This window comes from uncultured Pseudosulfitobacter sp., assembly GCF_963976325.1.
GTDB lineage: Bacteria > Pseudomonadota > Alphaproteobacteria > Rhodobacterales > Rhodobacteraceae > Pseudosulfitobacter.
Genome location: NZ_CAXBJW010000004.1, coordinates 1 through 57,671 on the forward strand (window position 1 = coordinate 1; position 57,671 = coordinate 57,671).

The window sequence follows — 57,671 nt, forward strand, 5'->3', positions numbered from 1 at the left end:
CCCTGGCCAAAGATGATCAGGTTGCGGGTGACGATATTGGCCCCCTCGACCGTGATCCCGATAGGAATGGCGCGGTAATGCGGTTGCAGGTAATTCAGAGGCCCGTCGATCACCGCCTTGCCCGAATGCACGTCCATCGCGTCGTTGATGCTTTCACGCATCCGCGTTGTGGCGTGGTATTTCATGATCGCGGAAATCACCGCCAGCTTGTGCCCCTCGTCCAGCGCGGCGGTGGTCAGACGGCGACCGGCGTCGATGGTATAGGCATTGGCCGCGATCCGCGCCATCGGCTCTTGCACGCCGCCGAACAGGCCGATGGGCATGTTGAACTGCTTGCGCACGCGGGCATAGGCCCCCGTGGTGTGCGCCGCCAGCGCCGTGCCCGCAGCCGACAGCGACGGCAGCGAAATGCCGCGCCCTGCGGCCAGCGCGCTCATCAGCATCATCCAGCCCTTGCCAGCGTAATCCGGCCCGCCGATGATGTTTTCCAGCGGAATGAACACGTCCTTGCCGGTGGTCGGCCCGTTCATGAACATCGTGCCGGACGGCAGGTGGCGGCGGCCGGTTTCGACGCCCGGCAGATCGGTGGGCACCAGTGCGCAGGTGATCCCGATGTCGGGTGTGTCCCCCAGCAACCCCTCGGGGTCGCGCAACTGGAACGCCAGCCCCAGAACGGTGCACACGGGTGCCAGGGTGATATAGCGTTTTGCCCAGTTCAGGCGGATGCCCAGAACCTCCTGACCCTGCCAGTCCTGTTTGCAGATCACCCCTTCGTCCACCATGGCCGAGGCGTCCGAACCTGCGTCTTCGCTGGTCAGACCAAAGGCAGGCAACTCTTTGCCCGAGGCCAGACGCGGCAGCCAGTCGTCGCGCTGCTCTTGGGTGCCGAACTGCAAGATCAGCTCGCCGGGGCCAAGCGAATTGGGCACCATCACCGTGACCGCACCCGCCACCGACCGGCTGGAAATATAGCGCACTACTTCGGAATGCGCATAGGCAGAGAAGCCCAGTCCGCCATATTCCTTGGGGATGATCATGCCGAAAAACCCGTTGGCGCGCAGGTAATCCCACGCCTCTTTGGGCAGGTCACCTGCCACCTGGTCAATCTGCCAACTGTCCAGCATGTCGCAAAACACGCGGCACGGCCCGTCGACAAAGGCCTGTTCGTCCGGCGTCAATGTCGGCGCCTTCATGTCGCGCAGCACAGACCAGTCGGGTTTGCCCGAAAACAGCTCGGCCTCGAAATGCACATCGCCCGACGAAATCGCCTCGGCTTCGGTCTCGGACAGGGCGGGCAGGGCGGTTTTGGCCCATTTGAAGATGGGCTTGGTGATGTAATCGCGGCGAAATGACATGGTGTTCTCCTCCACATCAAAAACGCACAAGGCGCGGCCAAAGTTCCCCCAACGGGTGTATCCGGGCCGATGCGCGCCCTGGCCGATGGGCGGCGAACAGTCCACCCACGTCGCGGGTTTTATCAGTCGGCTGGTTTTGCGAATTGGGCGCGTTCAGTCCTTTTGCAGCATATCGTCGCGCAGCGGAACGGTCTGACGTTCGATCATCCGGTGCACCGACGGCGATCCTTCGCCGCGATGCAGCACCCGCAGGCGGTCCGACAGGGCGGCATCCGCCTTGGTGCGCCGTTCGTTGTGTCGTACATATTCGCCCCAAGTTGGTACATGATAGCTTTCGCTCCAGTGATCCGGCTGGTGCAGGTCGCGCAACAGCGCCCATTGTTGTGCGCCGTCACGAATGCGCACGCGCCGCCGCAGGCTCATCGCGGCCAGAAATTCGGGGACATCTTCCTGCGCGATTTCATAGTCGACCATGACCATCACCGGACCGCTGCGATAGTTCAGGTCAAATCGCGTGGCTGGTTCCTTGAAGCGGTTGAGCGGGCCCAGATCCAGGCCGCTGAATTCCGGCAAGGGCAGTCGCAGGCCAATCAGCGCGCCGACCGCCAGCATGCCGGCGGCCCCCAGCAATGCGACTTCGGCGTTGCCGGTGCGTTCAGCGATGGCCCCCCACAGCAAGCTGCCCGCCGCCATGCCGCCAAAGGTGCCGGTCTGGTACAGGGCGATGACGCGCCCCACCACCCAGCGCGGCGTCGAAAGCTGGATCGTGACGTTGAACATCGACAACGCCAGCACCCACGCCGCCCCTGCCAACATCAGCGCGGCCCCCGACAGGACCGGTTGCACGCTAAAGGCCAGCAGGACGCAGCTAAGCCCGAACACGACAAAGCCGCCCCGCGCGATGATCTCGTTGGTAAAGCGGTTGCGCAGGCTGGCGTTGGACAAGGCACCGGCGACAGCCCCCATTCCGAAGCAGCCCAGCATCACGCCGTAGACAAAGGCGGTGGCGTTCAGCGTTTCGCGGACCACGACCGGCAGAAGGGCCAGCAAGGCAATGGCCGACAGGCCGAACCAGAACCCGCGCAGGATGACCCGCATCAGGTTTGGCGACATCGCCACATAGCGCAGCCCGGCGGCAAAGGCGCTGCCCATGGGTTCGCGGGGCAGGTGGGTGTCGCGCACCGGGGCCTTCCAGCGCAGCAGGGCAAGGATAATGGCCACGTAGCTAAGCGCGTTGACGGCAAAGGCGGCCGCGGCCCCGGCGATGGCCACGATTGCGCCGCCCGCAGCCGGGCCGACGCTGCGCATCAGGTTGAACCCCATGCTGTTCAGCGACACCGCCGAGGGCAGTTCCTCGCGCGAGACGATGTCGCCCATGGTGGCCTGCCACGACGGGTTGTGCAAAGCCGTGCCGCAACCGATCAGAAAGGTGAACGCCAGCAGCAGCCATGGCGACAGCCAGCCTTCGAATGCCATGAAGGTCAGGATGATCGACACGCAGAACATAAATGCCTGCGCGATCAGCATGACGCGCCGGCGGTCGAAGTTGTCGGCAAACACCCCTGCCAACAGCGAGAAAATCATGATCGGCAGCGCCACCGACCCTTGCACCAGCGCCACCATGTTTTGTGAATCCGACAGCGATGTCATCAGCCACGCGGCGCCGACCGCTTGCACAAGACCGCCAAAGTTCGAGGCCAGAGCCGATATCCAAAGAGAGCGAAAAGTCTGGTTTCGGAACAGGATAAGGGGCGAAATCTGATCTGGCACGTTGGCAGCCTTTTGCTAACACGCTGGTTTTGGCATGTTTCACAAAGGAGTTATAGCCAATCGTGCCAAGATCAAACAGGTTCGGCGGTGATCCTCGCGATGACCGCTGTTGAAGCGTTTGAAAAAGCTAGCTTGCGAGCCGCTTTTCCATCGGTGCAGCTTCGGGGGTGGCGCCTGAGCATTTGAAATAGCCGACATCCCGGGTCATCGAATCCACACCCGCTTGCAAAAGTTGTACCGCACTTGAACTTTCGCCCGCCATTGCCGCGTTCTGTTGCACGGCGCGGTCCAGATCACCGACGGCACTGTTCATTTCATGCAAGCCGCTGCTTTGCTCGGCTGCGGCCGAGGCGATGTGCAGGATGCTGTCGCGTATTTCCGTGACTGTGGTGTCAATGGAATGCAGCGCCTCGCCGGCCTGACCCACCAGATCAACCCCGCGCCCAACCTGACGTTTCGAATCCTCGATCAGTTGGGCGATTTCGCGGGCAGCTTCGGACGATCGCTGCGCCAGTTCGCGCACTTCGGATGCCACCACGGCAAAGCCGCGTCCCGCTTCGCCTGCACGCGCGGCTTCCACGCCTGCGTTCAACGCCAGCAGGTTGGTCTGAAAGGCGATGTCGTCGATCACGCTGGTGATCCGAGAAATGGATTGCGAGCTTTCCGCGATCACGTTCATGGCGCTGATCGCGTCCCCGACCACGACGCTGGAGCGTTCAGATTGCTCTTTGGCCTGTTGGACCTGATGGCTGGTGTCGTTGGTCATCTCTGTCGCACTTTTGACGGAGAACGTCAGTTCTTCCAGCGCGGCTGCACTTTCTTCCAACGTGGCGGCCTGTCGTTCCGACCGGTTGGACAGGTCGTTCATGCCGGACGAGATCGAAGCGACCTCTTGTGTGACCTCAAGCGCCTGTCGCAAAACGCCCGCCAGAACGCTGTCAAGCCGCTCGACCGCGTTGTTGAACTGCACGCGGATGTTGTCAAACTCTCCCAGGTCGTCGGTCAGCCGCACCGTCAGATCGCCCGTAGCAAGGCTGCTGAGCCCCGCCTGCATGGCATCGGCGGTGCGAATATAGGGCGTGGTATTCACCGCGAATTTAACAACCTTCACCACCTCGCCTGCGGCGTTGCGGATCGGATTATAGCTGGCGCGGAGGTTCACGGTACTGCCAGACTTTCCGATACGCTCAAAAGCGCCATCCTTGGCTTCGCCGCGCCGCAGATCTTCCCAGAATGTCTGGTATTCCGTGCTTTTTGCATGGTCAGAGGTGACAAACAGCCTGTGGTTTTTTCCGACGATTTCTTTTGCCTCGTACCCCATTGTTTCGCAGAAAATGTCATTGGCGTGCAGGATTTTGCCCTTGGGGTCGAATTCGATCACCGCCTGCACTTTCTGGATTGCGCTGACCATCGCATTTGCATCGGCCTCCATGTCGCGTGCCTCAGTGATGTCAAAAGAGTATTTGACCACTTTGAAAGGCCGCCCTTCGGGGTCAAGCAATGTCTCGTAGGTCGCCTGAAGCCAGCACGCCTTGCCGCTTTTGCTGATGCGTTTTACCTGCCCTGTTTCCGAGGCGCCGGTGCCAAGCCGTTTCCAGAACCCCTTGTATTCGGGCGTTCCGATTTCTTCGGGTGGCATGAATATGTTGTGATGCTTACCTTTAAGCTCTTCCTGGGTATAGCCCACGGTGTCCAGAAACAATTGATTGGCGCTTAGGATTTTGCCCGACAGGTCGAATTCGATCACCGCCATCGACCGATTCAGCGCATCAACCTGACTGCGATTGTCACGGCGGCGCATGTGCATCCCCGTGATCTCGCGGGCGACAACGATGGTGTAATCATGGCTGCCGTCGGGTTTCATGATCGGGGTATAGGTCGCATCGAACCAGATTTCGTCGCCCTGCGCATTTAGCCGGGGCACGATCTGATTTGTGGTTTTGCCGCTTTCCACAGATTTCCAGATTTCCATGAATTCGGGCTTGGTATGGTCCTTTTGGCGAACGATATGTTCGTAATTTTTGCCAATGATGTCTGTGGGCGCGACATCCAGAGCCGCGCAAAAGTTGTCATTGACCGACTGGATTGTCCGGTCTGGTGCAAGGCGCGCGATGACGTGCGAATTCTCGAATGCCTGCATTTCGCGTTTCAGAATATCCAACTCGGGATTTTTTCCCTTGAACCAAGCCATTATCACATCCGTGCATAGTGAATGAAAAAGTATTGGTGCAGACACTGGCGGTCAAAGGCTTCAAAACCATTAATCCGGGGCGAAAGAAGCATCGCATTGTCGGTAAATTTGTGCGCAGCCCGGAGGCGTGGCGCGCACGCGATCCAGGATGGGCGCTGCTTTGGTGGCGGGGCATCACGGCTTTTGCTCTGTTTTCAAGCGATTGGTCGCAATTGCCCCGCCGCGGCGCTACATTGTCCGATAATCCGCACCTTAGACGTTGCCGCGCCCCATGCGCCGCGCGATGGTGTGCGAAAGGAGATACCCATGTCGATCACCGCAAGCATCTATCACCTGACCCATTACAAATACGACCGGCCGGTCACGCTGGGGCCGCAAATCATCCGCCTGCGTCCTGCGCCGCACTCGCGCACGCGGGTGATTTCGCACGCGTTGTCCGTGTCGCCGGTGGATCATTTCGTGAACCACCAGCAAGACCCCTATGGCAACTGGATGGCGCGGCTGGTGTTCCCCGAACCCGTGCGCGAATTCAAGATCGAGGTGGATCTGGTGGCGGATATGTCCGTTTATAACCCCTTTGATTTCTTCGTCGAGGACAGCGCCAAGGATTTTCCTTTTGCCTACGGGGCAGAGATTGCGGACGATCTGTCGATCTATCTGAAAACCGAGCCGCTGACGCCCAAGCTGGAGGCCTTCCTGAAAACCGTGTCGCGGGACAAGATGGTCACGATCGACTTTCTGGTCGGGCTGAACATGCGTCTGGCATCGGAGATCAACTATGAGATCCGCATGGAGCCCGGCGTTCAGACGCCCGAGGTGACGCTGGGCCGCGCGTCGGGGTCGTGCCGCGACAGCAGTTGGTTGCTGGTGCAGATCCTGCGCAATCTGGGCATCGCGGCGCGGTTTGTGTCGGGCTATCTGATCCAGTTGAAACCGGACCTGATTGCGCTGGACGGGCCTGCGGGCACCGACCATGATTTCACCGACCTGCACGCCTGGGTCGAGGTGTATCTGCCCGGTGCGGGCTGGATCGGGCTGGACCCGACATCGGGGCTGTTGGCCGGCGAAAGCCATATTCCGCTGGCCGCGACGCCGCATTACGCCAATGCCGCGCCGATCACCGGTGTCGCCAGCTTTGCCGAAGTGGAATTCTCGTTCGACATGCAGGTGAAGCGCACGGCCGAACATCCGCGCATCACCAAGCCGTTCTCGGACGAATCGTGGGATGCGCTGAACGCGCTGGGCCAGAAGATCGACAAACGGCTTGAGGCCGGCGACGTGCGGCTGACCATGGGCGGCGAGCCGACGTTCGTGTCCATCGACGACTTTGAAAGCGCCGAGTGGAATTCCGATGCGGTCGGTCCGACCAAACGGGTGCTGGCGGACAAGCTGATCCGCCGTTTGCAGGACAAGTTTTCGAACGGTGGGCTGCTGCACTATGGGCAGGGCAAGTGGTATCCGGGCGAGACGCTGCCGCGCTGGACGTTTTCGCTGTACTGGCGCAAGGACGGCAAGCCGATCTGGAAAAACCCCGATCTGCTGGCCCGCGAAGACACGCATCAGGATGTCGGCCCCGACGATGCCAAGGCGCTGCTGGACGGCATTGCGGAACATCTGGCGGTGCCGCGCGACAACGTGCTGCCGGCCTTTGAGGACCCCGCCGACTGGATCATCAAGGAAGCCAACCTGCCGGAAAACGTCACCCCCGAGAACAACAAGCTGAAAGACCCCGAAGAACGCGCCCGCATCGCGCGGGTGTTTGAACGCGGGCTGACCACGCCTGCGGGCTATGTGCTGCCGGTGCAACGCTGGCAGGCGCGCGCCGAAAGCCGCTGGATGTCCGAAGTGTGGAACATGCGGCGCGGCAAAGTGTTTCTGGTCGCCGGTGACAGCCCTGTGGGCTACCGTCTGCCGCTGGGCACGCTGCGGCATATCCCCGAGGCCAGCTTTCCTTTCATCAACCCGCAGGACCCGATGGATGACCGCGCCCCGCTGGCCGATCCCGATGAGATCGCGGCCCGCCCGCAGGCCGTGGCCCACCGCACCGATGCCACCGCAGGGCAAGAGGTTGTGGAACAGACCATGGCCCGCGATGGCGACCTGAGCGGGTCCGTGCGCACCGCCATTTCGGTTGAACCGCGCGACGGGCGTTTGTGTGTGTTCCTGCCGCCGGTCGAAACGCTTGAGGATTATCTTGAGCTGATCGCTGCCACCGAAGCTGCGGCAAGTGCAACCGGCCACAAGGTGCTGATCGAAGGCTACAGCCCGCCCAGCGATCCGCGCATCGAGGTGATCCGCGTGGCCCCCGACCCCGGTGTGCTTGAGGTGAACATTCACCCCGCGGCCAACTGGGCCGAATGTGTGAACACCACCGAAATCGTCTATGAGCAGGCCCGCCAGTGCCGTCTGGGCGCGGACAAGTTCATGATCGACGGACGCCACACCGGCACCGGCGGCGGCAACCACGTGGTTGTGGGCGGGGTCAAACCATCCGACAGCCCGTTCCTGCGCCGTCCCGACCTGTTGAAAAGCCTGATCCATTTCTGGCAGCGTCACCCCAGCCTGTCCTATCTGTTCTCGGGCACCTTCGTTGGCCCCACCAGCCAGGCCCCGCGCATCGACGAGGCGCGGCATGACCAGTTGTATGAGCTGGAGATTGCGCTGGACCAGATCTGGCCGCCGACCAAGGGCGATGTGCCGCCGCCGTGGCTGACCGACCGTCTGCTGCGCAACAGCCTGATTGACGTGACCGGCAACACCCACCGCACCGAGATTTGCATCGACAAGCTGTATTCGCCCGACGGCCCCACCGGGCGTCTGGGGCTGGTCGAATTCCGTGGCTTCGAGATGCCGCCCAACCCACGCATGAGCCTTGCGCAACAGGTGCTGATCCGTGCCATTATCGCGCGCTGCTGGGATGATCCAATCAGCGGCAGTCTGACCCGCTGGGGCACGCAATTGCACGACCGGTTCATGTTGCCCGAATTCATCTGGGACGACTTTGTCGAGGTGCTGGACGACCTGAAGGCGCACGATATGGCGCTGGACCCGATGTGGTTCGAAGCGCAGGCCGAGTTCCGCTTTCCGTTCTGCGGCGAGGTGACCTACGAGGGGATGACGCTGGAGTTGCGTCAGGCGCTGGAGCCGTGGCACGTGCTGGGCGAAACCGGCGCGATCGGCGGCACCGTGCGCTATACCGACAGCTCGGTCGAGCGGTTGCAGGTCAAGCTGACGGGGGCCAACCCCGACCGCTACCGTGTCACTGCCAACAAACGCGTGGTGCCGCTGGCCCAGACCCGCGCGCCGCAGTCGCGGGTGGCCGCCGTGCGCTACAAGGCGTGGAAACCGGCGCAGTCGATGCATCCGGTGTTGGAGGTCGACGCGCCGCTGACATTCGACATCTACGACATATGGACGGGCCGGTCGCTGGGCGGGTGCCGCTATCACGTGGCGCACCCCGGTGGGCGCAACTTTGACACCTTCCCGGTGAACGGCAACGAGGCCGAGGCGCGGCGGTTGTCGCGGTTCGAACCCTTGGGTCACACCACGGGTGCGTTCACGCCGCCGTCGGAAATACCGCACCCCGAGTTTCCGTTCACGCTTGACCTGCGCCGACGCCCGGGGTTGTAGTCAGCCGGATATGGCCAGCGCACAAACCCAGCCGCCAGCAGCTCTGAACGATCTGCTGGCCAATTACACCACGCAAACAGGCGTCCACGACGAGATGATCGGCGCGGACGGCACGGTGAAACCTGCGTGGCGGGACCTGATGGAGCATCTGGGCGGGCTGACGACCGACGGTCTTGGCCACCGCTTTGACCGTGGCGACCAGTATCTGCGCGAGGCCGGCGTGCTGTATCGCCAGTACGACGACACCGTGTCGTCCGAACGCGAATGGCCGCTAAGCCATATTCCCGTGGTGCTGGGCGAAAGCGAATGGGCCGAGATCGGCACAGGGCTGGTGCAGCGTGCCGACCTGCTGGAACATGTGGTGCAGGATTTCTACGGGGCGAATGATCTGGTCCGGTCGGGGCAGATACCGGCGGCGTTGCTGGGGCAAAACCCCGCGTGGCTGCGCCCGATGATGGGGGTGCAGCCCAAATCCGAGCCTTTCCTGAACTTCCTGTCCTTTGAAATCGGGCGCGGTCCCGATGGCAAATGGTGGGTCATCAGCGATCTGGTTGAATCGCCGACCACCACCGGCTTTGCCATCGAAAACCGTGTGGCGCTGACGCGGGTGTTCCCGAACTTTTTCAGCAACGCCAACGTTCACCGCATCGCGGGCTTTTTTCAGGACATCCAGCAACGTCTGTTCGACCTGAAGGGCAAGGGCGCGGGACAGATTGCCATGCTGAGCCCCGGGCCGATGAACCAGCATTATGCCGAGCACGCCTATCTTGCGCGCTATCTGGGGCTGCTGCTGGTCGAGGGCGAGGATCTGATCGTAACGGACGGTCAGGCGATGGTACGCACGGTGTCGGGGCCGAAGCCGATTGGCCTGCTGTGGAACCGCGTGCCTGCGGCGATGATCGACCCGCTGGAACTGGACGCGGGGTCGTTGATCGGCACGCCGGGCCTGCTGGACGCGCTGCGCCGTCGCACGCTGCGCACGCTGAACGCCGAAGGGGCGGGGGTGCTGGAAACCCGCGCGCTGATGGCCTTTCTGCCCAAGATCGCGCGCAAACATCTGGGCCAGCCGCTGATCATGCCAAACATTGCGACGTGGTGGTGCGGGCATGATGCCGAACGTGACCATGTGATCAAACATTGCGAACAGATGATGGTCGGCTCGGCATTTTCCACGGTGCCGCTGATGGCCGATCCGGGCACGTTCGTGTTCGATGCGGACAAACAGGGCAGCTTTCCCGACCATGTGATGCGCCTGCTGCAAACCTCGGGGCGCGAGCTGGTGGGGCAGGAAACCGTGACCCTGTCGACCACGCCGGTCTATGAAGACGGCCGTCTGGTGGCGCGGCCCATGTGTTTGCGGGTGTTTCTGGTGCGCACCGCCAGCGGATGGCAGATGATGCCGGGCGGTTATGCCCGTGTCAGCGGCGGCAACGACCCCAAGGCACTGGCGATGCAGCGCGGGGGCCAGGTGGCCGATGTGTGGATCGTGTCGGACACGCCGGTGCCACAAACCACCCTGCTGACGCCGCAGGCCGATGCGCCGACGCGCGCGTTCTCGGAAGCGGCGCTGCCGTCGCGGGCGGCGGACAACCTGTTCTGGGTGGGCCGCAACGTCGAACGCGCGGAATTCAACGTGCGCCTGTTTCGCGCCTATTTCGCCCGCATCAGCGACGGGCTGCGCCCCGATGCGCCGATCCTGCGCTATATCCGCAAGCATCTGATGTACGGCGTCAGTGCCGACGTCGCCGAGATGGCCGAACGGTTCGAGACACCGCTGCATCAGGCACTGCACGCCGCAACCAAGATCGGGGACCGCTTTTCGCCCGACGGGATGAAGGCGCTGAAAGACATCGTGCAGGATGTGGACCGCCTGCGCGGCACCAAGGTCGAACAGGACGAGATCCTGTCGGAAATCAGCCTGCTTTTGCGCAAGATCACCGGCTTTAGCGGGCTGGTGCACGAGAATATGTACCGCTCGCACGGCTGGCGGTTCCTGAGCCTTGGCACCTCGCTTGAGCGGGCGGCCGGCATGGTGCGGGTGCTGCGCGCGCTGGGCCGCGCGGACGCGCCCGACGGCGCTCTGAACCTGGCGCTGGAGCTGGGCGACAGCATCGTGTCGCACCGCGCGCGGTTCTCGGTTGTGGCGGACAGGGCGTCGGTCTTTCACATGTTGGCGCTGGATGGCAACAACCCCCGCTCGGTCCGGTTTCATGTCAGCCGCGCCCACCAGCAGATCAAGGAACTGCCGGGGCAGACCGGGGGCGCGGTCCTGGGGGCGGTGGCGCAGCGCATCCTGCTTTTGGAAACGCAACTGGCCACGGTGACCACCGACCGGCTGACCCCCGCGATGTTCGACCAGATCGAGACCGAATTGTGGGCGCTGTCCGATGCGCTGACCGAAACCTATCTGGTGTAGCGATGGAATATGACATTCGCCTGTCCCTGACCCACACCTACCAATTGCCTGCGGGCAACGGGCGGCATGTGGTCCGCGTGGTGCCGCGCGCGCTGGGACAGCGCCAGCAGTTGAAGCTGTCGATGCTGACGATCACGCCGCAGCCGTCCGAACAATTCGACAGCGTCGATTTCTTTGGCAACCAGACCACAACCTTTGTGCATTCGGATGTGCACAGCAAGATGGTGATTTCGATGGCCTGCCGCGTGGTGGTGCAGGAACCTGCGCCGCTGCTGGACTTTCCGCTGAGCGCCGACCAACTGGCGGTGGAACTGGCGGATGTGCGCGAGATGGGGCCGCTGTCGCCCACGCATTTTCTGGGCCCATCGCCGCGTTTGCAGGCGAATTCGGAAATCTCGGCCTTTGCGCGCGACATGCGCCGCGACGGCGAAAACGTGGCCACCACGGTCGTGCGGCTGGGCGAGGCACTGCACACATTCATGACATTTGACGCGACGGCCACCACGGTGGACACCAACCCCGTCGATGCCTTCAAGCTAAAGCGCGGGGTCTGTCAGGATTACAGCCACATCATGATCCTGGCGCTGCGGTCGCTGGGCATCCCCGCAGGCTATGTCAGCGGCTACCTGCGCACGATCCCGCCCAAGGGCGGCACCCGTCTGGAAGGGGCCGATGCGATGCACGCCTGGGTGAAGGCGTGGTGCGGTGCCGCGCTGGGATGGGTGGAATACGACCCCACCAACCGCTGCATCGTCGGCACCGATCATATCGTGGTGGGCTACGGGCGGGATTACGCTGATGTCAGCCCCGACATCGGTCATTTGCGTTCGGCGGGGAACCAGACCACGGCGCAGTCGGTTGATGTCAAAGTGGTGGCCTGAACGCCGTCTTGGGTCTGATGAGGCGTCAAACGAACGTCGCAGCCCCGCACCAACCCTTTTTGAACGGAATTTGACGCAATGCGCATCTATGCCTGCCCCAGTTGCCGTGCCACCGCCTATTTCTCGAACCAGCGGTGCATCTGCGGCAGCACCCTGGTTTATGACCCCGAGCGTGACGCTTTTGTGCCGGACGCGCAAAGCTGCGCCAACCGGGCGCAGATCGGCTGCAACTGGGTGGCGGAACAAGCCGACACCGGCCTCTGCCGGTCCTGCGCCATGACCGAGGTCGTGCCCGACATCAAACAGGGTGACAACTTGGCGCTGTGGTCGCGGGCCGAGGCATCGAAACGCTGGGTGCTGGCGACACTGGGCCGCTGGGGGTGGTTCACCGATGCAGACACCGGACCGAACCCGCGCTTTCACCTGCTGTCCGAGGATACGGCCAAGGGGCACACCAACATCATCATGGGCCACCAGAACGGGCTGGTCACCATCAACCTGGCCGAGGCCGACCCCATCGAGGAGGTTCGCCGCCGCGAAGCGCTGAGCGAACGGCTGCGCACCATGACCGCGCATTTCCGGCACGAGATTGCGCATTTCCTGTTTGAACGTCTGGCCGCCGCGCATCCCGATTTTGTCGGCAAGTTCACGGGCGTGTTCGGTGATCCGCAGGCCGATTACGGCGATGCCTTGAAACGTCACTATGCCAATGGCACGCCGTCTGACTGGATCAGCCGGTTCATCACGCCCTATGCCTCGGCCCACGCGCACGAGGATTGGGCCGAAACCTCGGCCCATGTGATGCATCTGGCCGACATGCTGGACAGCGCGGTCGAGGCGGGGCTGACGTTGCCGGTGCTGAACAACTTGAAATACGACGCCTATGCCGAAACCGACGCCAAGGCGCTGATCGACACGGCGGGGGCCTACGGGCTGGCGCTGAACCACGTGAACCGGTCCATCGGGCACGATGACATCTATCCGTTTGTGCACAGCCAGACCGTGCAGGATAAGCTGGCAGCGGCGCACGGATGGCTGAGCGGGTCCAGCGCCTAAACCTGCGGTGCAATCTCGATCAGGTGGTTGTCGTAGGCCAGTTGCGCCGTTTGCAAGACTTGCGTGCTGCTGTCGGCGTGGATCACGCGGCCCAGACCCGTCGTCGCCAGCAATCCGTCCTTGGCCGCGACCACGCCGCACACGTCCTTTTCGGCCAGCCGCTGCACCAGCGCGCCGCTGTCCACGTCGAAGGCCTCCAACGTGCCGCCGCGCGGCGAGGTGATGGCCACCTGCGTGCCGTTGCCGGAAAAGGCGATGCTGCCGACGTAGCCTTCCAGCGCCGCGGCATCGCCCAACAGGCGCAGCGGCTCGCCGCGCCGGTGCAGACCCACGAGGGCCGGAGATTGCGCAATATCGCCCTGCCACTGCATCCCCACGGCCACCAGCCCGTCGGCGCGCACCGCCAGATGGCGGGTCGATGCGTGATGGTGGGGCGGCTCAATCATATCCAGCATTTCGCCGTCTTCGGTCAGGTAGGCCAGGTTGGGCCGCATCGTCGGCAGGTTCAGCTTCAGCCGCCCGCTGTCTGGATGGGTGTCGATGCCGCCATTGGCCACGACAAAGCCACCTTGGGGCAGCAGTTTGATGTCATGCGGACCGATCCCGCCCGATGCAAATTCGCCGATGCGCGTGTACCCAGCCGCCACGTCCCAGACGCCAATGCGCCCTTCGCCTGCGTCATAGTCGTTTTCGGTGGTGAACAGATACTGACCCGATGCGTCAAAGCTGCCGTGCCCGTAGAAATGCCGCCCCTCTGGACTGTCCAGTCGCGCCAGCACCGCGCCATCGCGACAATCCAGCACCAGCGCAAAGCGGCCCGGCCTGCGGGCAAAGGCCACGGCGACAGGGCGCGTCGGGTGGGCAGCGGCGGCATGGCCACGGGCAGGCAGGGGGATGCGGAACCGTTCGGCCCCCGCACGGTCCAGTCCGGTCAGGACATAGCTTTCATCCGGCAGACGCGCGGCGGACAGATACGCAGGGCTGCCCGCATCGGCCCATGTCGGTACCGGGGCCAACCCCGAGGCCAGAAGCCCCGCCAGGAATTGACGGCGGTTTGCCATGTCAGTCTCCGTCCAATGAATTAAAGCCCGCGCTGACGCCCAGTTGTGGGCCCAGCTTCATCGCCAGCAGGTCGCGGATGCTGTCGATGTTCTGTTGCAACACTTCCAGTTTCAGCCGGTTCTGCGGTTCATCGACCAGACTGAAATCCGCACCGCCGTCGATCTGCGCAATCTCGTCGGCGCGGGCCAGCGCCTTGTCAAATGCCGCGTCGATCTGGGACGTCAGGTCCGCGTCTTCGGAGGCCAGCGCGCGGGCAAGCTGTTGCAGGCTGGTCAGCGACACGACCACATTGTTCAGCGACCGTCCCGACCGGCGCATCTCGGCGCGGGTGGCGCGGGGGCGGTCGAAGGTGCCCAAGGGGCGGCCAATGCGGGTGTCCGAAGTGAACTCAAGACCGGTTTGCAGGGACTTGTACAGCTCTTGCAAGGCTTCGGTTTCGGACTGGTAGGTCGCATTCGTCGGATCGCGCAGCAGGGCGGCATAGCGGTCATTCCAGTCCTGCGCGATGGCCGTCGCCGTGTCGTTTGCATCTGCCGCCAGCGCCTGCACCAGCGCGCAGCGCGCGTCGCTGGCGGGATAGGCGGGATCGAACAACAGGAACTCCATCGCATAGACCCCGCGCCCCGCGACCGATGCATCGGCCACCGCAGGGGCATTTTCGCCCAACAGGGTGTTCAGCGCCTTGGGCGTGGCGCCACGTGGATCGGGCCAATAGGCCAGCGCAAAGCCGCGATTGTTCACTTCCGTCGGGCCAAAGCGCAGGTGCGACACCGCCTGCCATGCGTCCGATGCCTGCGCCCAGGCCGCGACCGGCGCGCAATCGTCCGAAGCGGCAAGGGCTGCGGTGCTGTCCGTCAGATGGGCGAAGGCGGGCAGAATGTGCTGGTCAAGGGCCGCATCCACCCGATCGTCGGCCATGGCCGACAGGGGAAGCAGGGCAACAAGGATAGCTAGGCGCATCAAAGGCTCTCCAGATAGGATACAAGCGCATCACGGTCGGGTATGGGCATGTTCACCACGCGGTCGCGGGCGGCCTGTGCTTCGCCGCCGTGCCACAGGATCGCCTCGAGCAGCGACCGCGCGCGCCCGTCGTGCAGGAACTGCGTATGCCCCGACACCTGCTGTGTCAAACCGATGCCCCACAGCGGTGCCGTACGCCATTCGGTGCCATCGGCCACGGCCTCGGGGCGGTTGTCGGCCAGTCCGGGGCCCATGTCGTGCAGCAGCATGTCGGTGTGCGGCCAGATCAACTGAAAGCTTTGTTCGGGGCGGTCGGTCAGGCGGCTGGTGACAAAGGACGGCTGGTGGCAGGACGCGCAGCCGGTATCGTAAAACACCTGCTTGCCGCGCAGCACCTGCGCATCGCCCACATTGCGCCGCGCGGGCACGGCCAGATTGCGCGAATAGTACACAACAAGGTCCAGCCCTTCCTGGTCAATCTCGAATCCGCGCGCGTCGCCGTCGCCATGCGGCGCCTTGCGGCAGGCATCCTGAATGGTCGAACATTCGCCAAAGGGATCGGGGTACAGCGGGTTGGAAATGCCGATGTCACCGGCAAAGGCCCCGGCACTTTGTTGCAGAACCGTCGGCGCGCCCGCCTTCAGGCCGAAACGGCCCAGCATGGGGCGGTTGAACTCGTCCGACCAGACGATGTTGGGACGGCCCGAAATGCCGTCGCCGTTTGCGTCGTCGGGATCGGCCAGCGCCAGAATGTCGGCGGCGGGGATCGTCTCGAGCAGGCCCAGCCCGATCATCTGCGGGGCCACGCGCGGCGACAGCATGGCCTGCGGGTGCAGCGGGCCATAGCCCAGATCGGCGGCGGTGTAGGTCGGATCGCGCAGCATCACCGTGGTGCCATCGGCCAGCGTCACGGCGCGTTCTTCATAGTCGATCTGCAACCGGTATTCGGCGGGCAGGCCGGGCAGGGCAAAGTCCTGCAATTGCGTGCCATAGGTCGGGTCGGGTGCGGTGCCCAGATAATCCTTGATCTCGGCGATGCCTGCCGCTTCATCAGGAATCGAGACGCGCAGGAACATCGACACCGCGTTTTCCGCATTCGGCCCCGGCGGATGGCCGCGCCCGTCCTTCAGGTGGCACCGTTGGCAAGACCGCGCATTGTACAGCGGCCCCAGCCCGTCCGACGCCAGCGTGGACGACGGCGACGACACCCAGATCTTGCGGAACAGCCCGTTGCCGACCTTGAACGCCAGTTCTTCCTCGAAACCGATGTTGCCCGATGGTTGCGAAAACGCATCGGCGTTGGGTTTGACCCGCACGGTGGCGGCACCGCCCGGCAGGTCCTCGAACCGTTGCGGTTTGGTGAACTGTAGCGGCGGGGCCAGAACCTTGGCGATGCGAGCCGTTTCGGCATCGGTGCGCGGGACCACGTTCAGGTGCGGGTCATCCGCGATGGCTGTGTATCGGTCGGATTGCGCGTGCGCCGGCGACAGCAAGGTTGCGCCGAGACAGGCCGCGACAAAGAGGGTGCTTGTTATCTTCATAAACCTGAGCAATATTGTCAGAAATTAGAGTCGTCCAGTCCTTTGTGCCCTGAAAACACGCGGGTTTGATCATGAAACCGTCTTCTATTCAGCCTTTGTATGCACCCGATCATGCGCCTGTGGAACCCGACCGGTCCACTTTGTCGGCGCTGCGTATTGCCGCATGTGGCTGCCGCGCGTCGGCGCGGCTGGGCGTGGAACAGGCCTGTGCCATGATTGATGCGTCGCCGGACAAGGCGCTGCACACCCTGCTGGGCGCATTGCCCGAGGCCTTTGGCCACCCGACGCGGTTCTTTCGTGTGGGCGAGGCCGAGCTGAGCTTTGACGAACGCTGGGTGCTGGCGGCGATTGATGCGGCCAGCCGGGGCGACGGCGACAGCCTGTATTTCCTGATTGCCCGCCGCGTACCGGCCTATTTGCGCCGATGGGTCGCTTTTTTGGTACGACGCGTTGCCGACAGGTTCGGGCAACATACATCCTGTTCAAACAACTGAAGGAGCACCCCAATGGGACAACCCGTATCCGAAATCAGCACCAGCGCCCGCGAGGCGATTGCCGAGGCGCTGAATCAGGCCGTTGCCGAAACGGCCGTGGCGACCATGCTGGCGCAGAACTTTCACTGGAACGTCAAAGGCATGTCCTTTGGCCCGCTGCACACCTTGTTCCAGACGCTGTACGAGGACCACTTTGTCGCCCAGGACGATCTGGCCGAACGTATCCGCGCGCTGGATTGCCATGCCGAGGGTCAGCTGGCAGGCATGTTGAAACGCTCGAAGATCACCGAGCATGACGGTCACCAGTCGGACAAGGAAATGATCCAGATCCTGCTGGACGCGCAAGAGCAGTTGTCGGCGACCCTGTCGGGGCTTGAGCATGTGTCGAGCGAAAACGGCGACACGCTGACCGAGGATCTGGCGGTGGAACGCGGTCGCGTTCACGAGAAATTCGCATGGATGCTGCGCGCGCATCTGGCGTAAAATATGGCGTCATCCGGCGGTGCTGGGCGTTCTAAGCCTCGGCACAGCCGGATGGCGGCTCAAGATGTTGGCGCTGTTGTCAAAGGGGCGCGGGCGGGATGTCTTGGGCGTGGATCCCGTTATTGGCCATCGCCGCCACCAAGTGCCTGACTTGTTCCGCTGCCCTGTTCGGCAAATTCCCTGCACCGGTCGGCGGTTTGCACTGCGCGCGCGGCGCATGGGCGCTTAGGTTGCGGCGGGTGTGGGGGGATCTTTGGCGTCCAGCTCTTGCTGGATCACTTCGATGATGTCTTCGCCCAGATGGTCCAGGTGCACGCCCAAAGCCGTGCGGATCGCCTCGGGGTCGCGCGCCTGAAGGGCGCCGACGATCTGGCGGTGGTGCGAGATGACCCGCTCGCGGTTGCGCCGCTTGACTGCTGCCAGGAACCGCGACCGCCACAGCCGTGCCAGAAAGGTGCGGTGAATTTCCGCCAGCGGTTCGTTGTGCGACGCCCGCGCGATGGCAGAATGAAAACTCATGTCGATCTCGAACATGTCCAGCGGGTCGGCGGTGTCAAAACGGTCGGCCATCACATCGACGATGCTGCTGATTTCGGAGATGTCCTGATCGGTGGCACGCTGGCAGGCCAGTTCGCCCGACAGCTTTTCCACGGCCAGCAACACCTCGACCTCGTCGGACACCTGTTTGATCGACGGAATCGACACGATGGGGCTGCGCGCCGGGCGCAGGTCGACCAGACCTTCCTTGGCCAGGATGCGCACCGCTTCACGCAACGGTGTGCGGCTGACCCCCATTTCGCTGGCGTTGTCGCGTTCCTTGATGCTGGCGCCGGGTGCCAGTTTTCCGCGCAGGATGTTGCGGCGCAACTGGTTTGCGATCTGCTCGGATAGCGGGTTGTCGGTCATAAGATGTCCATCACTGGAAAGGGCAGGCATGGGTATCGCATGTTCTGCGCGGCATGTCTCTGTTTACAATTTGGTATACCGAAATTTGTTGATTGTCGATATGTGACCCGCTACGCTCCCGGCGGATGGTATACCATCTTGACCAACTTTTGGTTGTAGAAGGTTGGCATGAAAAAGAGGGCGGCCCAGATGTCGCTTAGGGAGGAAAGACACTATGAAACTGAAGACACTTTTGCTGTCGACGGCGGCTGCGGCTATGGTTGCGGGTAGCGCGTTCGCACAGGATGTGACGCTGCGCATCCAGACCCACTATGCCACCGAACACCCCACCGGCAAGCTGCTGGCGCAGTGGATCGACGACGTCCAGACCATGTCCGATGGCAACATCAGCATCGAAATGTTCTATTCATCCTCGGTGGTTGCCACGACCGAGACCTTTGACGCCGCGATCAACGGCATCCTGGATTGCGACGCCACGGGCGGCGCCTATCAGACCGGCAAGAACCCCGCGTTCCAGTTCGTCGGCGACATCATGGGCGGCTATGACACACCATGGCAGCAATACAGCTGGCTGTATTACGGTGACGGCTATGCCGCCGCTCAAGAGTTGTACAACGCCCAAGGCATGCAGTTGATCGGCTGGTCGATTTACGGTCAGGAATCGCTGTCCTCGTCCAAGCCGCTGGCCGGTTTCGAAGATGTCAAAGGCTGGAAATTCCGCTCGCCTCCGGGGATGGAGACCGAGATTTTCCAGGAACTGGGCGCATCGCCCATCGTCATGGACTTTACCGAAATCTTCACCGCACTTGAAACCGGTATCATCGACGGCGCCGATGCCTCGGGACTGGCCAACAACGTCGGTCTGGGTCTGTACGACATCGTGAAACACGCCACCTACCCTGGTTTCCATTCGATGCCGTCGGACCACCTGGCGTGCAATCAGGACGTGTGGGAGGGGCTGACCGAAACGCAGCGCCGCATCATCGACACGGCCTGGCAGAAACTGTCGTTCCATGTTGCCCTGTCCAACGAAAAAGCCAACGCCGAAGCGGCGGCAGCCCTGAAAGAGCAAGGCGTGACGCTGTATGACTGGTCGCCCGAAGACCGCGCCGAATTCCGTCGCGCCGCCCAGGTGGCATGGGACGACTGGGGCACACGTTCGCCCGAAGCGGCGGCCCTGCTGGACAGCCACAAGACCTACCTCAAGCAACTGGGTTTGCTGAGCGACGACTGATCCGGCGGCGGACGCACGTCTGACGCCGACATCAAGGCGGGCCTGATTGGCCCGCCTTATTTCACCGGACCCAGACGTTCGGGAAAACCTTGTGGGGAGGCAATTGATGCAGGAAAGATCGCTTTGGCTGGGCCGGATGCGCGCGCCGATCAAAACGGCGATGATCGGGTTCGTTGGACTGACGGTGGTGCTGTATGCGCTGCTGGTCGGGCAACGGCTGTTTTTGGAAAACGCCTACGGGATGTACGAGATGATCCGCCCGGCCGGCAAGCCGCTGGTGCAGGTCATGCTGATCAGTCTGGCGGCGGCCTTGCTGTTTGCATCGCTGTTTTTGTCCGACACCAAGGGGGCGATTGAGACGCCGCCCGAGGGGGTGTTTGATCTGGTGTCCGTGGTGCTGGGACGGCTGGCGATGATCATGACCGCCTTTGTGGTGCTGGTCATGTTCTACGAAGTTGTGTCGCGCTATGTCTTTGCCCGCCCGACGCTTTGGGCGAACGAGCTGTCGCTGTGGATCGCGGCCTTTGTCTTTTTGCTGGCCGGGCTTTACGCCATGCAGCAACGCAGCCACATCCGCATCTACGTCATCTACAACATGATGCCCCGCTGGGCGCAAAAGGCGTCGGACTCGATTTCGGTTCTGCTGATCGTGGGCTTTGCCTTTGCGCTGGTCTGGGGCGGTTATTCGGATGCGGCCAGGCGGTTCTTGCGGATGGAGACATTCGGCACCGCATGGGACCCGCCCATTCCCGGCATCATCAAGCCTGGCGTTTTGCTGATCATCGTTCTGGTGGCCATTCAGGCCGTGTCGAACCTGATCGCGGACTGGCACAAGGACCCCGAAGAACACACCCCCATGGACGAGATCGACGAAACCGAGATCGCCAACATCCGCGCCACGCTGAAAGAGGACTGAATACATGGTCGATATCGGCACCCTGTCCCTGATCATCCTGCTGGCGATGTTTGCGTTGCTGGCGATTGGTATGCCGCTTGGCTTTGCCTCGGCCTTTCTGGCTGTTGTCACGCTGGCGCTGAAATTCCCGCCCGATCTGTTGTTCGGCACCTTCGGGCGCGGCCCGCTGTCGGTGCTGGGGCAGGCGGTGTATCGACAGATGACAAACTATGTTCTCATATCTGTCCCGTTATTCATATTTATGGCGGCAATGCTGGAACGGTCCGGCATTGCGCGCGATATGTATTCGTCGCTGAACGTCTGGCTCAGCCAGGTGCGCGGCGGCATTGCCATCGTGACCTCGATCATGGCGGTGATCATGGCGGCGATGTCCGGCATCATCGGCGGCGAGGTCGTGCTGCTGGGTCTGATTGCGTTGCCGCAGATGCTGCGGCTGGGCTATGACCGCAACCTGGCCATCGGCACGATCTGCGCGTCGGGGTCGCTGGGCACGATGATCCCGCCGTCGATTGTTCTGATCTTTTACGGGTTGGTCACAGAAACCTCGATCAAGGCTCTGTTCACCGCGTCGTTCCTGCCGGGGTTCATGCTGGCGTCGTTTTTCCTGATCTACATCGTGGTGCGCACGCAACTGAACCCGTCGCTGGCACCTTTGCCCGCGCCGGTTCCGGGCGAGCCGCGCGGTGGCGAAAAGGGGCTGATGTTCCTGGGGTTCCTGTCGCGGTTCACGCTTTGGCTGGCCGGCGTGCTGATGGTGCGGGCGCTGTTCTTTACCGTCACGGGGGAAAACACCATCCGCGAAGGGCTGGACCCGATTCCGCTGGGCATGGTGTCGGATATTCCGTGGATTGCGGGCACGTTCGTATTGGCACTGATCCTGATCTTTTTCGTGGTGGGCCGCGAGCGGACCGCCAAGGGCTGGGCCATGGGCAAGGGGCTGATCGCGCCGATCGTCGTGATCGGGGTTGTGCTGGGGTCGATCTATGGCGGTATCACCGGCATCACCGAAGCCGCCGGCATGGGCGTGGTCGCGGTTTTTGTGATCGGGATGCTGCGCCGCGAGATGACCTTTGACATCGTCTGGGACAGTTTGATCCGCACGCTGAAATCCACCGGTACGATCATCTGGGTGACCATCGGTGCGGCAGCGCTGGCGGCGGCCTATACGCTGGTCGGCGGGCCGACCTATGTGGCCAACCTGATCGTGGGGGCGGACATGCCGACCATGGGCATCATTCTGGTGATGATGGTGGTGTTCCTGATCATGGGGATGTTCATGGACTGGGTCGGCATCGTGCTGCTGATCATGCCGGTGTTCCTGCCCATCGTGGTGCGCCTGCCCGCCGAGGAGATCGGATTTCTGGGCAGCGTCGATGCGCGGTATATCCCGATCTGGTTCGGTGTGGTGTTCTGTATGAACATGCAGGTCAGTTTCCTGTCGCCGCCCTTTGGTCCGGCAGCGTTCTACCTGAAATCCGTGGCCCCGCCCGAGATTTCGCTGACCGACATCTTCCGCGGCTTTCTGCCCTTCATCGCCCTGCAATTGCTGGCGCTGGCGGTGCTGCTGGCGTGGCCCCCGATCGTGACGATCTTTCTTTGACACCTGCGGGCGCGGCAGAGGCTGCCGCGCCCCGATCAATCATGCGATGCCGCTGTGGTGGATCGCCAAATCTGTAACAAGGGCGTCCCCGACGTGTGCCTGATCTGTAATGCCTGACACTCTTTTTCCATGCGTGATAGGTGCCGGGGTGCGTCGGCTTCCCAAGCCGATAGCCGTGACCCCGAATAAGGCGACCTGAATGCCCCACATCGTACTGCCCCGCGAAGACCGCACTGGCATGGGCCTTGCCGCCATGGCCGGTGCTGTTGCGTTTTTCACCATGATCGACACCTCGGCCAAGTGGCTGGTGCTGGCGGGCTTGCCTGCGCTGCAAGTGGTGTTTGTACGTTACGCGGTGCACTTCCTTCTGGCGCTTGTGGTCTTTGTCCCGCGTGAAGGCCGCGAGGCGCTGGTGTCGATGGCACCGGCCAAGCAGATCCTGCGGTCGGCGTTTTTGCTGGGCAGCACGGCGCTGAACTTTAGCGCGCTGTATTATCTGCCGATCACCGTGACGACGACGATCATGTTTGCAGGCCCCATCGTGGTGACCCTGCTGGCGATCCCGCTGCTGGGCGAACGGGTGGGGATGCACCGGATCGTGGCGGTCTGCGTGGGGTTCGTCGGGGTGTTGGTGGTCATGCAGCCCTGGGGCGCCGAGTTTCACCCCGCGATGTTCTTCAACCTTGGCGCGCTGGTCTGCGCGTCGATGTATTTCCTGATGACGCGGCTGCTGGCAGGTGTGGAAAGCAACGCCACCAGCCAGACGTGGTCGTCGGGGCTGGCAACGCTGTGCATCGCGCCCTTTGCGTTCACGTCCTGGGTCTGGCCTCAGGCGCCAGCCGACTGGGTGTTTTTCGGCCTGATCGGCATCGTCGGCGGTACGGGACATATCCTTGCCACCTGGGCGCACCGTATGGCCGATGCGTCGATCCTGGCCCCCGTGGTCTATATCCAGATCGTGCTGGCCTCGCTCTCGGGCATCGTTTTTTTCAACCAATGGCCGACGCTTTGGACGCTGGCAGGCGGGCTGATCATCATCGCGGCAGGCTTCTACATCTGGCAGCGCGAGCGCATCCTGGGCAAGCGCGCCGCCGCAGACAAGGCCGCCAACATCGCACCGCATTAAGTTCACCAAAGGAGAAAGAGAATGGGCAGACTGGACGGCAAACGCGCACTGATCACCGCCGCAGGGCAGGGGATTGGCCGCGCCAGCGCATTGGCCATGGCCGCCGAGGGCGCGCAGGTCTTCGCCACCGACATCAGCGCCGAGGCGCTGGCCGAACTGAAGGGCGACGGGATCGAGACGATGGTGCTGGACGCCCGCGACACCGACAGCGTGAACGCAGGCGTGGCCAAATCGCGGCCCGACGTGTTGTTCAACTGTGCGGGCTTTGTGCACCACGGCACGGTGCTGGATGCCAGCGACGACGAATGGGACTTTGCCTTTGACCTGAACGTGCGGGCCATGTTCCGCACCATCCGCGCGGCCTTGCCCGGCATGGTCGAACGCGGCGCGGGGTCGATTGTGAACATGTCGTCGGCCTGCTCATCCATCATCGGCGCGCCGAACCGGTTCATCTATGGCACCACCAAGGCGGCAGTGATCGGGCTGACCAAATCGGTGGCGGTGGACTATATCAAGACCGGCGTGCGCTGCAATTGCATCTGCCCCGGCACCGTCGAAAGCCCAAGCTGGCACGACCGCGTCAAGGCGTTGGGCGAAGAGATGGGCAGCTACGAGGCCGCCTTGGAGGCCTTCGTGTCGCGCCAGCCGATGGGCCGCGTGGCGAAAGCGGAAGAAATCGCCGCACTGGTCGTGTATCTGGCCAGCGACGAAAGCGGATTTACCACCGGACAGCCGCACGTCATTGACGGCGGCTGGTCGGGTTAAAACATAGACTATCAGGAAGAAGGACAACGATATGAAACTGCTACGTTACGGTGACGCGGGCGCCGAAAAGCCGGGGATGCTGGACGCCGATGGCACGCTGCGCGATCTGTCCGGTGTCGTGAGCGACATCGCGGGCGATGTGCTGTCTGACGAAGGTCTGGCCAAGCTGCGCGACATCGACCCCGCCAGCCTGCCCAAGGTCGACGGCAATCCCCGTCTTGGCCCCTGCGTCGGCAATATCGGCAAATTCTGCTGCATCGGTCTGAACTATTCCGACCACGCCGCAGAAACCGGTGCCGCAATCCCCGAACATCCGATCCTGTTCATGAAGGCCAACAGCGCCATCGTCGGCCCCAACGACATGGTGATGAAGCCGCGCGGCTCGACCCACACGGATTGGGAGGTCGAACTGGGCGTCGTCATCGGCAAGGCCGCCAAATACGTCTCGAAAGAGGACGCGCTGGATTATGTCGCGGGCTATTGCGTGATCAACGACGTGTCCGAACGCCACTATCAGTCGCAACTGACCGGTCAGTGGACCAAGGGCAAAAGCTGCGACACTTTCGGCCCCACCGGCCCGTGGCTGGTGACCCGTGACGAGGTTGCGGACCCGCAGGCGCTGGCGATGTATCTGGATGTGAACGGCAAGCGGATGCAGACCGGAAACACGCAAACCATGATCTTTACCGTGGCCGAGATTATCGAACATCTCAGCGCGTTGTTCACCTTGCAGCCGGGCGACGTGATCTCGACCGGCACACCTCCGGGGGTTGGTCTGGGGATGAAACCCACGCCGGTCTATCTGGAAAAAGGCGACGTGATGGAGCTGGGCATCGACGGTCTGGGCGTGCAGCGTCAAGAGGTCGGGCAGGACGCCTGATCTGATGGTCTGACAGAACGGCCCCGCGTGTTGGCTCACGCGGGGCCGTTTTTGTTTGTGGCATCGCGGGGCGGCATTTTTCCGCCGTGCCGCCCCTTGGCACCCGCCAAACGCTCGTCTATCAGGGCCATCCCGGTCGCAGCCTACCCGGGTAACAAAACAAGGGTACAAAATGAAAACCATCGTTATCTGCTCTGGCGGATTGGATTCGGTATCGCTTGCGCACATGGTGGCGCAGCAACACGAACTGACCCGCCTTGTCTCGTTCGACTACGGCCAGCGGCATCGCAAGGAACTGGACTATGCCGCCCTGTGCGCCCAGCGTCTGGCCGTTCCCCATGACATCATCGACCTGCGCGCCATCGGCGCGGCACTGACCGGTTCGGCGCTGACCGACGACATCGACGTGCCCGACGGGCATTACGCCGAAGAAAGCATGCGCGTGACCGTGGTGCCAAACCGCAACGCGATCATGCTGACCGTCGCCTTTGGCGTGGCGGCGGCGCGCGGCGACGACGCGGTGGCGACGGCGGTGCACGGGGGCGATCATTTCATCTATCCCGATTGCCGCCCTGCGTTCACCCAAGCCTTTGACGCCATGCAGAAACAGGCGCTGGACGGCTATGCGGATGTGTCGCTGTACACGCCTTTCGTGCACCGGACCAAGGCGGACATCGTCACCGAAGGGCAGCGTCATGGCGCGCCCTTTGATCTGACATGGTCCTGCTACAAGGGTGGCACACATCATTGCGGGCGCTGCGGCACCTGCGTGGAACGCCGCGAAGCCTTTGATCTGGCGGGGGTGAGTGATCCAACCACCTATGAAGACCCCGACTTTTGGGCGCAAGCGGTCGCGCAAAAGGCAGGTGCGTGATGTACCGGATCACCAAGGAATTCCATTTCTCCGCCTCGCATCAATTGGCGCATCTGCCCGACGGGCATCAATGCGCGCGGCTGCACGGGCACAATTACGTTGTGGTGGTCGAGCTTTCTGCCAAAATGCTGAACGCCGACGGGTTCGTGCGCGATTATGGCGAGCTGAAGCCGCTGAAACAGTATATCGACGCAGCGTTTGACCACAGGCATCTGAACGACGTGATGGACGTCCCATCAACGGGCGAGAACATGGCGCGCCATTTCTATGACTGGTGCGCCGCGCGCTGGCCCGAGACGACAGCGGTCAGGGTCAGCGAAACGCCCAAGACATGGGCGGAGTACCGGCCATGACCGCGCTGCGCATTGCCGAGATTTTCGGCCCGACCATTCAGGGCGAGGGGGCGCTGATTGGCGAGCCGACGGTGTTCGTGCGCACGGGCGGGTGCGATTACCGCTGTTCGTGGTGCGACAGTCTGCACGCAGTTGATCCGGTGCATCGCCAAAGCTGGGCACGGATGACAACGGATCAGGTCTGGACCGAGATCACGCGCCTGTCGCGCGGCCGGCCGCTGACCGTGTCGCTGTCCGGTGGCAATCCGGCGATTCAGGATTTCACCGCCTTGATCGCACGCGGGCATGGCGAAGGCTATCGCTTTGCCTGCGAGACCCAAGGGTCGGTGGCGAAGCCGTGGTTCGGGCATCTTGATACGCTGGTGCTTAGCCCCAAACCCCCCTCCAGCGGTGAGACGGTGGATTGGGATGCCTTTGACGCCTGTGTCACAGCGGGCCAAGGGGCCGTGCAGACGGTTCTGAAAATCGTGATCTTTGACGATGGCGACTATGAATGGGCGCAAGGGGTGGCGGCGCGGTATCCCGTGCTGCCCCTGTATCTACAACCGGGCAACCCCGATGTGGACCCGTCGCAGCCGGTCGATCCGCAGGATTTGTCGGACCGGCTGTTGTGGCTGGTGGACAAGGTCACCGCCGACGGCTGGTTCGCGCCGCGCGTTCTGCCGCAACTTCACGTCTTGCTCTGGGGCAACAAACGCGGGGTCTGACCCGTGGAAGGAACATCATATGGAAACGATTTACAGCGATCTGAAACAGCTTGGCGGCAAGACAGAGCTGCCCGAAACCCCCGAACAGGCGGTGCTGGAACGGGTGGCGAACCCGCAGGCGGATGTGTCCTATTGCGTGCGCTTCACTGCGCCCGAGTTCACATCGCTTTGCCCGATGACGGGACAGCCGGATTTTGCACATATTGTGATTGATTATGTACCAGATCAGTGGCTGGTCGAATCCAAATCGCTGAAGCTGTTTCTGGGGTCGTTCCGCAACCACGGGGCGTTTCACGAGGATTGCACCGTTTCGATTGCGCGGCGGCTGGTCGAGTTGCTGTCGCCGCGCTGGCTGCGGATCGGTGGCTATTGGTATCCGCGCGGGGGCATTCCAATAGACGTGTTCTGGCAGACCGGGGCGATGCCTGCGGATGTGTGGATCCCCGACCAGGGCGTGCCGCCCTATCGTGGTCGGGGGTAGTCCGCTTCAGATGTCGATGATCGCGCCCTTGTGGCCGATCACCCGTGACGCCAGATCGTGCCCGGCCTGCAATGCCGCGGCCTGATCGTGGCCTTGGGCGCGCTGGAACAGGTAGCCTGCGTTAAAGCTGTCGCCGGCGGCGGTGGTGTCTACCACGTTGGCGGCGCGGGCAAAGCGCAGGCCCGAGGTGCTGCGCGACAGATCAAAGGGACCGGAGGGGCCGCGTTTCAGTGCGCCGTCGGTCAGGCCCGCAGCATCAAGGCGCGCCAGAACCGCGCCTTCGGTGGTGTCGCCGTGGATGGCCATTTCGTCATCGACCGAAGGCACCGCAATATCCGTCACGGCCCACATGGCGTTGTTCACGTCAATCGCGGTTTGCGCGTCTTCCCACAGGCGGGGGCGGTGGTTGCTGTCATAGGCCACGGTGCCCCCCGCCTGCCGGTAAATGGCCAGCGCGTCGATCAGCGCCTTGCGCACCGGCGCGGGCAGGATCGCCAGTGTGATGCCCGACAGATAGACCAGATCAAAATCGCCCAGCACGTCCAATCCCACGGTGCAGGGCGTGCTGAACAGCGTGCGTGCCGCACTTTCGGATCGCCAGTAGGTAAAGCTGCGCTCGCCCGCATCATCGGTGTCGATGGCGTAAAGCCCGATGTTGCGCTCGGCGCGGCGTTCGATGTGGGTGGTGTCGATGCCGAACCGGCCCATATCCGCCACCGCACGCTGTGAAAACGTGTCCTGCCCCAAGGCGGTCACATAGGACACGGTGCAGTCGGTGCCGCGCGCCAGTTGCGCCAGATAGACAGCGGTGTTGTAGCTGTCACCGGCCACGTTCAGGCGGGCGTCGCCGGTTTGCTGGCCGACGATTTCGATCATTACTTCGCCGATACAGGCAATCTTGGAATAGGGTTTCATGTCACCTCGGGTCGGACCGCGAAAGCGCGGTTGGCTATGGTTGCGCTACCATAACGGGCGACGTTCTGGGGGGGAAGGGCAGGCAAAGGCGAAATGCCGCTGGCGCGACTGTTTTATTTAAAGGGGCTTTATTTAAGGGGGCGCTGCCGCCGACGCTGCGCGCCTCCATTGGAGTTTGTCTGGCAAGATGAAGGGTCAGGGGCCTTCGTTGCGCTGTGCGGTGATCGTGTGGGGCGTGATGGGGGAGCCGGTGTTTGCGTCGATCAGAACCGGGGCAACCGGCGTGCCTGTGCTGCGCGATACCAGCGTGACAGAGGACTGTTCGGGCGGCGGCACCGCGTCGTTGGCCCAAGCGATCAGCGACACCAGAACGGGATGCAGCGCCTTGCCCCGTTCGGTCAGCCGGTATTCATAGCGCACGGGGCGTTCCTGATAGACCTCGCGGCGCAGGACGCCTGCTGCTTCCAGCGTGCGCAGACGGTCGGCCAGCACGTGACGGGTGATGCCCAGACGCTCTTGCATCTGGTCAAAGCGGCGGATGCCGAAAAAGCATTCGCGCACCACCAGCATGGTCCAACGGTCGCCAATCACGGACAGGCCGCGGGCGACAGGGCAGGGATCGGTTCCAAGGTCATTCCATTTCATGGCTTCACCATACACCATATTGACAGGTTCTGAAAGGGAACTTACTAGTTGGTTCCAAAATAGAACCCACTTATGTGAATGCAAAGGAAACCGCCATGTCCCTTCAGACCAAGACCCGCAGCTATGACTATCCCATGCCCGCCTTTGACGGGGCGGCGGCGATGCAGATGTCTGGGCTGGAGTATTTGCAGGCGTTGACCGGCGGGCGGATCGGGGCAGAACCGTCGATCGGGCCGACCATCGGGATGCACATCCCGCACGAACTGGGCGAAGGCCATGCGGTGGTGGATGCAACGCCCGGTGATTATGTGTTGAACCCCATGGGCGGCGTGCACGGCGGGTTTGCGGCGACGGTGCTGGATTCGGCGCTGGGGCTGTCGATCCACACGACCTTGCAGGCAGGCGAGGGATTTTCGACCGCCGAGTTGAAAGTGAACTATACCCGCCCCATGCGCCCGGACGCAGGCCGGATGCGTGCGACCGGCACCGTGATCCATCGCGGCCGCCAGATGGCCACCGCCGAGGCGCGACTGGTCGGGGTCGAGGATGGCAAGCTGTATGCGCACGCATCGACGACCTGCTTTATTTTCCCGCTGCGCAAGGGCTGAGGTGATGACTGACGCCCCCGCCTTGCGCCCCGCGATGAACTTGCCCGATCCGACAGCGGCGGCCCGTGCGGCGCGTACGCACAGGCTGTTGCATGACCCCATCGGGCGCACGCTGGCGCGGCTGGCGGCGCCCAATGTGCTGGCGATGTTCGTGACCTCGGTCACCAGCATTGCCGAGGCGTTTTTCGCCGGTCTCATGGGGGTGAACGCGCTGGCCGGTCTGGCGCTGGTGTTCCCGCTGGTGATGCTGACGCAGATGCTGTCGGCAGGGGCCATGGGCGGGGCGATTTCGGCGGCGGTGGCGCGGTCGCTGGGCGGCGGTGACACGTCGCGGGCCAGCGGGCTGACGGTGGCCGCGTGGATCATCGGGATCGGCTTTGCTGCGGGATCGGCGGTGTTGATGGCCCTGTTCGGGCGCACGATCTTTGTCGCCTTGGGGGGCGGTGATACCGCCGTGGCGGCGGCGCTGTCCTATGCGGGCGTGTTCTTTCCGGGGTGTCTGGCGATGTGGCTGTGCAACGGCACGCTCAGCGTGATCCGGGGCACCGGCAACATGGGCACGCCGTCGGTGTTGTTGTTCGTGGCCTCATTGGGGTCGATCCCGCTGTCGGGCGCGCTGGCGTTGGGCTGGGGGCCGTTTCCGGCGCTGGGCATGGCGGGGCTGGCGCTGGGGCTGATCGCGGCCAATGGCGCGGCAGGGCTGGTTGCCATCGGGTTGGTGCTGTCGGGCCGCGCGGGGTTGAACATGGGCGGCGCATTGGCGCGGCTGCGGGGCGAGATGTTCCGCGACATCCTGCGCGTGGGCATCATTGCCTCGGTCAACTCGGTCCAGTCGGTTCTGACCATTGTGTTGATGGTGGCGCTGGTCGGTCGGTTCGGCACGGCGGCCCTTGCGGGCTATGGATTGGGCGCGCGGCTGGAGTTTCTGATGATCCCGGTGGTTTTTGGAATTGGCACCGCCATGACGGCAATGGTCGGCGCCAACATCGGCGCGGGCAATACGCCCCGCGCGTTGCGGGTGGCGTGGACCGGAGCCTTCGGGGCCGCTGTCATCGTCGGAGGCATCGGCGCGGTGCTGGCGGTCTTTCCCGACCTGTGGCTGCGCATCTTCCTCGATGCTTCCGACACCGCGACGCTGGAGGTCGGGCGGGCCTATTTCCGCACCGTCGCGCCATTCTACGGCTTCTTTGGTCTGGGGCTGGCGCTGTTCTTTGCCAGCCAGGGCGCGGCGCGGATGGCGTGGCCGGTGATTGCCAGCCTGTTCCGCATGGCTGTGGCCTTTGGCGTGGCGCTGGTGTTGATCGGCCGGGCGGATATGGGCGTGGACGCGGTGTTTGTCGGCGTGGCCTGCGGGACGGTTGTATATGGCGTGGTGACGGCGGCGGCGGTCAGGATCACGGGCTGGCGTTAGGCGGGACGCGCCGTTGCGATTGCGTTTCGGTGCCGGATTGCGCACCCTAAAGACACCTGAACCCAAGCGAGGCGCCTATGCAGCAGGCCGAAGATTTCCGCGATGAAACAGACGCACTGGCCGCGATTTTGCAACCGCTAAGCGATGCCGGGTTCGATCAGCCCACCCTGTTCAAGGGGTGGACCATCGACGATGTGATCGGTCATTTGCATATATTCAACGTGGCTGCCGCCAAGTCGCTGGAAAGCGATGCGGCCTTTGCCGAGTTTTTTGCCCCTATCGGGCAGGGCATGGCGAAGGGTGTCTCGTTGCGCGAACTGCAATACCCGTGGCTGGCCGGGCTGCGGGGGCGTGCGCTGATGGAGGAATGGGTGCGTACCGCCCACGCCACCGCCGATGCTTTTGCCGCTGCGGACCCGAAGAAACGCCTGAAATGGGCCGGTCCGGATATGAGCGCGCTGTCATCGGTCACCGCGCGGCTGATGGAGACATGGGCACACGGGCAGGCGGTGTTCGATCTGTTGGGCCAGACGCGTACCGAACACGACCGTGTGCGCAGCATTGCGCATCTGGGCGTTGCGACTTTTGGCTGGACGTTCGTCAATCGCGGGCTTGAGGGGCCGACGCCTGCGCCCTTTGTCCAACTGACCGGACCGTCCGGTGCCGTATGGACTTGGGGCGACGAACAGCCCGACAACCGCGTTGACGGTAGGGCGGTGGAGTTTGCACAAGTGGTTTGCCAGACCCGCAACGTGGCCGACACGTCGTTGCGGACCACCGGACCGGTGGCGGCCCAGTGGATGGCGATGGCGCAGTGTTTTGCGGGCCCGCCCGAAGACCCGCCCGCGCCGGGCGCGCGTCACATGCGCCGCTAGCGCCGCCGCTTAGTGGTTGTCGCGCGGTGTGCCCTTGCTGCGGGCGATGTCCTGATAGTTGGCGGCATCGCGCAGGGTCATGCCCTTGTCAAAGGGTTCGACCAGCTCGCGGAAATATTGTTGCCACGGTGACTGGCTGGCGGGGTATTTGTAGCCGCCGTCGGCCAGCAACGCCGCGCGCCGCGCGGTCAGTTCGTCGTCGGACAGCAGGATGTCAGCGGTGCATTTGTTCAGATCAATGCGCAGCCGGTCCCCGTTGCGCAGCAACGCCAGCCCGCCGTTGTCCGCCGCCTCGGGCGCGGCGTTCAGGATAGAGGGCGAACCGGAGGTGCCCGATTGCCGACCGTCGCCGATACAGGGCAGCGCCTTGATCCCCTGTTTCAACAAGTATGAGGGAGCGCGCATGTTCACCACTTCGGCGCCGCCGGGATAGCCCTTGGGGCCTGCGCCGCGCATCACCAGAATGCAGCCTGCGTCGATGTTCTCGGACGGGTCGTCGATGCGGTGGTGGTAATCCTCGGGGCCATCGAACACCACGACGCGGCCCTCGAACGCTTCGGGGTCGTCGGGGTTGCTGAGGTAGGCCTTGCGAAAGGCCGCGTCGATCACGCTGGTTTTCATGATGGCACTGTCGAACAGCGTGCCCTTGAGGTTGATAAAGCCCGCGTTCTGCATCAGCGGCGCGTCGACCGTGCGGATCACGTCATCGTTCACCGATGCCTTTTGCGCGCAGTTGTCGCCCATGGTCTGACCGTTGGCAGTCATCGCATCGGGGTTCGGCAGCAGCCCCGCGCGCAGCAGTGCGCCAATCACTGCAGGCACGCCGCCGGCGCGGTGGAAATCCTCGCCCAGGTATGTGCCGGCCGGTTGCAGGTTGACCAGCAGCGGAATGTGGTGGCCGTGCGCCTGCCAGTCGTCATTGTCCAGCGGCACGCCCAGATGCCGGGCCACGGCGTTCAGGTGGATCGGTGCGTTGGTCGACCCGCCAAGAGCCGAGTTCACGGCGATGGCGTTTTCGAAGGCCTCGCGGGTCATGATGTCGGACGGGCGCAGATCGTCCCAGACCATGTCGACGATGCGCTTGCCTGTCTCGTAACTGATCTGCCCGCGTTCGCGGTAGGGGGCGGGAATGGCGGCGGCGCCGGGCAATTGCATGCCCAGTGCTTCGGCCAGCGAATTCATCGTGGTCGCGGTGCCCATGGTGTTGCAATAGCCCACCGAGGGGGCCGAGGCGGCGGCGATTTCCATGAACTGTTCGTCGTTGATCTCGCCCGAGGCCAACCGTTCGCGGGCCTTCCAGATCACGGTGCCCGAGCCTGCGCGCTCGCCCTCGAACCAGCCGTTCAGCATGGGGCCGACCGACAGGGCGATGGCGGGGATGTTTACGGTGGCGGCGGCCATCAGCAGGGCGGGCGTGGTCTTGTCACAGCCGATGTTCAGCACCACGCCGTCCAGCGGATAGCCATACAGCGCCTCGACCAGACCCAGATAGGCCAGATTGCGGTCCAGCATCGCGGTGGGGCGTTTGCCGGTTTCCTGAATCGGGTGCACCGGCACCTCCATCGGCACGCCACCGGCGGCGATGATGCCGTCGCGCACGCGTTTGGTCAGTTCCAGGTGGTGGCGGTTGCAAGGGCTAAGGTCGCTGCCGGTCTGCGCGATGCCGATGATCGGCTTGCCGGATTGCAGTTCCTCGCGGGTCAGCCCGTAGTTCAGGTAGCGTTCCAGATACAGCGCCGTCATTTCCATGTTGTCGGGGTTCAGGAACCATTTGCGCGAACGTAGATCCTGCGGGCGTATCTTCGACATCTGGTGGCTCCTTCAAGGCGTGAATCAGGATGTGGTCATTTGGTATACCATCTTGAAGGCAAGACGGGGGGCGTGTCCAGAGGCAGTGTGATCAGATCGCCAGATAACCGATGCCCGCAAAGGTCACGGCACAGCCCAGCCATTGCGTTGCCGTCATGCGTTCGCGCAGGATGGCCCAGGCCAGAACGATGGTCAGCAGGCCAAAGCACGACGCGGCGACGGCGGCGTATTGCGCGTCGGGCATACGGCCTGCGGTCATCACACATGCCAGCGCCACGGCATCGGCCAGCCCCATCAGGGCCAGAACGGGCAGGGCGCGCAGGCCGGTCCAAAACGGCACGCGGGCGATGGCGATGATGGCGACCAGCAGGGCAATGGCGACGCTGCGGGTGACAAAGCTGACCGACAGCTCGTCCGAGGTTTCGACTGCCAGTTGCCCCAGCGCGAATGTGGTGGCAAAGCCTACGGCGGATGCGGCGGCAAAAAGGATCGTGCGGCCCTTTGGCGGCACGTCGCTGCGGTCCTCATCCGCGAGCGCGGCGACGGCAGAGACGCCTGCCACCACCGCCAGCACGGCCAGCCATTGCAGACCTGTGACCTCGGCACCGCGCAGGGCGGCCCATGCCACGGACAACACCGGATAGCTGGCAATGACAGGGGCCACCAGCCGCACCGGCCCGCGTTGAAATGCGCCGTACAGGCCCAGCGATGCCAGCAGGAAGGTGGCGCCCGACGCCAGCGCATAGATCAGTGCGGGGCCGTTGAATGGTGCCGGATCACCGTGCCAGACCATGAAGCCGCTGTGAAAAAACAGCCCCGTGACCAGCACCGCCAGCAAGGATGCCAGCAGCGGCACCGACTGGCTGAGCCAGCGGATGCAGATGTCGTGAAATCCCCATGCAAATGCGGCGACGATGCCAAGAGTGAGTGCGGTCATGGGGGGTGTTGTGGTGTATTCGGCGGGCGCGGTCCAGAGGGGCACGCTGTCCGGCGAAAGTCAGAGGCAGCGCCCGATTTGGGGTGCTGCCTCTGTGGTTGGTGCGTCGTTCAGAGTTTGATCGCCTCGGTCTGCGCCATCACATCCGCCGCCGCCTTTTCGCGCACCGGGCCATAGCCGCGCACGTCCATCGGCAGGGCCAGCAGTTTGGCGCAGTTGTCGCGGCTGCCGTCTGAACAGCGGTCGGCCACGCGGTCCATGACCTCGTCGAACCAATGCAGCAGGGCGCGGTCCAGTTTGCGGTCGTGGGTGCGCCCGAAGGGATCGAACGGCGTGCCGCGCAGGCCCTTGAAGTGCGCCATGCCGCGCAACACCGGCGTCATCCATTGGCCAAAGGCGCGTTTGTTCGGGCGGCCACGGGCGTCTTGGCCCAAGGGCAGCAGGGGCGGGGCAAGGTGGTAGTTTACCTTGTAGTCGCCTTCGAATTCCTCGGCCAGTTTCGCCGCGAACCCGGTTTGCGTCATCAGGCGGGCGACCTCGTATTCGTCCTTGTAGGCCATCAGCTTGAACAGCGACCGCGCCGCCACGGCGACCAGTTCGGGCGGCACGTCACGGGACAGACGCGCCAGCCGGTCGCGGTAGCGTTTGGCGTATTTGGCGTTCTGGTAATCGGTCAGGAACGCGGCGCGGCGGTCGATCAACTGTTCCAGCGTTTCCTCGGCCTGCGCCTCTTCGACCACGCCCAAAGCGTCGGGGGTGACCGCCAGCACGCGGCCGATGTCGAACGCCTGCTTGTTCTTGTCCACGGCCACGCCGTTCAGCACCATCGCCTGTTTCAAGGCAACCTCGCTGACCGGCACCAGCCCTTGTTGCCATGCGGCGCCCAGCAGGATGATGTTGGCGAACACCGCGTCGCCCATCAGATCCTCGGACAGTTTGCCCGCGTCCAGACCCAGCACGTTGTCGTCGCCGACCACGCCGCGCACCATTGCCTCGCGTTCGTCAATCTCAAGATCGGCATCGCGGCGCAGCACCAGATCGCCGGTGGGCATTTCGGCGCGGTTCAGCACCGTGCGGGTGCCGCGGCGCAGATGCACCGACGCCTTGGGCGACGATGCCACAACCGCATCACAGGCAATCAGCGCATCGGCGCGGCCTGCTTCGATGCGCACCTGATGGATGTCGGCGGGGGTGGGGGCCAACCGGACATAGCCCAGAACGGTGCCGAATTTCTGCGCAAAGCCGGTGAAATCCAGCACGCTGGATCCCTTGCCCTCAAGGTGGGCGGCCATGGTGATCAGCGCGCCGACGGTGACGACGCCGGTGCCACCGACGCCGGCAACCAACAAGCCGTAAGGGGCCTCCAGACGCGGCACATCGGGCTGCGGCAGTGCGGCCAGCGGGCCGCTCAGGTCAATGCTGACCTCGCGCTTGCGCCGGGTGGCGCCCTCGACGGTGACGAAGCTGGGGCAAAAGCCGTTCAGGCACGAGAAATCCTTGTTGCACGACGACAGGTTGATTTTGCGCTTGCGGCCAAAGGGAGTCTCTTTCGGCTCGACGCTCAGGCAGTTGCTTTCGACCGAACAGTCGCCGCAGCCTTCGCAGACCAGATCGTTGATATAGGCAAAACGCGGTGGGTCTTCTGCCGTGCCACGCTTGCGGCGGCGGCGTTTTTCGGTGGCGCAGGTCTGTTCGTAGATCAGGACGCTGGTGCCTGCCACCTCGCGCAGTTCGCGCTGCACGGTGTCCATGTCGGCGCGGTCGTGAAAGGTGGTGTGGCGGGGGAAGTCGGCCTTGTCGAACTTGTCGATATTGTCCGACACCAGAGCGATCCGCTCGACCCCTTCGGCGCGGCAGGTCTGGGCGATGCCCAGCACGCTGACGGGGCCGTCAACCGGCTGGCCGCCGGTCATGGCGACCGCGTCGTTGTACAGGATCTTGTAGGTGATGTTCGATTTCGCCGCGACCGATTGGCGGATGGCCAGCGAGCCGGAGTGATACCAGGTGCCCTCGCCAAGGTTCTGGAAGATATGCTTGTTGCCGTTGAACCGGCTGGCGGCGCTCCATGGCACGCCTTCGCCGCCCATCTGGGCGTAACCGACGGTGTCGCGGTCCATCCACGACGCCATGACGTGACAGCCGATGCCGCTGGCGGCGGTCGAGCCTTCGGGCACTTTGGTCGATGTGTTGTGCGGGCAGCCCGAACAGAAATAGGGCGTGCGCGTGGCACCGGGGCGCGACAGCACCGGGGGCGGCGTTTCGGTCAGGGCGGCGGCCTTGGCGGGCAGGCCCTCATCAGGGAAAAACGCATCCAGCCGTTCGGCCACGATGGGCGCCAGCATCAGCGGCGACAATTCGCCCGTCCACGGGATCAGGGGGTCACCCGCCGCGCGGTGCTTGCCGACCATGCGCGCGGGTTTGTCGCCGGGCCAGTCATAGAAATATTCCTTGAACTGGCTTTCGATGATGCCGCGTTTTTCCTCGATCACCAGCACCTCTTCCTTGCCGCGCACAAAATCCAGGGCGTCGCGGCGGGCCAGCGGCCAGACCATGCCGACCTTGTAGATGTCGATGCCCAACCGGCGGCAGGCGGCCTCGTCCACGCCCAGCAGGCGCAGGGCCTCCATCAGGTCCAGATGGCCCTTGCCGGTGGTGACGATGCCGAATTTGGCGTCCTTGATGTCATAGATGTGCCGGTCGATGGGGTTGGCCTGAACAAAGGCCTCGACCGCGTCCAGCTTGGCACCGATGCGGGTTTCGATGGCGGGGCTGGGCAGGTCGGCGGGGCGGACGTGCAGGCCACCTTCGGGCGCTGTATAATCCGGCTGGGTGAATGCGCGCGCGGGCTTCAGGTCAATCGACTGCGCCGCCTCGACGGTTTCCGACACCGCCTTGAACCCGACCCATGTGCCAGAGAAGCGCGACAGGGCGATGCCGTATTCGCCGAACTCAAGATATTCCGCGACCGACGCGGGGTTCAGCGTGGGCATGAACCACGACATGAACGCAACATCGGACTGGTGTGGCATCGACGACGACACACAGCCGTGATCGTCCCCCGCCACCACCAGCACGCCGCCCTTGGGGGACGAGCCGTAGGCGTTGCCGTGTTTCAGCGCGTCACCCGACCGGTCCACGCCCGGCCCCTTGCCATACCACATGGAAAACACGCCATCGACGGTGCAATCAGGGTCCAGCGTGGCCTGCTGCGCGCCCAGAACGGCGGTGGCACCAAGGTCTTCGTTCACGGCGGGCATGAATTCGATGGCGTTTTCAGCCAGCAGTTTCTTCGATCGCCACATCTCAAGGTCGACCCCGCCCAGCGGCGAGCCGCGATAGCCCGAGACGAACCCGGCAGTGTTCATCCCCGCGGCGCGGTCGCGGGTGGCCTGGTCCAGCATCACCCGCACCAGCGCCTGTGTGCCGGTCAGGAACACGCGGCCCGTTTGCGCGGTATAGCGGTCGGACAACTGATAGGTGTCAAAGGCGGGATCAAGCTTGCTCATGGTGGGGCTCCGGGGCTGGCGTTTGGTGACCATCATAGCGCAGGCTTGTGCCTATTTGCGGTCTGTCTTTGGCCTGTCACCTAATCTTGTGAGCGGAAATTTCCACAATACCGCGATTGGTGGAATAAACTTGCCGATCAAGACGGGCACTGATCCGGCGCGCACCATTGCCCCCTGCGGCGGCACTTGTCATAACAACTTCACCATCACCCAAAAGGGCCGAACCCTATGACCACCCCTCTTATCATCTGCTGCGCCATCACCGGATCATTGCCGACCAAGGCGAACAATCCCGCCGTGCCGATCAGCGTGTCCGAACAAGTGGAAAGCATGCACGAGGCGTTCGAGGCCGGGGCCACCATTTGCCACGCCCACGTGCGCAACGCGGATGAAACGCCGTCGTCCGATCCCGACAAGTTTGCGGCCCTTCAGGAGGGTTTGAAAAAACATTGTCCGGGCCTGATCATCCAGTTCTCGACCGGTGGCCGGTCGGGTGCCGGTCAGGCGCGCGGTGCGATGTTGTCGTTGCGCCCTGATATGGCGTCGCTGTCGGTGGGGTCGAACAATTTTCCCACCCGTGTCTATGAAAATCCGCCCGATCTGGTGGACTGGCTGGCGTCGGAAATGCTGACCTATGACATCAAGCCCGAAGTCGAAGCCTTTGATCTGTCGCACATTCTGCAAGCGGTGAAGATGCAGGCCGATGGCCGGATCAAGGACACGCCCTATATCCAGTTTGTTATGGGTGTTAAAAATGCGATGCCCGCCGACAAGCATGTGTTCGACTATTACGTCGAAACCGTGAACCGCCTGCTGCCCGGTGCGCCGTGGTGTGCGGCCGGGATCGGGGTGCAGCAATTGGTGCTGAACGAATGGTCCATCGCCGCAGGCGGGCACGCCCGCACCGGCATGGAAGACAACGTGCGTTTGGACCGTGACACGCTGGCGCCGTCGAATGCGGCACTGGTAAAGCGTGCGGTCGAGATTGCCGAAAAACACGACCGCCCCATCGCCACCCCTGCGCAAGCGCGCGCGCTTCTGGGGTTGCGGGCGGCTTGACTTTTTGCGGTTGCGTCGTGTTCATGCCGCGCAACCGGACCTGAAAACCGAAGGAATAAAACAGATGATGAAAACCCGCGCCGCCGTTGCCGTTGCCGCAGGCAAACCGCTGGAAATTATGGACGTGAACCTGGAAGGCCCCCGCAAGGGCGAGGTTCTGATCGAGATCAAGGCCACGGGCCTGTGCCACACCGATGAATTCACCCGCTCGGGCGACGACCCCGAAGGCATCTTTCCCGCCATTCTGGGCCACGAGGGTGCGGGCGTCGTGCTGGAAGTGGGCGAAGGTGTGACCACGCTGGAAGTGGGCGACCATGTGATCCCGCTGTACACACCCGAGTGTCGCGAATGCGAATATTGCCTGTCGGGCAAGACCAACCTGTGCCAGGCGATCCGCGTGACCCAAGGCCAGGGCCTGCTGCCCGATGGCACCACGCGTTTTTCGATGATGGATGGCACGCCGATCCACCATTACATGGGCTGCTCGACATTCGCCAACCACACCGTGATCCCCGAGATCGCGCTAGCCAAGGTGCGCAAGGACGCGCCCTTTGACAAGATCTGCTACATCGGCTGCGGCGTGACCACCGGCATCGGTGCGGTCATCAACACCGCCAAGGTTGAAATCGGCGCACGCTGCGTGGTCTTTGGTCTGGGCGGCATCGGTCTGAACGTCATTCAGGGTCTGCGTCTGGCCGGTGCCGACCAGATTGTCGGTGTCGATCTGAACGACGACAAGGAAGAAACCGGCCGCTATTTCGGCATGACCGATTTCGTGAACCCCGAGAAGGTCGAGGGCGATCTGGTGGCGCATCTGGTCGAGCTGACCAAGGGCGGCGCGGACTATACCTTTGACGCGACGGGCAACACCAAGGTCATGCGCACAGCCCTTGAGGCCGCGCACAAGGGTTGGGGCGAAAGCATCATCATCGGCGTGGCGCCTGCGGGGGCCGAAATCTCGACCCGTCCGTTCCAGCTGGTCACAGGCCGCGTCTGGCGCGGCACCGCCTTTGGCGGGGCCAAGGGGCGCACCGATGTGCCTAAAATCGTCGACTGGTACATGGACGGCAAGATCGAGATCGACCCGATGATCACCCACAAACTGACGCTGGATCAGATCAACGAAGGCTTTGAGCTGATGCATCAGGGCAAGTCGATCCGCGCGGTTGTCGAATTCTGATCCGGTGCGGGCCTGCACAATGATGCAGGTAAAAATCAATTCAAAACAGGCCGTTGCCCGAAAAGGGCAGCGGCCTGTGTCGTTTCGGGGCAGGCTGATTACAGGGCTGTAACTGGTAATTGTGAATTGGCAGCCTTAAATATTCTGATATTCTAAACCGAACGGTACAGTTCTGCGCGGGCTGTGGCAGGATCAGGGGAACGAAGACATGAAGCTGACAGTTGACGGAACCGCCCACGAGGTCGATGTCGAAGAGGACATGCCCCTGCTGTGGGTGCTGCGCGACGAGTTGGGCTATAAGGGCGTGAAATACGGCTGCGGCGTCGCGCAATGCGGGGCGTGCACTGTGCATCTGGACGGGGTGGCGGTGCGGTCGTGCCAGACATGGGCCGCCGATGCCGAAGGGGCCGAGATCACCACGATAGAAGGGCTGGGCACGCCCGACGCTCTGCACGCGGTGCAACAGGCGTGGATCACCCATCAGGTCGCGCAATGCGGTTACTGCCAGTCAGGTCAGATGATGCAGGCCGCGTCCCTGCTGGCCGAGACCCCCGCACCCACCGATGCCCAGATCGACGAAGCGATGTCGGGCAACCTGTGCCGATGCGGCACCTATCCCCGCATTCGTGCCGCGGTGAAAACCGCCGCCGCCAACCTGAGCGAGGCATAAGATCATGGGACGTGCAGGAACAATCGCTCGCCGGACGTTCATGGTGGGTTCGGTCGCTTTGATGGGCGGCGTGGCCTTTGGCTATTACATGTACCGCAAACCGGCCGCGAACCCGTTGTTGGATGATTTGCAAGAGGGCGAGGCGGCGCTGACGCCCTATGTGCTGATCAACGCGGATGGCATCACCTTGATCACCCCGCGTGCCGACAGCGGGCAGGGGGCCTATTCGGTGCAGGCGATGATGATCGCCGAGGAACTGGATGTTGACATGGACCAGGTCAGCGTCAGCCCCGGCGTGCCCAGTCCGGCCTATTACAACACGGCACTGGCTGCTGAAAGCGCGCCGTTCCGCCCCACGGATCGGTCGACCATGGCCAACACCACGCGCGGCGTGATGGATGCGGTGATGAAGTTCATGGGGATGCAGATGACCGGCGGGTCAACCACCGTGCCCGACGGCTATGAAAAGCTGCGCATGGCGGGGGCCGTTGCGCGCGAGACGTTGAAGATGGCCGCGGGCAAACGCACCGGTCAGGACCCCAAGCAGATGACGACCGAAAGCGCGCATGTGATCCTGCCCGACGGCACCCGCATCGCCTATACCGATCTGGCGGTCGAAGCGTCGCAGATCGAACCGGCAGACCATCTGGCGCTGCGGCATCATTCGCGCTGGCGGATCATGGGCAAACCGCAGCAGCGGCTGGACATCTTAGCGAAATCCACCGGCACCCTGCGCTATGGCATCGACTTTGCGCCCGAGGGCGTGGTGCACGCCACCGTGCGCACCAACCCGCGCAAGGGCGGGGCGATGAACGGCTATGATGCCGAGGCCGCCAAGCAGATGCGTGGCGTGAAACAGGTGTTGCCGGTCACGGGCGGTGTGGCTGTGGTGGCGGACAACACATGGCGCGCCTTTGCCGCGGCCGATGCCATCGACATCGACTGGGGCGATGCACCCTATCCGGCTGAAATGGACGGCCATTGGCAGGCGCTGGCAGACAGTTTCAACGACGATCAACTGGACAGCCGCAAACGCGACGAGGGCGACGTGGACGCGGCGTTCGAGGACACGACCGAGGTGATCGAGGCCGAATACCGCGCGCCCTATCTGGCGCACGCCCCGCTGGAGCCCAGCAACGCCACCGTTCTGGTGGGCGACGACCGCGTCGATGTATGGTCGGGTACGCAGGTGCCGCGCTTTGTGCAGGCCAATCTGGCCAAGCTGACCGGCATCAACGTCGACAACATCCATGTGCACGTGCAGATGATGGGCGGCAGCTTTGGTCAGCGGCTGGAGACTGACGTGGAAAGTCAGGCCACCGAGATCGCCATGCAGATGAAGGGCACGCCGGTCAAGCTGACCTACCGGCGTGAAGAGGACATGACCCACGACCACCCCCGCCAGATCGCCATGGCGCGCGGGCGGGGCGTGGTCAGGGACGGCAAGGTGCACGGCTTTGATCTGGGCATTGCCATGCCGTCGGTGATGTCCAGCCAGATGGGCCGACAGGGCTGGTCCGTGCCGGGACCGGACCTGCAAATCGTGGCAGGGGCGTGGGAACAGCCGCTGAAAATCCCCAACTACCGCGTGTCGGGCTACCGTGCGCCGGAACTGGCACCGATCAGCTCTTGGCGGTCGGTCGGGGCGTCCACCAACGGGTTTTTCCACGATGTGTTTCTGGACGAGTTGATCCATGCCGCAGGCGCCGACCCGATGGAGGAACGGCTGCGTCTGATGTGGCACGAACCTTCGCGCAAGGTGTTGGAGGCCGTGGCCGAGATGTCGGATTGGACGACCAAACCGGGGACAGGGCGCGGGCGCGGGGTGGCGTTTTGCACGTCCTTCGGTGTGCCCGTGGCCGAGGTGATCGACGTGACCGCGACGCCCGATGGCATCCGTATCGACAACGTCTGGGTCGCCGCCGAAGTCGGGCGGGTGATTGATCCGGTGAACTTTGAAAACCTTGTGCAGGGCGGCGTGATCTTTGCGCTGGGCCACGCGATCAACTGCGAGATCACCTATGCTGACGGGATGGCCGAGCAGGACAATTTCTATGCCTTTGAAGGGCTGCGGATGCGTCAGGCGCCGGTGATCGAAGTGCGGGGTCTGGAGAACGACATTCACGTGCGCGGCATGGGCGAACCGATGGTGCCCCCCGCAGCGGCGGCCCTGTCAAACGCGATCTTTGCGGCGACGGGGCAGCGCATTCGGGAAATGCCGATGAACCGGCATATTGATTTCGTGTAGGGTTGCAATCGTGTGACATGATCTCAGGCGGCGGCGTGGAGGCGGTGTCTGGCGTTGCGACGCACCTTGTTGCCGGGTTTTGGTGAAGGGCATAGAAGTCCCGCAAGCCAGCCCCCTGCCGACGTCACCCCTCGGGCACCACCGGCACAGCCACGCCTTTTTTGCGGCACTTCTTTTCATAGACGTCAGGCCAGGCCCGGAACTTGCCCATCTGCGCCTGCTGCGCCATGACCAGTTGCACGAAGCCGTGCCGTTGGTCTTCTTTCTTCAGCGACTTGAACGTCTTTTTCTGCGGTTTTGTCATCGAACAGGCGATGCAGTGACCGGCGCGTTTGTATTTGCACACGTCGATGCAGGGGCTGGGCAGTTTGGGCATGGCGCTTTGGCTTTGCAAAAGGGACAGGGCGGGAAAAACCCCGCCCCGTGATCATGCGATTATTCGAACACAGCGCCGGGATTGTCGAGGCTGTCAGAGCCTTCAAACGCGATCCCGTCGACGCCCAGTGTGGCAACCACGCGTTCGATCGACCGCGTCTGGTCGATCAGCGCGTTCACGCCGCCCATCACCAGCTCTTCGCCCGCAGCATTGCCGGCGGCCAGCATCTGGTCATAGGCAAACCCTGTCTCGGCGGCGGTCTTGATCTCGCCCAGCTCGCGCATGGTTGTTGCCAGTTTCAGGCGCATTTCGGTGTCCAGCGCTGCATCAGCCTCGGCCACAAGGTCCGACAGCGACGCGCCCGACACGGTCGAGCCGTCAATGCGGGTGTAGCTGCCAAGGTACACGTTCTGGATGCCCAGACCGTCGTAATAGTGGCTGTTGTGGGTGTTGTCCGAGAAACAGTCGTGCTCTTCCTCGGGGTCGTTCAGCATCAGGCCCAGACGCATGCGTTCGCCCGCCTGTTCGCCATAGGACAGGCTGCCCATGCCGGTCAGCATCGCGGAAATGCCCGCACCTTCGTCGGCCATCACATTGGCGCGCGCGTCGCCGCCGTCGGCCCATTGGGCGCTCATCCATTCCAGATCGGACACCAGCAATTGCGTCGCCGCCTTCAGATAGGCGCCGCGCCGGTCGCAGTTGTTGTTGGTGCAATCGTCACCCACTGCATAGTCTGTCCACGGACGGTTGCCAGCGCCGGGTCCGTTGCCGTTCAGGTCCTGACCCCACAGCAGGAATTCGATGGCGTGATAGCCGGTGGCCACGTTCGCCTCGACGCCATCGGCCTCTTGCAGGGTGTTTTTCAGCAGGTCGGGGGTGATTTCGGTCGCGTCGACCTCTGCGCCCGACAGTGTAAACGTGGGGTTGGCAATCACGTTCAGAGCTGCGGCTTCGTTTTCATCGGTGGCCCCGCCATAGGATGCGTCCACGTAGTCGATCAGCCCCTCGTCCAGCGGCCAGGCGTTCAGCCCGCCTTCCCAGTCGTCGACGATGGGGTTGCCGAAACGGAAGACCTCGCTTTGCTGGTACGGCACGCGGGCGGCTTTCCACGCGGTGCGCGCGGCGGTCAGGTTGGTTTCGGACGGCTCCGCAATCAGCGCGTCAACGGCCGCTTGCAGGGTCTGCGCCGTGGTCAGGCTGTCGCCATAGGTCGCGGCGGCGATGTCTGCATAGGTGGTCAGCACATCGGTGCGGGTGTCGGCGAACGCCGCCGTGGCCGTCAGGCTGATTGCGGTCGTCAAAAACAGGCGTTTCATTGTGGGTCCTTTGGGGTCGGATATTCTCGGTGTCACGGACCGGAATGGCCCGCAGACGGGGGTGACTCTCATGATGACCGAAAGCTGACTAAATTGATCAGAATTGTCAATCCCGATTAAAACAGTTGGTTTCCCAAAGGCGCGCCCTTACAAATCTTTCACCAGCCGCAGTGCGTCGTAGATTGCCGCATGGGTGTTGCGCGCCGACACGGCGTCACCGATGCGGAACAGCTGGAACTGGCCCTGGGGGTTGCGCACAACCGTCTGGGGCCGTCCGTTGATCAGCGCATCATGATCCACCGCCCCGCCATTGCGGCTCAGCGGTTTCAGGTCGTGATAGAGGTCATCCAGCGGCAGCGTGCCATAGTTCACCACCACCTGATCATAATCGGCCTGTTGGCTGTGATCGCTGTAATCCGTGCCGATGGTCGCGGTCAGCACGTTGCCGTTGCGGGCGACGCCCAGCAGGCGGCGGGCGACGGTCATGGTCACGTCCTTGTCTTGCAACGACCGCATATAAGGCACCAGGTTCATGCCCATGATGTCGGGGGCAAAGGTGCGGTCGGGTGTCATCACCTCGACCTTTGATCCGGCAGCGGCGGCAATCTCGGCGGCTTGCAGGGCAGGGTGGTCGCCGCTTTCGTCGTAGATCAGGACGCGGGCGGCGGGTTTGATGTCGCCTGCGATGATGTCCCAGGCGCTGACCACATGCGCGGCCTCGGTGCGGGTTTCGAACAGGTGCATGTTGGGCATGCCCCCTGTCGCCACGATCACCACGTCGGGCGACAGGGCGGTCACGTCGTCCGTCTCGGCCCATGTGTTGAAGTGAAAGGTCACGTCGCGGGCGGCGCATTGCGCCATGCGCCAGTCGATGATGCCGATCATCTCGCGGCGGCGCGGGGTGCGGGCGGTCAGGCGGACCTGTCCACCGGGTTCGGGCTGTGCCTCGAAGACCGTCACATCATGGCCCCGCTCGGCTGCCACCCGCGCGGCCTCAAGCCCCGCTGGCCCCGCGCCGACAACCACCACCTTGCGGGGGCTGTCGGCGGCGGGGATGGTGTGCGGCATGGTCAGTTCGCGCCCCGTGGCCGCGTTGTGAATGCACAGCGCCTCGCCCGCCTGATAGATGCGGTCCAGACAATAGGTGGCCCCGACGCAGGGGCGAATGTCGTCCTCGCGGCCTTCGATGATTTTGCGCACGATATGCGGGTCGGCCATATGGGCGCGGGTCATGCCGACCATGTCCAGCAGGCCCGATTCAACCGCATGGCGCGCGGTGGCCACATCGGGAATGCGGGCGGCGTGAAAGGTGGGCATTCCGGTGGCGCGGCGCACTTCGCCTGCGAAATCCAGATGCGGCGCGCTTTTCATGCCTTGGACGGGGATCACGTCGGTCATCGCGGGGTCGGTGTGAATGCGGCCCCGGATCACGTTCAGGAAATCCAGACGCCCATCGGCGGCGAGTATCTTTGAAATCTCCAAGCCCTCGGCGGCGTCGATCCCGCCCTTTTGCGCCTCGTCCGCCGTGAAGCGGAAGCCCACGATAAAATCGTCGCCCACACGTTTGCGCACCGCGCCCAGCACATCCATCGGAAACCGCATCCGGTTTTCCAGCGTATCGGCCCCATATGGCCCGGTCAGGTCATTGGTCAGCGGCGACCAGAACTGGTCCAGCAGGTGCCCGTAGACCTGCAATTCGATCCCGTCCATGCCACCCGCCTGCATGCGTTCGGCGGCATCGGCGAATTCGGTGATGATGCGTTCGATGTCCCAATCCTCGATCAGCTTGGGAAAGGCATGGTGCGCGGGCTCGCGGTGCCGCGACGACGACACTGAAGGCAGCCAGTCGCCCTTGTTCCACGTGGTCCGCCGGCCCAGATGGCTAAGCTGGATCATCACCGCACAGCCGTGTTCGTGGCACCCGTCGGTCAGGCGCCTGATCCACGGCACCACCTCGTCCTTGTAGGCCAGCACGTTGTTGAACACCGGCGGGCTGTCGCGCGACACGGATGCCGACCCTGCCGTCATCGCCAGCGCCACGCCTGCCTTGGCGCGTTCCGCGTGATAGGCGGCATAACGGTCCTTGGGCATCCCGTCCTCGGGGTAGGCGGGCTCGTGACTGGTGGTCATGATCCGGTTTTTCAACGTCAGGTGTTTGAGCTGAAAGGGCTGCAAAAGCGGGTCTTTGGACATGACGGTTCCTTGGGGCTGGGGGCATTCGGTCGCAGGTTGAGCCGCCACCGGCGCACTGTCAATCGCCGCCACTGCGCTGGACAAGTTTCGGGGCTGCGACTATCTGCGCAAGGGTCAGGATCACTGCACCAAAGGACCACGCTATGCTGGACAAGCGTCAGTTTTACATCGACGGCCAATGGGTTGCCCCGCTTGCGGGCACCGACCGCGCGGTGATTGATCCCACGACCGAACAACCCTTTGCCACCATCGCGCTGGGCGGGCAGGCCGACACCGATTTCGCCGTTGCGGCCGCCCGCGCGGCCTTCCCAAGCTGGCGTGCCTCGACCAAGGCGCAGCGGATCGACCTGATCCGCAGCATTTTCGACGTTTATATGCGCCGGTCGGACGAGATGGGCGCGGTGATCAGCCGCGAAGTTGGCGCACCGATGGAAATGTCCAAGACCCAGCAGGCCCGCACCAGCAGTTCGCATTTCACCGGCTTTCTGGACGCGCTTGAGACGTTTGAATTCGAACGCCCGCTGCGCCCGGACACGCCGCACGATCGCATCCTCTATGAACCCATCGGCGTGGCCGCCCTGATCACGCCGTGGAACTGGCCGATGAAGCAGATCGTGCTCAAGGTCATTCCGGCGTTGGCCTCGGGCTGCACGGCCGTGCTGAAACCGTCCGAACAGGCGCCGCTGTCGGCCATGCTGTTCGCCGAGATTTTGCACGAGGCAGGCGTGCCTGCGGGCGTGTTCAACCTGTTGAACGGCGACGGGCCGGGTGTGGGCGCGCAGTTGTCGGCGCACCGCGATGTCGATCTGGTCAGCTTTACCGGCTCGACCGATGCAGGCCGCGCGATCACGCGGGCGGGGGCGGATACGGTCAAACGGGTCCGGCTGGAACTGGGCGGCAAGGGTGCCAACTTGATCTTTGCCGATGCAGATGCGAACGCGGTGCAAAGCGGCGTGATGCGGTGTTTCAACAACTCGGGCCAGTCGTGCAACGCGCCCAGCCGGATGCTGGTGGAACAGGCGCGCTATGCGCAGGCGGTGGAGCAGGCCAAGGCCACAGCCGAGGCAATCACCGTGGGCGGGACGTCCGAAGTTGGCCCGCACATCGGGCCGGTGGTCAACGCACAGCAGTTCGACAAGATCCAGGGGCTGATCGCCTCGGGCATCGAAGAAGGCGCGCGGCTGGTGGCGGGTGGCCTTGGCCGTCCCGACGGGCTTGAGCACGGGTTTTACGTGCGGCCCACCGTCTTTGCCGATTGCACGCCGGACATGACGATCATGCGCACCGAAATCTTTGGCCCCGTGCTGTCGATGATGGCATTCGATACCGAGGACGAGGCTATCGCCATCGCCAATGACACCGACTATGGACTGACCAATTATGTGCAAACCGCCGATCCGGCCCGCGCCATGCGCATCTCGCGCGAGGTGCGGTCCGGCATGGTCGAGATCAACGAACAGCGCCGCAGCACCGGCGCACCCTTTGGCGGGATGAAACAGTCAGGCACGGGCCGCGAGGGCGGCATCTGGGGGCTGGAAGAGTTTCTGGAAGTGCGCGCCATCAGCGGCTGGCCTGCGGAATAGTCGGACGGAATAATCCGGTCTACAGGTCCGCCTGCATTTCGTAGCCCTGCGCAAACAACAGCCGCACGCGGGTGACGGCGGTGGTGTCGTTCCACGTGTTGCGGGTCAGTGCGAACAGCGCATCCCCTGCGGCACAGTTCAGGTCCTGCGCCTCGGCCGCTGTGGCGCTGTGCGCGGACAGGGCGATGTCGCCGCCGGTGTAGGGCGCGTGTTCCAGCAGCCATTCGTTGGCGCTCGTGGTGTCAAACGGCTGGTCCAGCGCGCCCGCAGCGCCGGCCGGATTGATCCAGCGGTCTTCCAGCGCATAGGGCACGTCGTCTGCAAAATGCAACGCCCGCACGTGCAGCAACGCCGCCGCGCCGGTCTTGAGCGCGCGGCTGACGGCGGCAGGGGGGCGGGCCAGCTTGCGCTCCAGCAACCGGTAGCCATAGCGCGCGCCCTTGTCCGCGACCTCTTGGCGGATCACCGCGATGGACAGCGTGGCGCGGGCCACCGGTTGCAGGGCCACGCGGGTGCCGGCCTTGCGTTTGCGGTCCAGCAGCCCTGCCTCGGCCACCGCGCGCAGGGCGCGGTTCACGGTGGCGCGGGCGCAGCCGAATTCTGCGGCCAGATCGACCTCGTTCGGGATCAGCGCGCCCGGCGCCCACGCGCGGGTGTGGATGCGGCGCAAGACCTCTTGTTGCACCGCCTGCCAGTTGCGGATGTCCCCGCTCACAGCGCGTCTTTCAGCGATTGCAGCACTTTGCGATAGGCTGCGGTGATCGCATCGCGGTCGATGTGCGCGCCGTCCTGCACCACATGGCGGCCCGCTGACCACACATCGCGCACCAGCCGGTCGTCGCCTGCGAATATCCAGGCGTCCAGCGCCTGATCGCCGCTGCGCCCTTCCAGGTGGATCGACCCTGTGTCCAGCGCCAGCATGTCGGCCCACTGGCCTGCGGCAATGGTCCCGCTTGCGCGCCCCGCCGCCTGCGCGCCGCCTGCCAGCACCGCGTCAAAGATGCGGCGTCCGGTCGATGCCTGCGCCGTGGCCAGCGCCGCACGGGTGCCGTCGCGCAGTCGCTGGGAATAGTCCAGCGTGCGCAGCTCTTCCGACAGGCTGATGCGGATGTTGCTGTCGGAGCCTATGGCCACGGCACCGCCCGCATCGAACCAACGCACGCCATCAAAAATACCGTCGCCCAGCGAGCTTTCGGTGATCGGGCACAGGCCCGCAACCGCGCCGGTCGCGGCCAGGGCTGTCGTCTCGGCCGGGGTCATCTGCGTGCAGTGGATCAGACACCAGCGGTCATCCAGATCCATGTGTTGCAGCGCCCAATCGACAGGCCGCGCGCCCCATGCGGCGTGCACCTCGTCCACTTCGGGGATTTGTTCGGCCAGATGCATGTGCAGCGGCCCGCTGGGATAGCGACGGGCGAATTCGGTCAGGTCTTCGCGCCGCACAGCGCGCAGCGAATGGGGGGCCGCCCCCAGCGTATGATCGGCGGGCTGGGCGTGCAGCGCCTGACCCGCCGCCGCGTGCAGTTGCGCGAACCGGTCGGCGTCGTTGCCAAAGCGCACTTGCCCCGCGCCCAGATCACGCTGATCGCAGCCGCCGAACTGGTAGTGCACCGGCACCAGACACAACCCCGCGCCGGATTGCTGCGAAGCGGCCACCACTCGTTCCGACATCTCGGCCAGATTGTCGTAGGGCATGCCGCCGGGCTGGTGGTGCAGGTAGTGAAATTCGACCGATGCGCCATAACCCGCTGCAAGCATTTCCATCTGCACAAAGGCGGTGATCGCCTGCACATCGTCCGGCGTCAGCCGGTCGAGAAAGCGGAACATCAACTGCCGCCATGTCCAGAAACTGTCGCGCGGATCGGGGCCGCGCCGTTCGGTCAGACCGGCCATTGCCCGCTGGAACGCGTGGGAATGCACGTTCACCGGGGCAGGCAGCAGAATGCCCAGATCAGAACCGCTGCGCGCGGTGTCTGGCGTGGCGGACACGATGCGCCCCGCGTCGACGGTTACCGTTACATCCCGCGCCCATCCATTCGGCAGCAGCGCTTCGGACGCCCAGAGTTTTTCCATGATGCCTCGCTTGACAGAATAATATGTGCAGACATAATACGCATAACCGCACCAATAAACAAGTGAGTCGTGACCATGCTTTTGACCAATGCCCGCATCGCCACCCTGTCTGAACCCAGCGGTTACGGCATGATCGACGACGGTGCGATTGTGACCGACGGCGACCGGATTGCATGGGTGGGCGCGCGGTCCGATCTGCCGGCCCGGCACAGCAACCAGCAGGCCACCGATCTGGGCGGGCGACTGGTGACGCCGGCGCTGATCGACTGTCATACGCATCTGGTCTTTGGCGGCACACGCGCGGGCGAGTTCGAACAACGGCTGGAAGGTGTGTCCTACGAACAGATCGCGCGCAGCGGCGGCGGGATCGTGTCGACCGTGCGCGCCACGCGCGATGCCACGCCCGAGGCGCTGTTGCATTCGGCGCTGACCCGCGTGGACGCGATGATTGCCGAAGGGGTCAGCACCATCGAGGTCAAGTCCGGCTATGGTCTGGACCGCGAAGCCGAGTTGAAAATGTTGCGGGTGGCGCGGCAGATCGCTGACGTGCGCCCCGTGACCGTGCGCACCACCTATCTGGGCGCGCACGCGGTGCCGCCGGAGTTTGCAGGCGACGCGGACGGCTATATTGATCAGGTCTGCATCCCGACCCTGCACGCCGCCCATGCCGAAGGGCTGGTCGATGCGGTGGACGGGTTTTGCGAGGGCATCGCCTTTGACACGGGCCAGATCGCGCGGGTGTTCGATGCAGCCCGTGCGCTGGGCCTGCCGGTGAAACTGCACGCCGAGCAATTGTCGAACATCGGCGGCACGCAACTGGCCGCGCGCTATGGCGCGCTGAGCGCAGATCATGTGGAATATGCCAACGCCGCCGACGCTGACGCGATGGGGCAGGCGGGCAGCGTCGCTGTTTTGCTGCCCGGTGCCTTCTACACGTTGCACGAAACGCAAATGCCCCCCGTCGCGGCATTCCGCGCTGCCGGTGTGCCGATGGCGATTGCCACCGACTGCAACCCCGGCTCGTCGCCGCTGGCCTCGCCCTTGCTGGCGCTGAACATGGCCTGCACGCTGTTTCGCCTGACCCCGGCCGAGGCGCTGGCGGGGCTGACCCGTAACGCGGCCCTTGCGCTGGGCCTGACCGATCAGGGCCGGATCGCACCGGACATGCGCGCCGATCTGGCGGTCTGGGACGTGTCCGAGCCTGCCGAGCTGGCCTATCGCATCGGCTTTAACCCCCTTCATTCCCGCAATTTCGGAGGCACATTGTGACCGTAACCCTGACACCCGGCACGACGACACTGTCGACCCTGCACCACATCTGGACCCACGGGGGGGCCGCGGCGCTGACCCCCGACGCCCGCGCGGGCGTCGAAGCGGCGGCGGCGCTGGTGGCCAAGGCGGCGTCGGGCGAGGCGGCGGTTTACGGCGTGAACACCGGCTTTGGCAAACTTGCCTCGGTCAAGATCGCGGCCAAGGACACTGCGCGCCTGCAACGCAACCTGATCCTGTCGCATTGCTGCGGTGTGGGCACACCGCTGGATGGGCCGACGACACGGCTGATGATGGTGCTGAAGCTGCTGTCGTTGGGGCGGGGGGCGTCGGGTGTGGCGTGGTCTACGGTTGCTTTGATCGAAGGGATGCTGGCCAAAGGTGTGATGCCTGTCATTCCCGATCAGGGATCGGTCGGCGCCTCTGGCGACCTTGCGCCGCTGGCGCATATGGCCGCCGTGATGATCGGTGAGGGCGAGGCGATCTTTGACGGCACCCGCATGGCAGGCGGCGACGCGTTGAAGGCTGCCGGGCTGGAGGCGATCACGCTGGGCCCGAAAGAGGGGCTGGCCCTGATCAACGGCACGCAGTTTTCCACCGCCTGTGCGTTGGTGGGGCTGTGGGGCGCTTGGGCCAATGCGTCGGCCAGTGTTGTCACCTGCGCGCTCAGCACTGACGCGATCATGGGCAGCACTGCACCGCTGGAAGACGCCATTCACACCCTGCGCGGCCACGCAGGCCAGATTGCAGTGGCCCGTGCGCAACGTGCGCTGATGGCAGGTTCGGAAATCCGCGAAAGCCACCGCGACGGCGACACGCGCGTGCAAGACCCCTATTGCATCCGCTGCCAGCCACAGGTGACGGGGGCCGCGATGGACCTGCTGCACGCCGCCGCCCGCACGCTGGAAATCGAGGCGAACGCCGTCACCGACAACCCGCTGGTGCTGGTCGATGACAGCCACCCCGACGGCGGCATGATCGTGTCGGGCGGGAACTTCCACGCCGAACCCGTGGGCTTTGCCGCCGACCAGATTGCGGTGGCGATTTCCGAACTGGGCGCAATTGCCCAGCGCCGGGTGGCACTGATGGTGGACCCGACGCTCAGCTTTGATCTGCCGCCTTTCCTGACGCCCGACCCGGGCTTGAACTCGGGTCTGATGATCGCCGAGGTGACAACGGCGGCGCTGATGAGCGAGAACAAGCATCTGGCCAATCCCTGCACCACCGACAGCACGCCGACCTCTGCCAACCAGGAGGACCACGTGAGCATGGCCGCCCATGCTGCACGTCGACTGGCGCGGATGAACGCCAACCTGAACGTGATCCTGGGCGTCGAGGCGATTTGCGGGGCGCAAGGCATCGGCTTTCGCGCGCCCTTGCAGACCAGTGCGCCGCTGCAAGCGGTCATCGCCACCCTGCGCCAGTCGGTGCCTGCGGTGGTCGAGGACCGCTATATGGCCCCCAGCCTGGAAGCGGCTACAACCATCATCAAAGACGGGCAATTGGTCGGTGCCGCCGGTTTGCCCGGTTTCGTAACCGGAGAGATGTCATGAACCCTGTAGATGTAATCCAAGGCGACAGCCCCGTTGTGCTGGGCCTGCCACACACCGGAACCTTCGTTCCCGACGATGTTTCAAATGCGCTGAACGCACGCGGCAAAGAGCTGTCGGACACCGACTGGCACATTCATACATTGTATGACGGGCTGCTGCCGGGGGTTACGACCGTGCGCGCCACGTTCCATCGCTATGTGATCGACGCCAACCGCGACCCCAGCGGGGCCAGCCTGTACCCCGGGCAGAACACCACCGGGCTGGTGCCGATGACCGACTTTGACGGGCACGACATCTGGCAAACCGAACCCGATGCCGCCGAGATCGAACGCCGCCGTCTCGCGTTCCACACGCCCTATCACGTGGCCTTGCAGGCGGAACTGGAGCGGGTCAAGGCGCGCCACGGCGTTGCGATCTTGTACGATTGCCACTCGATCCGCAGCGATATCCCCTTTCTGTTTGACGGTATCCTGCCGGATTTCAACATCGGCACCGATATGGGCCGCACCTGCGCCCCGCAGATCGAAGCCGCCACCGTGGCGGTCTGCGCGGCCGCCGCGCACAGCCATATCCTGAACGGACGGTTCAAGGGCGGCTGGACCACGCGCCACTATGGCCAGCCCGACACCGGTATTCACGCCATCCAGATGGAGCTGGCCCAGTCCGCCTATCTGACGGACGAGGCCGCGCCCTGGACCTATGACGCGGCCAAGTCCCGCGCCTTGCGCATCCATCTGCAAGACATCCTGACCACGCTGGCCGAAATGGCCCCCCAGTTGAAAGGCACATCATGACCAACCCGCGCCACAACCTTCGCGACGTATTTCCCGACACCGGCACCACGATCACCGCCAAAAGCTGGCTGACCGAGGCACCGATGCGGATGCTGATGAACAACCTGCACCCCGATGTGGCCGAGAACCCGCACGAGCTGGTGGTTTACGGCGGCATCGGCCGGGCTGCGCGCACCTGGGAAGATTTTGACGCCATCGTGGCGGCGCTGAAAGAGCTGGAAGACAACCAGACGCTGCTGGTGCAATCGGGCAAACCTGTCGGCGTGTTCCAAACCCACAAGGACGCCCCGCGTGTGCTGATTGCCAACAGCAACCTTGTGCCGCATTGGGCCAATTGGGACCATTTCAACGAATTGGATAAAAAGGGTCTGGCGATGTACGGCCAGATGACCGCCGGGTCGTGGATCTACATCGGCACCCAAGGGATCGTGCAGGGCACCTATGAAACCTTCATGGAAGCGGGCCGCCAGCATTACGAAGGCGACCTGAAAGGGCGCTGGATCCTCACCGGGGGCTTGGGCGGCATGGGCGGCGCGCAGCCCTTGGCAGCGGTGATGGCGGGGGCCTGCTGTCTGGCCGTGGAATGCGACGAAACCCGCGTCGATTTCCGCCTGCGCACGCGCTACGTGGACGAAAAGGCGCATACGCTGGATCAGGCGCTTGAGATGATCGAGACATGGACCAAGGCGGGCGAGGCAAAAAGCGTGGGCCTGATCGGCAACGCGGCGGATGTCTTTGCCGAATTGGTCGAACGCGGCATTCACCCCGACATCGTGACCGACCAGACCTCGGCCCACGATCCGGTGCACGGCTATCTGCCGCAGGGCTGGTCGGTGGCCGAATGGCGCGCCAAGCAGGAAAGCGACCCCAAGGCGGTGGAAAAAGCCGCCCGCGCGTCGATGAAGAACCACGTGGCCGCGATGGTCGATTTCTGGAACGCAGGGGTGCCGACGCTGGATTACGGCAACAACATCCGGCAGGTGGCACAGGAAGAGGGGCTGGAGAACGCCTTTGCCTTCCCCGGCTTTGTGCCCGCCTATATCCGCCCGCTGTTCTGCCGTGGCATCGGTCCGTTCCGCTGGGCGGCGCTGTCGGGTGACCCCGAGGACATCTACAAGACCGACGCCAAGGTCAAAGAGCTGATCGACGACCCGCACCTGCACAACTGGCTGGACATGGCCCGCGAACGCATTGCCTTTCAGGGGCTGCCCGCCCGCATCTGCTGGGTGGGTCTGGGCCTGCGCGACAAGCTGGGGCTGGCGTTCAACGAAATGGTGCGCAATGGCGAGCTGTCTGCGCCTGTGGTGATTGGTCGTGACCATCTGGATTCAGGCTCGGTCGCGTCCCCCAACCGCGAGACCGAGGCGATGAAGGACGGATCAGACGCGGTCAGCGACTGGCCGCTGCTGAATGCCATGCTGAACGTGGCCAGCGGGGCGACATGGGTGTCGCTGCACCATGGCGGCGGGGTTGGCATGGGCTTTTCCCAGCACTCGGGCATGGTGATCTGCTGTGACGGGTCCGAAGACGCCGACCGTCGCATTGCCAACGTGTTGTGGAACGATCCCGCCACCGGCGTGATGCGCCACGCGGATGCAGGTTATGACATCGCGCTGGATTGCGCGCGCGAAAACGGGCTGAACCTGCCCGGCATCCTGAAAGGCTGAACCAAAGGCAGCGGGGGGCATTCCCTCCGCTGCACCGCGCCCGCGCTTAGAAATCGCGGCGCAGGGCGGTTTCGTCGAGGTGGTCAAGGATGCGCAAGAAGGTCTTTATGTCTTCGTCGCTCAGCCCTTCGGTCATGGCTTCTTGGCGGCGCATCATGATCGGCAGGATCTTGTCCTTGATCGCGCGCCCCTTGGCCGTTGCACTTAGCAACTGGCGGCGCTGGTCCTGGTCATCCTGCGCGCTGGCAATATAGCCTTTTTCGACCAATGCCTTGATCGACCGGCTGATCTGCGCCTTGTCCAGACGGCTTTCCTGCACGATCTGGCTCATGGTGGCGGTCGACATGCTGCGCAGTATATACAGAATGCGCCATTCGGTCAGTGTCAGATCGCTGAGTTTGGACAGGACATGGCCCGCTTGTGCGTTCAACGAGTTTTGCAGTCGCGAGATCCGGTAAGTGATGAATTGGCGCAATTCAAACTTAACGACAGCTTTTTCGGTATCTTTCATCGGGTCTCGGCATCCAAACTTATTTGACGGGTCAACAAACAGTAGTTCAATTCTGGATAAAGTTGAACGGCTAAGATATGAAGGCCAATCCCTTGTCTTGTCAACGCCACTTACAAGGTGCTGCTGCGCGGGGCGGACAGCCGCCCAAGGCGCGAACAGCCGCAAAAACGCCTGTCGTTTCAGAACAAATACAAGATTAAGTGTTGAAACCTCAGAGGGCTGTGGCACATATGGGGCATGGATCATGCGGACCTTGAAGATTTGATTTCGCGTTGTGCGCTGCGTGACCGCGCGGCGTTCGAGGCGCTGTTTGATGCCACCTCGGCGAAACTTTTGGCGGTCTGCCTGCGTGTCTTGTCCAACAAGACCTCAGCAGAGGATGCCATGCAGGACGCATATGTAAAAATCTGGACCCATGCCGGACGGTATCAGACCACCGGGCACAGCCCGATGACCTGGCTGATCACGATTGCGCGGAACACGGCCATTGACCGGTTGCGCAAACGTAAGTTTGCCTCGGATGTGGATGATCCGGCGCTGGCCCTGGCGTCGCCCGATCCCGGCCCCGAAGCCATGGCCGTGGCCGCGTCGTCGGCGCGGCGGCTGTCGGGCTGCATGGATGAACTGCCTGCCGAACGTGCCGCCGCCGTGCGCGGTGCCTATCTGGAAGGGCGCAGTTATGCGGAACTGGCCGAAGATTTCAAACAACCGCTGAACACGATGCGCACGTGGTTGCGCCGTGGGCTGATCGCGTTGCGCGAGTGTATGTCCGATGGCTGATACAACACTCAC

Annotated in this window: 48 protein-coding genes (1 of these 48 running past the window's edge); 30 read left to right on the top strand and 18 right to left on the bottom strand. The window is 63.6% G+C overall.

Going from position 1 to position 57,671, the window contains the following annotated elements:
• From AAC077_RS13155 to AAC077_RS13165, 3 genes are all read right to left on the bottom strand, one after another.
• On the bottom strand, positions 1–1,355 hold a 1,355-nt coding region (locus AAC077_RS13155; RefSeq protein ID WP_339770308.1), incomplete at its 3' end, for an acyl-CoA dehydrogenase.
• Positions 1,356–1,508: 153 nt separating this feature from the next.
• Entirely contained in the window at positions 1,509–3,125 is a 1,617-nt protein-coding gene (locus tag AAC077_RS13160) for an MFS transporter (RefSeq protein WP_339770310.1), read from the bottom strand.
• Between the two features lie 127 nt (positions 3,126–3,252).
• Positions 3,253–5,316 carry a PAS domain-containing methyl-accepting chemotaxis protein gene (locus AAC077_RS13165; protein WP_339770312.1) on the bottom strand — a complete coding sequence of 688 codons (2,064 nt, stop codon included), beginning with the start codon at positions 5,314–5,316 and terminating at the stop codon, positions 3,253–3,255.
• 306 nt (positions 5,317–5,622) lie between these two features.
• Between AAC077_RS13165 and AAC077_RS13170 the strand changes: the two genes are divergently transcribed.
• From AAC077_RS13170 to AAC077_RS13185, 4 genes are all read left to right on the top strand, one after another.
• A complete protein-coding gene (locus AAC077_RS13170) occupies positions 5,623–8,946 on the top strand; it encodes a transglutaminase family protein (RefSeq protein ID WP_339770314.1) in 3,324 nt (1,107 codons plus the stop codon).
• Between the two features lie 10 nt (positions 8,947–8,956).
• Positions 8,957–11,362, top strand: coding sequence for a circularly permuted type 2 ATP-grasp protein (locus tag AAC077_RS13175; protein WP_339770316.1), 2,406 nt, complete (start codon positions 8,957–8,959; stop codon positions 11,360–11,362).
• A 2-nt stretch (positions 11,363–11,364) separates the two neighbouring features.
• On the top strand, positions 11,365–12,243 hold the full coding sequence (locus AAC077_RS13180; RefSeq protein WP_339770318.1) for a transglutaminase family protein: 879 nt from the start codon (positions 11,365–11,367) through the stop codon (positions 12,241–12,243).
• Between the two features lie 78 nt (positions 12,244–12,321).
• Positions 12,322–13,299 carry a putative zinc-binding metallopeptidase gene (locus AAC077_RS13185; protein WP_339770320.1) on the top strand — a complete coding sequence of 326 codons (978 nt, stop codon included), beginning with the start codon at positions 12,322–12,324 and terminating at the stop codon, positions 13,297–13,299.
• Here the strand turns inward: AAC077_RS13185 and AAC077_RS13190 are convergent.
• From AAC077_RS13190 to AAC077_RS13200, 3 genes are read right to left on the bottom strand one after another with little or no spacing between them, the layout of a single operon-like run.
• Entirely contained in the window at positions 13,296–14,360 is a 1,065-nt protein-coding gene (locus AAC077_RS13190; RefSeq protein WP_339770322.1) for a DUF1513 domain-containing protein, read from the bottom strand. The genes AAC077_RS13185 and AAC077_RS13190 overlap by 4 nt on opposite strands.
• A 1-nt stretch (position 14,361) precedes the next feature.
• The gene (locus AAC077_RS13195) at positions 14,362–15,321 is read right to left on the bottom strand and encodes an imelysin family protein (RefSeq protein WP_339770324.1); all 960 of its coding nucleotides are present in this window, start codon (positions 15,319–15,321) and stop codon (positions 14,362–14,364) included.
• A complete protein-coding gene (locus AAC077_RS13200) occupies positions 15,321–16,862 on the bottom strand; it encodes a di-heme oxidoredictase family protein (protein WP_339770326.1) in 1,542 nt (513 codons plus the stop codon). Before AAC077_RS13200 ends, AAC077_RS13195 begins: the two co-directional genes overlap by 1 nt.
• A gap of 71 nt (positions 16,863–16,933) precedes the next feature.
• Between AAC077_RS13200 and AAC077_RS13205 the strand changes: the two genes are divergently transcribed.
• Complete coding sequence (locus tag AAC077_RS13205) at positions 16,934–17,356, top strand: hypothetical protein (protein WP_339770327.1); 423 nt, start codon at positions 16,934–16,936, stop codon at positions 17,354–17,356.
• 12 nt (positions 17,357–17,368) lie between these two features.
• The gene (locus AAC077_RS13210) at positions 17,369–17,839 is read left to right on the top strand and encodes a DNA starvation/stationary phase protection protein (RefSeq protein WP_339770329.1); all 471 of its coding nucleotides are present in this window, start codon (positions 17,369–17,371) and stop codon (positions 17,837–17,839) included.
• Between the two features lie 225 nt (positions 17,840–18,064).
• Here the strand turns inward: AAC077_RS13210 and AAC077_RS13215 are convergent, their stop codons facing one another.
• Positions 18,065–18,745: a GntR family transcriptional regulator gene (locus tag AAC077_RS13215; RefSeq protein ID WP_339770331.1), complete on the bottom strand. Its 681-nt coding sequence runs from the start codon at positions 18,743–18,745 to the stop codon at positions 18,065–18,067.
• A 214-nt stretch (positions 18,746–18,959) separates the two neighbouring features.
• Here AAC077_RS13215 and AAC077_RS13220 point away from each other — a divergent pair, with 214 nt between their 5' ends.
• From AAC077_RS13220 to queF, 10 genes are all read left to right on the top strand, one after another.
• Positions 18,960–19,979, top strand: coding sequence for a TRAP transporter substrate-binding protein (locus AAC077_RS13220; RefSeq protein ID WP_339770333.1), 1,020 nt, complete (start codon positions 18,960–18,962; stop codon positions 19,977–19,979).
• A 106-nt stretch (positions 19,980–20,085) separates the two neighbouring features.
• Positions 20,086–20,895 carry a TRAP transporter small permease gene (locus tag AAC077_RS13225; protein WP_339770335.1) on the top strand — a complete coding sequence of 270 codons (810 nt, stop codon included), beginning with the start codon at positions 20,086–20,088 and terminating at the stop codon, positions 20,893–20,895.
• Between the two features lie 4 nt (positions 20,896–20,899).
• Positions 20,900–22,495: a TRAP transporter large permease subunit gene (locus AAC077_RS13230; RefSeq protein ID WP_339770337.1), complete on the top strand. Its 1,596-nt coding sequence runs from the start codon at positions 20,900–20,902 to the stop codon at positions 22,493–22,495.
• Between the two features lie 199 nt (positions 22,496–22,694).
• On the top strand, positions 22,695–23,621 hold the full coding sequence (locus AAC077_RS13235) for a DMT family transporter (protein WP_339770339.1): 927 nt from the start codon (positions 22,695–22,697) through the stop codon (positions 23,619–23,621).
• Between the two features lie 21 nt (positions 23,622–23,642).
• Positions 23,643–24,386 carry an SDR family oxidoreductase gene (locus AAC077_RS13240; protein ID WP_028954749.1) on the top strand — a complete coding sequence of 248 codons (744 nt, stop codon included), beginning with the start codon at positions 23,643–23,645 and terminating at the stop codon, positions 24,384–24,386.
• A gap of 31 nt (positions 24,387–24,417) precedes the next feature.
• Entirely contained in the window at positions 24,418–25,266 is an 849-nt protein-coding gene (locus tag AAC077_RS13245) for a fumarylacetoacetate hydrolase family protein (RefSeq protein ID WP_339770343.1), read from the top strand.
• A 172-nt stretch (positions 25,267–25,438) separates the two neighbouring features.
• On the top strand, positions 25,439–26,140 hold the full coding sequence (queC, locus tag AAC077_RS13250) for a 7-cyano-7-deazaguanine synthase QueC (RefSeq protein ID WP_339770345.1): 702 nt from the start codon (positions 25,439–25,441) through the stop codon (positions 26,138–26,140).
• Positions 26,140–26,493: a 6-carboxytetrahydropterin synthase QueD gene (queD, locus tag AAC077_RS13255; RefSeq protein ID WP_339770347.1), complete on the top strand. Its 354-nt coding sequence runs from the start codon at positions 26,140–26,142 to the stop codon at positions 26,491–26,493. The genes queC and queD overlap by 1 nt, the downstream gene beginning before the upstream one ends.
• On the top strand, positions 26,490–27,200 hold the full coding sequence (gene queE, locus AAC077_RS13260) for a 7-carboxy-7-deazaguanine synthase QueE (RefSeq protein WP_339770349.1): 711 nt from the start codon (positions 26,490–26,492) through the stop codon (positions 27,198–27,200). The genes queD and queE overlap by 4 nt, the downstream gene beginning before the upstream one ends.
• A gap of 19 nt (positions 27,201–27,219) precedes the next feature.
• Positions 27,220–27,681 carry a preQ(1) synthase gene (gene queF, locus AAC077_RS13265; RefSeq protein ID WP_339770351.1) on the top strand — a complete coding sequence of 154 codons (462 nt, stop codon included), beginning with the start codon at positions 27,220–27,222 and terminating at the stop codon, positions 27,679–27,681.
• A 6-nt stretch (positions 27,682–27,687) separates the two neighbouring features.
• Here queF and AAC077_RS13270 read toward each other — a convergent pair whose 3' ends face one another.
• Both AAC077_RS13270 and AAC077_RS13275 read right to left on the bottom strand, forming a co-directional pair.
• The gene (locus AAC077_RS13270; RefSeq protein WP_339770353.1) at positions 27,688–28,596 is read right to left on the bottom strand and encodes a sugar kinase; all 909 of its coding nucleotides are present in this window, start codon (positions 28,594–28,596) and stop codon (positions 27,688–27,690) included.
• Between the two features lie 195 nt (positions 28,597–28,791).
• Positions 28,792–29,241, bottom strand: coding sequence for a helix-turn-helix domain-containing protein (locus AAC077_RS13275; RefSeq protein WP_339770355.1), 450 nt, complete (start codon positions 29,239–29,241; stop codon positions 28,792–28,794).
• Positions 29,242–29,336: 95 nt separating this feature from the next.
• On the opposite strand from AAC077_RS13275, the gene AAC077_RS13280 reads away from it, so the two are divergent.
• The 3 genes from AAC077_RS13280 to AAC077_RS13290 all read left to right on the top strand — a co-directional run bounded on the left by AAC077_RS13280 (position 29,337) and on the right by AAC077_RS13290 (position 32,135).
• Entirely contained in the window at positions 29,337–29,849 is a 513-nt protein-coding gene (locus tag AAC077_RS13280) for a PaaI family thioesterase (protein ID WP_339770357.1), read from the top strand.
• Positions 29,850–29,853: 4 nt separating this feature from the next.
• Entirely contained in the window at positions 29,854–31,260 is a 1,407-nt protein-coding gene (locus AAC077_RS13285; protein WP_339770359.1) for an MATE family efflux transporter, read from the top strand.
• A 77-nt stretch (positions 31,261–31,337) separates the two neighbouring features.
• Positions 31,338–32,135, top strand: a complete 798-nt coding sequence (locus tag AAC077_RS13290) for a TIGR03084 family metal-binding protein (protein ID WP_339770361.1) — start codon at positions 31,338–31,340, stop codon at positions 32,133–32,135.
• Between the two features lie 9 nt (positions 32,136–32,144).
• Here the strand turns inward: AAC077_RS13290 and AAC077_RS13295 are convergent, their stop codons facing one another.
• From AAC077_RS13295 to AAC077_RS13305, 3 genes are all read right to left on the bottom strand, one after another.
• Positions 32,145–33,944 (bottom strand): IlvD/Edd family dehydratase, encoded by a 1,800-nt coding sequence (locus AAC077_RS13295; protein ID WP_339770363.1) that lies wholly within the window; start codon positions 33,942–33,944, stop codon positions 32,145–32,147.
• Between the two features lie 91 nt (positions 33,945–34,035).
• Positions 34,036–34,881 carry a DMT family transporter gene (locus tag AAC077_RS13300; RefSeq protein ID WP_339770365.1) on the bottom strand — a complete coding sequence of 282 codons (846 nt, stop codon included), beginning with the start codon at positions 34,879–34,881 and terminating at the stop codon, positions 34,036–34,038.
• 110 nt (positions 34,882–34,991) lie between these two features.
• Positions 34,992–38,387 (bottom strand): indolepyruvate ferredoxin oxidoreductase family protein, encoded by a 3,396-nt coding sequence (locus tag AAC077_RS13305; protein WP_339770367.1) that lies wholly within the window; start codon positions 38,385–38,387, stop codon positions 34,992–34,994.
• A 228-nt stretch (positions 38,388–38,615) separates the two neighbouring features.
• Here AAC077_RS13305 and AAC077_RS13310 point away from each other — a divergent pair, with 228 nt between their 5' ends.
• From AAC077_RS13310 to AAC077_RS13325, 4 genes are all read left to right on the top strand, one after another.
• Entirely contained in the window at positions 38,616–39,446 is an 831-nt protein-coding gene (locus AAC077_RS13310; RefSeq protein ID WP_339770369.1) for a 3-keto-5-aminohexanoate cleavage protein, read from the top strand.
• 67 nt (positions 39,447–39,513) lie between these two features.
• Positions 39,514–40,626 carry an S-(hydroxymethyl)glutathione dehydrogenase/class III alcohol dehydrogenase gene (locus AAC077_RS13315; protein ID WP_339770594.1) on the top strand — a complete coding sequence of 371 codons (1,113 nt, stop codon included), beginning with the start codon at positions 39,514–39,516 and terminating at the stop codon, positions 40,624–40,626.
• Between the two features lie 208 nt (positions 40,627–40,834).
• Positions 40,835–41,296, top strand: coding sequence for a (2Fe-2S)-binding protein (locus AAC077_RS13320; protein WP_339770371.1), 462 nt, complete (start codon positions 40,835–40,837; stop codon positions 41,294–41,296).
• Between the two features lie 4 nt (positions 41,297–41,300).
• On the top strand, positions 41,301–43,544 hold the full coding sequence (locus tag AAC077_RS13325; RefSeq protein WP_339770373.1) for a molybdopterin cofactor-binding domain-containing protein: 2,244 nt from the start codon (positions 41,301–41,303) through the stop codon (positions 43,542–43,544).
• Between the two features lie 124 nt (positions 43,545–43,668).
• Here the strand turns inward: AAC077_RS13325 and AAC077_RS13330 are convergent, their stop codons facing one another.
• The 3 genes from AAC077_RS13330 to AAC077_RS13340 form a co-directional block, all read right to left on the bottom strand.
• The gene (locus tag AAC077_RS13330) at positions 43,669–43,920 is read right to left on the bottom strand and encodes a DUF1289 domain-containing protein (RefSeq protein WP_339770375.1); all 252 of its coding nucleotides are present in this window, start codon (positions 43,918–43,920) and stop codon (positions 43,669–43,671) included.
• 59 nt (positions 43,921–43,979) lie between these two features.
• A complete protein-coding gene (locus tag AAC077_RS13335) occupies positions 43,980–45,236 on the bottom strand; it encodes an imelysin family protein (protein WP_339770377.1) in 1,257 nt (418 codons plus the stop codon).
• A 147-nt stretch (positions 45,237–45,383) separates the two neighbouring features.
• Positions 45,384–47,429, bottom strand: coding sequence for an NADH:flavin oxidoreductase (locus AAC077_RS13340; protein ID WP_339770379.1), 2,046 nt, complete (start codon positions 47,427–47,429; stop codon positions 45,384–45,386).
• Positions 47,430–47,572: 143 nt separating this feature from the next.
• On the opposite strand from AAC077_RS13340, the gene AAC077_RS13345 reads away from it, so the two are divergent.
• Entirely contained in the window at positions 47,573–49,012 is a 1,440-nt protein-coding gene (locus AAC077_RS13345) for an aldehyde dehydrogenase family protein (protein WP_339770381.1), read from the top strand.
• 19 nt (positions 49,013–49,031) lie between these two features.
• Here the strand turns inward: AAC077_RS13345 and AAC077_RS13350 are convergent, their stop codons facing one another.
• Positions 49,032–49,727, bottom strand: coding sequence for a GntR family transcriptional regulator (locus tag AAC077_RS13350; protein WP_339770383.1), 696 nt, complete (start codon positions 49,725–49,727; stop codon positions 49,032–49,034).
• Entirely contained in the window at positions 49,724–51,085 is a 1,362-nt protein-coding gene (locus AAC077_RS13355; RefSeq protein WP_339770385.1) for a formimidoylglutamate deiminase, read from the bottom strand. The genes AAC077_RS13350 and AAC077_RS13355 overlap by 4 nt, the downstream gene beginning before the upstream one ends.
• 75 nt (positions 51,086–51,160) lie before the next feature.
• Here AAC077_RS13355 and hutI point away from each other — a divergent pair, with 75 nt between their 5' ends.
• From hutI to hutU, 4 genes are read left to right on the top strand one after another with little or no spacing between them, the layout of a single operon-like run.
• Entirely contained in the window at positions 51,161–52,354 is a 1,194-nt protein-coding gene (gene hutI, locus AAC077_RS13360; RefSeq protein ID WP_339770387.1) for an imidazolonepropionase, read from the top strand.
• Positions 52,351–53,907: a histidine ammonia-lyase gene (hutH, locus tag AAC077_RS13365; RefSeq protein WP_339770389.1), complete on the top strand. Its 1,557-nt coding sequence runs from the start codon at positions 52,351–52,353 to the stop codon at positions 53,905–53,907. Before hutI ends, hutH begins: the two co-directional genes overlap by 4 nt.
• On the top strand, positions 53,904–54,701 hold the full coding sequence (gene hutG / locus AAC077_RS13370) for an N-formylglutamate deformylase (protein ID WP_339770391.1): 798 nt from the start codon (positions 53,904–53,906) through the stop codon (positions 54,699–54,701). The genes hutH and hutG overlap by 4 nt, the downstream gene beginning before the upstream one ends.
• Positions 54,698–56,368 carry a urocanate hydratase gene (gene hutU, locus AAC077_RS13375; protein ID WP_028954711.1) on the top strand — a complete coding sequence of 557 codons (1,671 nt, stop codon included), beginning with the start codon at positions 54,698–54,700 and terminating at the stop codon, positions 56,366–56,368. Before hutG ends, hutU begins: the two co-directional genes overlap by 4 nt.
• A gap of 46 nt (positions 56,369–56,414) precedes the next feature.
• On the opposite strand, the gene AAC077_RS13380 is transcribed toward hutU, so the two are convergent.
• Complete coding sequence (locus AAC077_RS13380) at positions 56,415–56,879, bottom strand: MarR family transcriptional regulator (protein ID WP_339770394.1); 465 nt, start codon at positions 56,877–56,879, stop codon at positions 56,415–56,417.
• Between the two features lie 237 nt (positions 56,880–57,116).
• Here AAC077_RS13380 and AAC077_RS13385 point away from each other — a divergent pair, with 237 nt between their 5' ends.
• Positions 57,117–57,659 (top strand): sigma-70 family RNA polymerase sigma factor, encoded by a 543-nt coding sequence (locus tag AAC077_RS13385; RefSeq protein WP_339770396.1) that lies wholly within the window; start codon positions 57,117–57,119, stop codon positions 57,657–57,659.
• A protein-coding gene (locus AAC077_RS13390; RefSeq protein WP_339770398.1) for an anti-sigma factor crosses the window boundary here: on the top strand, positions 57,652–57,671 show its start. It continues 670 nt past the right edge of the window; only the first 20 of its 690 coding nucleotides appear in the window; it begins with the start codon at positions 57,652–57,654; its stop codon lies off the right edge, out of view. Before AAC077_RS13385 ends, AAC077_RS13390 begins: the two co-directional genes overlap by 8 nt.

Bases quoted from the DNA above. Each gene is read 5' to 3' on its own strand.
- AAC077_RS13180 (WP_339770318.1), top strand. From the start codon at position 11,365: ATGGAATATGACATTCGCCTGTCCCTGACCCACACCTACCAATTGCCT.
- AAC077_RS13335 (WP_339770377.1), bottom strand. From the start codon at position 45,236: ATGAAACGCCTGTTTTTGACGACCGCAATCAGCCTGACGGCCACGGCG.
- AAC077_RS13170 (WP_339770314.1), top strand. From the start codon at position 5,623: ATGTCGATCACCGCAAGCATCTATCACCTGACCCATTACAAATACGAC.
- AAC077_RS13245 (WP_339770343.1), top strand. From the start codon at position 24,418: ATGAAACTGCTACGTTACGGTGACGCGGGCGCCGAAAAGCCGGGGATG.
- queC (WP_339770345.1), top strand. From the start codon at position 25,439: ATGAAAACCATCGTTATCTGCTCTGGCGGATTGGATTCGGTATCGCTT.
- AAC077_RS13200 (WP_339770326.1), bottom strand. From the start codon at position 16,862: ATGAAGATAACAAGCACCCTCTTTGTCGCGGCCTGTCTCGGCGCAACC.
- AAC077_RS13185 (WP_339770320.1), top strand. From the start codon at position 12,322: ATGCGCATCTATGCCTGCCCCAGTTGCCGTGCCACCGCCTATTTCTCG.
- hutU (WP_028954711.1), top strand. From the start codon at position 54,698: ATGACCAACCCGCGCCACAACCTTCGCGACGTATTTCCCGACACCGGC.
- AAC077_RS13210 (WP_339770329.1), top strand. From the start codon at position 17,369: ATGGGACAACCCGTATCCGAAATCAGCACCAGCGCCCGCGAGGCGATT.
- AAC077_RS13340 (WP_339770379.1), bottom strand. From the start codon at position 47,429: ATGTCCAAAGACCCGCTTTTGCAGCCCTTTCAGCTCAAACACCTGACG.
- AAC077_RS13270 (WP_339770353.1), bottom strand. From the start codon at position 28,596: ATGAAACCCTATTCCAAGATTGCCTGTATCGGCGAAGTAATGATCGAA.
- AAC077_RS13300 (WP_339770365.1), bottom strand. From the start codon at position 34,881: ATGACCGCACTCACTCTTGGCATCGTCGCCGCATTTGCATGGGGATTT.
- AAC077_RS13380 (WP_339770394.1), bottom strand. From the start codon at position 56,879: ATGAAAGATACCGAAAAAGCTGTCGTTAAGTTTGAATTGCGCCAATTC.
- AAC077_RS13385 (WP_339770396.1), top strand. From the start codon at position 57,117: ATGGATCATGCGGACCTTGAAGATTTGATTTCGCGTTGTGCGCTGCGT.
- queD (WP_339770347.1), top strand. From the start codon at position 26,140: ATGTACCGGATCACCAAGGAATTCCATTTCTCCGCCTCGCATCAATTG.
- AAC077_RS13320 (WP_339770371.1), top strand. From the start codon at position 40,835: ATGAAGCTGACAGTTGACGGAACCGCCCACGAGGTCGATGTCGAAGAG.
- AAC077_RS13290 (WP_339770361.1), top strand. From the start codon at position 31,338: ATGCAGCAGGCCGAAGATTTCCGCGATGAAACAGACGCACTGGCCGCG.
- AAC077_RS13190 (WP_339770322.1), bottom strand. From the start codon at position 14,360: ATGGCAAACCGCCGTCAATTCCTGGCGGGGCTTCTGGCCTCGGGGTTG.
- AAC077_RS13345 (WP_339770381.1), top strand. From the start codon at position 47,573: ATGCTGGACAAGCGTCAGTTTTACATCGACGGCCAATGGGTTGCCCCG.
- AAC077_RS13175 (WP_339770316.1), top strand. From the start codon at position 8,957: ATGGCCAGCGCACAAACCCAGCCGCCAGCAGCTCTGAACGATCTGCTG.
- AAC077_RS13205 (WP_339770327.1), top strand. From the start codon at position 16,934: ATGAAACCGTCTTCTATTCAGCCTTTGTATGCACCCGATCATGCGCCT.
- AAC077_RS13240 (WP_028954749.1), top strand. From the start codon at position 23,643: ATGGGCAGACTGGACGGCAAACGCGCACTGATCACCGCCGCAGGGCAG.
- AAC077_RS13310 (WP_339770369.1), top strand. From the start codon at position 38,616: ATGACCACCCCTCTTATCATCTGCTGCGCCATCACCGGATCATTGCCG.
- AAC077_RS13225 (WP_339770335.1), top strand. From the start codon at position 20,086: ATGCAGGAAAGATCGCTTTGGCTGGGCCGGATGCGCGCGCCGATCAAA.
- AAC077_RS13230 (WP_339770337.1), top strand. From the start codon at position 20,900: ATGGTCGATATCGGCACCCTGTCCCTGATCATCCTGCTGGCGATGTTT.
- AAC077_RS13195 (WP_339770324.1), bottom strand. From the start codon at position 15,321: ATGCGCCTAGCTATCCTTGTTGCCCTGCTTCCCCTGTCGGCCATGGCC.
- AAC077_RS13330 (WP_339770375.1), bottom strand. From the start codon at position 43,920: ATGCCCAAACTGCCCAGCCCCTGCATCGACGTGTGCAAATACAAACGC.
- AAC077_RS13280 (WP_339770357.1), top strand. From the start codon at position 29,337: ATGTCCCTTCAGACCAAGACCCGCAGCTATGACTATCCCATGCCCGCC.
- AAC077_RS13305 (WP_339770367.1), bottom strand. From the start codon at position 38,387: ATGAGCAAGCTTGATCCCGCCTTTGACACCTATCAGTTGTCCGACCGC.
- AAC077_RS13355 (WP_339770385.1), bottom strand. From the start codon at position 51,085: ATGGAAAAACTCTGGGCGTCCGAAGCGCTGCTGCCGAATGGATGGGCG.
- AAC077_RS13325 (WP_339770373.1), top strand. From the start codon at position 41,301: ATGGGACGTGCAGGAACAATCGCTCGCCGGACGTTCATGGTGGGTTCG.
- AAC077_RS13215 (WP_339770331.1), bottom strand. From the start codon at position 18,745: ATGACCGACAACCCGCTATCCGAGCAGATCGCAAACCAGTTGCGCCGC.
- AAC077_RS13235 (WP_339770339.1), top strand. From the start codon at position 22,695: ATGCCCCACATCGTACTGCCCCGCGAAGACCGCACTGGCATGGGCCTT.
- AAC077_RS13165 (WP_339770312.1), bottom strand. From the start codon at position 5,316: ATGGCTTGGTTCAAGGGAAAAAATCCCGAGTTGGATATTCTGAAACGC.
- hutG (WP_339770391.1), top strand. From the start codon at position 53,904: ATGAACCCTGTAGATGTAATCCAAGGCGACAGCCCCGTTGTGCTGGGC.
- AAC077_RS13285 (WP_339770359.1), top strand. From the start codon at position 29,854: ATGACTGACGCCCCCGCCTTGCGCCCCGCGATGAACTTGCCCGATCCG.
- AAC077_RS13315 (WP_339770594.1), top strand. From the start codon at position 39,514: ATGAAAACCCGCGCCGCCGTTGCCGTTGCCGCAGGCAAACCGCTGGAA.
- queE (WP_339770349.1), top strand. From the start codon at position 26,490: ATGACCGCGCTGCGCATTGCCGAGATTTTCGGCCCGACCATTCAGGGC.
- AAC077_RS13220 (WP_339770333.1), top strand. From the start codon at position 18,960: ATGAAACTGAAGACACTTTTGCTGTCGACGGCGGCTGCGGCTATGGTT.
- hutI (WP_339770387.1), top strand. From the start codon at position 51,161: ATGCTTTTGACCAATGCCCGCATCGCCACCCTGTCTGAACCCAGCGGT.
- AAC077_RS13275 (WP_339770355.1), bottom strand. From the start codon at position 29,241: ATGAAATGGAATGACCTTGGAACCGATCCCTGCCCTGTCGCCCGCGGC.
- queF (WP_339770351.1), top strand. From the start codon at position 27,220: ATGGAAACGATTTACAGCGATCTGAAACAGCTTGGCGGCAAGACAGAG.
- AAC077_RS13295 (WP_339770363.1), bottom strand. From the start codon at position 33,944: ATGTCGAAGATACGCCCGCAGGATCTACGTTCGCGCAAATGGTTCCTG.